Origin of the sequence: Stutzerimonas kunmingensis, assembly GCF_032106285.1 — a bacterium.
GTDB classification, from domain to species: Bacteria; Pseudomonadota; Gammaproteobacteria; order Pseudomonadales; family Pseudomonadaceae; genus Stutzerimonas; species Stutzerimonas kunmingensis_B.
Window position 1 is genome coordinate 55,262 of record NZ_DAMCPO010000005.1, and the last position, 54,902, is coordinate 110,163.

A 54,902-nucleotide genomic window follows, 5' to 3' on the forward strand; every position below is an offset into this window, starting at 1 on the left:
GCCATCGTGCGTGCACTGACCGAAGCCGCCGGAGGAACCGTCCGATGAACAGCGCCAACTCTCCACTGGGCAAGCCGCTGGACCGTGTCGACGGTCCGCTCAAGGTCACTGGCAAGGCCTGTTACGCCGCCGAGGCCGAGGTGCCGGGGCTGCTCTACGGCGCGGTGGTCTCCAGCCGCATCGCCCGTGGCCGAGTCACGCACATCGATGCCGCCGCGGCCGAGGCACTGCCCGGCGTGCGCCTGGTGCTGACCCATCAGAACCGCCCGCCGGTGGCCAGCTACGACAAGCCCTACGAGGACGACGATGCCGCCGAAGGCTCGCCGTTCCGCCCGCTGTACAACGATCGCGTGCTCTACAGCGGCCAGCCTCTGGCGCTGGTGGTGGCCCAGACCCAGGCCCTGGCGCGCCATGCGGCGAGCCTGGTGCGAGTCGAATACGAGGTCGAGGCGCACCAGACCGATCTGCAGGCCGTGCGCGATCAGGCCCACGATGCGCCTGCCGAACTGCCCGAGCCGCGTGGTGATTTCGACTCGGCGTTCGCGGCGGCGGCAAATCGCATCGACCGTGAGTACGAAACCCCGGTGGAACACCACAACCCCATGGAGCCGCATGCTTCCATCGTCCAGTACCAGCCGGGCGGGGAGCTGCTGATCCACGACAAGACCCAGGGCGTGCAGAACTGCCAACGCTACCTGGAACAGGTGTTCGACATGGAGGGCAAGATCCGCGTCTTGTCGCCCTTCGTCGGCGGTGCCTTCGGCTCCGGCCTGCGCCCGCAATACCAGCTGCCGCTGGCGGTGATGGCCGCGCTCAAGCTCAAGGCCGCGGTGCGCGTCGAGCTGACCCGCCAGCAGATGTTCACCTTCGGCTATCGCCCGCGGACCGTCCAGCAGCTCAAGCTCGCCGCCGATGGCGAAGGGCGGTTGCAGGCCATCGAGCACAGGGCCATCGGCCAGACCTCGTGTTTCGAGGACTTCACCGAGCACGAGGTGGAATGGTCCGGCATGCTCTACGCCTGCGACAACGTGCGCCTCGGCTACCGTCTGGCGCCGTTGGACGTCTATACCCCGCTGGACATGCGCGCCCCGGGGGCGACCATCGGCGTCTATGCGCTGGAGTGCGCGATGGACGAGCTGGCGTATGAAGTCGGTATCGATCCGCTGGAGCTGCGCTTGCGCAACTACACCGAGATCAACGGCAACGAGGGCAAGCGCTATTCCAGCAAGGAGCTGCGTGCCTGCTACCAGCAGGGCGCCGAGCGTTTCGGCTGGTCGCGGCGCGCGGCGCAGCCACGCAGTCTGCGCGACGGCCATCAGCTGGTCGGCATGGGCATGGCCACCGGTGTCTGGGAGGCGATGCAGATGCCGGCCTCCGCTCGCGCCTGTCTCGACGCGGATGGAAGGCTGCTGGTAACCAGCGCCACCGCCGACATCGGCACCGGCACCTACACCGCGATGACCCAGATCGCCGCCGACGCGATGGGCCTGCCGATGAGCGAGGTGGAATTCCGTCTCGGCGACTCCAGCCTGCCGCAGGCGCCGCTGGAAGGCGGTTCGGCCACCGTGTCCTCGGTCGGTAGTGCGGTGCAGCGCGCCTGCGCCGGCCTGCGGCAGAAGCTGCTGGACGCCGTGCAGCAGTCGCCGGCCTCGCCGTTCACCGGGGCGAGTCTGGACGCGGTGGAGTTCGTCGATGGGCAGCTGCGGCTGAAAACCGGCGAACATGCCGTGGCGCTGCGCGACATCGTCCAGGTCAGCGGGGCGCTGGACGCCGAAGCCAGCGTCAAGCCCGACGAGAAGCGCGACGCCTGGGCCACCGCGACCCATTCGGCAGTGTTCGTCGAGGTGCGCGTCGACGAGGACCTTGGCACCATCAAGGTCAATCGCGTGGTCAGCGCGATTGCCGCGGGCCGCATCGTCAACCCGAAGACCGCCGGCAACCAGATCGTCGGCGGCGTGGTCTGGGGCATCGGCCAGGCGCTGCACGAGGAGACGCTGATCGATCACAGACTCGGCCGCTACATGAACCACAACCTTGCCGAGTACCACATCCCGGTGAACGCGGACATTCCCGAGATCGACGTGATCTTCGTCGAGGAACACGACGAGATCGTCAACGACCTGGGGTCCAAAGGCGTGGGCGAGATCGGCATTGTCGGCGTGGCGGCGGCGGTGGCCAATGCGATCTACAACGCAACGGGCAAGCGCGTGCGGGATCTGCCGATCACCCTGGACAAGGTGCTGTAACGCGCCTTTGACGGCGGCTGCGATGTCCGTACGGCTGGTGGGCTAGCCCACCAACCGCCACCGCGCCAGGGCACAGAACCTGTTTTCGGCCGGCTTAGCCACGTGGTGTGCTGGTTTGCCGATTACACATCCGGCAAAAGGCCCCGTTCGGCAAAGACCGCCTTGACCGTGTGCATGCCGTTGAGCGCGGCCGGGAAACCGGCGTAAACCGCCATCTGAATCACCACCTCGACGATCTGCTCCGGCGTGCAGCCGACGTTCAGCGCGCCGTGAACGTGCACGGCCAACTGCGGTTGGCAGTGGCCGAGCGCGGTAAGCGCCGCCACGGTCGCCAGCTCACGCTGGGCCAGGTCGAGGCCGGGGCGTTGGTAGATGTCACCGAAGGGAAATTCGATCACGTAGCGCGCCAGATCCGGCGCAATGGCTTGCAGGCTGTCGATGACCTTGCGCCCGGCCTCGCCGTCGATCTCGTCGAGCTTGGCCAGGCCTTCGGTATAGCGGGCTGATACAGACATGGAGCTTTCCTCTCAATAGGTCAGAGGAAAGCCTGCGGGTTGGAGTGAACTCCAGGTCAAGCGGAAGTTTGCTGCCGATACAGCGCGATCTTCGCCCGCAGCGCGTCGAGATGCTGATGGTCGCGCTGGATGCGTTCGTGCAGCCTGGCAGCATGCTGCTCAAGCAATGCCTGGCGCGCTGCCAGGGTGGTATCGCCGCATTCGCGCAGTTCGGCATAGCGGATGATGTCGTCCAGCGCCATGCCGGTGTCTTTCAGGCGCAGGATGAAGCCGATCCACTCCAGGTCGCGCGGGCCATAGACGCGAAAGCCGCTGGCGTCCCGAGCGACATGCCGTAGCAGGCCGATCTTTTCGTAATAGCGCAGCGTATCGGCGGACAGGCCGCAGCGCGCGGCGAACTGCCGGATGCTGAGGCGGACCGGCGCCTCGCTCATGCCTTGATCGACCGCAGAATGACGAACTTCGGTGTGGCGGCCACCTGCTCGGCGTTGCCGAACAGGCGCTTGAGCTTGAGGTGATAGCCGAGGTGGCGATTGCCGACGATCCACAGCTCGCCGCCCTTGGCCAGCGCCGCCTTGGCCTGGGTGAACATGCGCCAGGCGAGGAAGTCGCCGACCACCTGCTGCTGGTGGAACGGCGGATTGCACAGCACCAGGTCCAGCGAGGTCGGCGGTTGCTCGGCCAGGCCGTCGCCGGCGCGAATCTCGACCGGGCGCTGACCGTGGATTGCCTGCCAGTTCTCCCGTGCCGACTGCACAGCCATGTAGCTCTCGTCCACCAGTGTCAGTTGCGCCTGCGGGTTGCCCAGCGCGTAGACGATACCGAGCACGCCGTTGCCGCAGCCGAGATCGGCGACGCGCAGCGCACCGAGTGCCTGCGGCAGATGTGGTAGGAAGGCGCGGGTGCCGATATCGAGGCCTTCGCGGCAGAACAGATTGGCGTGGTTGAGCAGCTCGAGTTTCGGCTGATCGAGCTGGTAGCGGGTAGGGTAGGGCGACTGCGGCGCCGGTTTCGCGCTTGGCGTTGCGCTGAGCAGACGTGCCTTCTTCACCGCCAGCGAAGCCTGCACCGGGCCGATGTACTGCTCCAGCAGATCACCGGCGGCGCGCGGCAGATGCTTGATCATCGCCGCAGCGATCACCTGCGCGCCGGGCGCCAGCTGGCCGTGCAGGCGGATCAGCTGTTCTTCCAGCAGGGCAAGGGTTTTCGGTACGCGAATCAGCACCCGGTCGAACGGGCCCTGGGCGACCTCGCTGGCAGGTACGAAGCGCACGCGCTCGGCCGGCAGCTCGTTACGTGCCAGGTTCTTTTGCAATGCCAGGTGGCCGAGGTGCGAGTCGCCGCTGCTGGTGACCGCGACGTGTGCGGCCAGCGAGCAAGCCAGGGCGCCGAAGCTGTCATTGAGGATCAGCACTCGCGTGGCCGCTGGCAATCCCTGCTCATGCAGCTGGGCCAGCAGGTATTCGTCGGCGGCATCGAAGGCCTGCAGCGGCTCGTTGGGCTGCTCCGGCTGGCGGATCAGATCGAGGCTTGCATAGGGGGTATCGAGAATAGGCATGAGAACTGGCGGTGTTTGTCGGCTGCGTAAAGGAGTATCAAGGACCCATGCGGGCGCTGCGTGCAGTGGGCCCGAAGATGCTCGGAGGGAGCGAAGTATGACCGCCAGCGAAGAGAAGTTCACCCGCCAGCGCCTGCTAGAGGTGCAGACGCTGACGCCTAACCTGTTCACTCTGCGTACCAGCCGCGATCCCGGTTTTCGCTTCACCGCCGGGCAGTTCGCCCGCCTCGGTGTGCGCAAGCCAAGCGGCTGCATCGTCTGGCGCGCCTATTCCATGGTCTCGGCGCCGCACGACGAGTTTCTCGATTTCTTCTCCATCGTGGTGCCGGACGGCGAATTCACCAGCGAGCTGAGCCGGTTGGCAGTCGGCGACGAGCTGCTGGTGGACAAGCAGGCCTTCGGCTTTCTCACCCTCGATCGCTTTCCCGACGGCCGCGACCTCTGGCTGCTGGCAACTGGCACCGGGATCGCGCCGTTCCTTTCGATCCTGCAGGACTTCGAGGCCTGGCAGCGCTTCGAGCGCATCATTCTGGTCTACAGCGTGCGCGAGGCGCGTGAGCTGGCCTATCAGCAGCTGATCGCCGAACTGCCGCAACGCGACTACCTGGATGGTCTGGGCTCGAAGCTGCTGTACCTGCCGGTGGTAACGCGCGAACAGATACCCGGTGCGCTGCACGGACGCATCACCACGCTGATCGAGAACGGCGAACTGGAGCGCGCCGCCGATCTGCAGCTGACGCCCGAGCATTCGCGGATCATGCTCTGCGGCAACCCGCAGATGATCGAGGACACCCGTGCGGTGCTGAAAGCGCGTGATCTGAACCTGGCGATGACGCGCAGGCCCGGCCAGGTGGCGGTGGAGAACTACTGGTAGGCGATTGCCGCGCGGAGTCTCGCGCAACAAAACAAAAGCCCCCGCCGGACGATCCGACGGGGGCTTTGTCTTTCAAGCTGAGGCTCGGGGGCGGGCGCAGCCGTTACACGACGCCCTGGGCCAGCATGGCATCGGCAACCTTGACGAAGCCGGCGATGTTGGCGCCCTTCACGTAGTTGATTCGACCGTTTTCCTCGCCGTGGGCGACGCAGGCGTGGTGGATCGACTGCATGATGCCGTGCAGCTTGGTGTCCACCTCACCGGCGGTCCAGTGCAGGCGCATGGCGTTCTGGCTCATCTCCAGTCCGCTACAGGCCACACCACCGGCGTTGGATGCCTTGCCCGGTGCGTAGAGGATGCCGGCCTCGAGGAACAGGTCGACGGCTTCCAGGGTCGACGGCATGTTCGCGCCTTCGGCCACGCAGATGCAGCCGTTCTTCAGCAGCGCGCGGGCGTCTTCGCCATCCAGTTCGTTCTGCGTGGCGCAGGGCAGGGCGATATCGCACGGCAGGCTCCACGGACGCTGATCGGCCAGGTAGGTGACGCCGAAGTGCGTGCCCATCTCCTCGAGGCGACCGCGACGGACGTTCTTCAGGTCCATCAGGTATGTCCACTGCTCGGCGGTCATGCCGTCCGCGAAGTGCAGGGTGCCGCCCGAGTCGGACAGCGAGACGACCCGGCCACCCAGTTCCATGACTTTCTGCGCCGCGTACTGCGCGACGTTACCGGAACCGGAGATGGCCACGCGCTTGCCGTCGAAGCTGCTGTGGCTGCTCTTGAGCATTTCCTCGGCGAAGTACACGCAGCCGTAGCCGGTGGCTTCCGGGCGGATCAGGCTGCCGCCATAGGCCAGGCCCTTGCCGGTCAGGACGGAGGTGAACTGGTTGGACAGGCGCTTGTACTGGCCGAAGAGGAAGCCGATCTCGCGGCCGCCGACGCCGATGTCACCGGCCGGAACGTCGAGGTCTGCGCCGATATGGCGGTACAGCTCGGTCATGAACGACTGGCAGAAGCGCATCACTTCGTTGTCACTCTTGCCCTTGGGGTTGAAGTCCGAGCCACCCTTGCCGCCGCCCATGGGCAGCGAAGTCAGGGAGTTCTTGAAGACCTGTTCGAAGGCGAGGAACTTGAGGACGCCGATGTTCACCGACGGATGGAAGCGCAGACCACCTTTGTATGGGCCGATGGCGCTGTTCATCTGGATGCGGAAGCCGCGATTGACCTGCACACGGCCCTGATCGTCGACCCAGGGTACGCGGAAGATGATCGAGCGCTCCGGCTCGACCATGCGTTCGATGATGCCGGCCTGCATGTAATGCGGATGGGCTTCGAGGAAGGGCCAGAGGCTGCGAACCACTTCTTCCACCGCCTGGTGGAACTCGGGTTGGTGGGGGTCGCGTTGCTTCAACCGCGCGAGAAAGGCATCAACGGTTTCGATCATCAGGTAGGCCCTCGGCGACCGCGTGTCGGCAGTCATTAATAATTTTGGCCGGCGACTGTAGCAAACCTGATTTGCACCGCGGAAGTGCGACATGGGTCTGGCATGCCGCGAAATGGTGCGTTAGAAGGGCTGTGGTGCTGAAGGTTTCGGCTCCGTGCGTGGCGTCTGGCTTCTATGTTTCCCGATGCTTCAGACTTTAAGAGGCGGAGGCGTTGCTCCATTTGCACTGAAATGGAGCGATGGGTGCGTCATTCTTGTGCTTGTTCGGGTGATGGCTAGTCGGCCAGCTCACAGCGGTTGCGACCACTGCGCTTGGCTCTCAGCAGCGCGATGTCGGCGCGGTTGATAGTGCTCGAGTAGGTTTCGTCGGCGCGCAGCTCGGCGATACCCATGCTGGCGGTGACCCCGAGCAGGTCATCGTTCACCCGCACGCCGAGCGCGGCAATGCTGTCGCCAAGGCGGCGCATCACCGTGCAGGCCATCTCGGCGCTGCTTTCCGGCATCAGGATAAGGAATTCCTCGCCGCCCCAGCGACCACAGAGGTCGTGCTCGCGAATCTCCGATTCCATGACGCGCACCACTTCGATCAGCACGCGGTCGCCGACTTCGTGGCCGTACTCGTCGTTGATGACCTTGAAGCGGTCGATGTCCAGCATGACCAGGGCCAGCGGGCGGCCGTAGCGTTTGGCGCGCTCGCTTTCCTCGCGCAGGCGCTCGGTGAGCAGGCGGCGGTTGGCGATGCCGGTCAGAGTGTCCAAGGTCGAGGCCTCGCGCAGCGAGGCATTCAGGTCCTGCATCATCATCTGGTAGCGGTCGGAGATGCGCGCGACCTTTTCCAGCTGGCGCAACTGCTTGTCGAAGCGCGCCGAAAGGCTCAGTTCGCGCTCGCGGGCGATGCTCTGGTAGCCGTCCGATACGCGGGCGATGCGTTCGATTCGGCCAAGCAGGTCATGGTGCGCTCCCCACAGCTGGCTCAGGGCTTCCTTCAGCGGGTGCCCCTCGAACTGCGGATCGGCGAGGAGATTGATGACCTCTTGCTCTAGCGGCGATGGCCCACGCATATCGACCTTCTGTCAGTCGTGACTCTGGATGGAAAAGGGGAAGGTGCAGTCTTCCTTGAACTCTTCGGCCAACTCCACGACGCGCTCGTTGCGGATGTCGTAGTACCAGTTGACCGCGACCTGCCGGCCTTCCTGATAGGCGGCTTCGAGCAGGTCGAAGATGTCCATCATCGCCTTGATGCTGCTGGTGTTCAGGTACAGCAGGCGCAGCTCGAGGTTGAGCGGATGTGCGGCTTCGCCGAGGAAGCGCTCGATCCATTCGTAGACCTGGTGGAACAGCTCGTAGGAATTTTCCGGGTACGAGTCGCCCTGCATCGAGACGATGCCTTTTTCCCAGTCGGACTGGATGGCGGGAGTGGACTGGCTGCCGGGGATTGAAAAATCGTTCATGGGGATGCTCTTGAGTTTCAGATGACGGCGCTCAGGCTGATGAAGGAAAGCTCGTCGGAGACTGGCTGCAACGAAGCCTTGAGCGGCTCGCTGGACTTGCGGGCAATATCGATCAGGCCGAGTCCGGCGCCGGTTGCCACGTGTTCGTCACGCGGCTTGCGCAATTGTTCCTTGTACAGGGCCTTGAGGCCGGCCTTGTCCTTTTTTGCCAGTTCGGCGACGGCGGTAAGCAGTTGCTGGCCGTCGGCGGTTTCGATCAGGTTGCCGGCCGAAACCACGTAGCGGCCCTGGTCATCGCGTGCGACCACGACTGTGGCGCCGGCCTGCTGATCGGACCAGTTCTTTTCGCGGGTGTAGTGGCGAATGTTCTGCGTCATCTCGATGTACACGGCGAACACGTCCATGGCCGAGGACGGGTGCGCCTGCTCTTCGCTCATGTAGTTGCGCAGGGCATTGCCGATCTCTTCGATCAGGCTGCGGGAGATGGGGCCGTTGAAGCACAGCATGATCTGTTGCTGGTTGTAGCATTCGCGCATCGCGAACATGTCAATGGGGGCCATGGCCAACTCCCTGTCTCAATCGAAGCGGAAACATAACATCGTGATGTCATCGCGCTGCGGGAATTCACCCTGATAGCGCGCCAGTGCGAGGCTGAAGGCTTCGCCCTGTTCGGCCAGGGGAAGCCGTGCATGCTCGCGGATCATGCTGGCGAAGCGGCTGTTGCCAAAGCCGAACCCGTCGTCGCCGCCGGCCTGGTCGAGGAAACCGTCGGTGGTCATGTAGAAGGTCCGCCCCGGTTGCAGGTCGACGCTGGTGTTGCGGTAGTCGCCGATGCGTTTATCGCCGATGGCGCGCCGCGCTGCCTTGATCTCGTGCACCTCTTCGCCATCACAGTAGTACAACGCAATCTTCGCGCCGGAATAATGCACCTTGCGCTGGCGCAAATCGACATAGGCGAGGCCGATATCCATGTTGGTCGCCAGGGCATGGGAGTCCTGCTCTTCGCGCAGCATGTTGCGCACGATCGCATCGGTACGCGCGAGCGCGGCGGCGGGGTCGTCCAGGCCGGTCGTGCCGAGCGCCTGATCGATGGCGGCGTGGGCCAGCATCGTCATCAACGCGCCGGGCACGCCGTGTCCGGCACAGTCGACGATTCCGAACAGGCAGCCATGTTCGTCGGCGCGATACACATAGAAGTCGCCGCCGACGACATCGCGTGGCCGCCAGAGCACTGCATGACGATCGCCCATGGCGGTGACCAGCTGCCGGTTGGGCAGGATCGAGCGCTGGATGAGGCTGGCGTAGTCGATCGAGTCGTCGATCTTCTTGTGCGCGGCGGCCATTTCCAGGTTGGCCTGTTCCAGGTCGCGGGTGCGCTCACGCACACGATTCTCCAGCTCGCTGGTGTGGCTACGAACCTGCTGCGCCATGGCACCGAAGGCTGCGCTGAGTTCGCCGATCTCGTCCTGCCGGTGCAGGGGCAGGGGGGCATCGTACTGTCCCGCCGCCAGGGCCTGGGCGCTGCGTCTCAGCTGGCGCAGCGGTTTGAGCACACGCTTCTCGACCAGCCAGGCACCACCACCGATCAGCAGCAGGAACAGCACCAGAAACAGGGCGATGGCCGGCAGCAGCGGACGCACCTCGACGACCTGCGCGGTGCCCAGGTCCACGGCGCTGGCGACGAACCACTGCAGCTCGGGAATCCAGCTCAGCGCCAGCAAGCGGGGCGCGCCATCCAGGGTGACGCGCAACGTCGCCACGGTGCCGGGGTTCTCGCGGCTTTCCGCCATGGCCTGACGCACTGCCGAGGCCGCGCCGAGGTCGTCGAGCTGGCCGAGGATACTCGTCGACAAGGAGCGTCCACGCGCGGTTTCGGCGTTGAGCGTGACCAGATTCTGATTAGGATGAACGAGGATGGAGCCGTAGGCATCGAGCACCATCGACTCGACGCCGACCTTGTTCGCCTCGATGAAGTCATCCAGAAATGCTTGCAGGCTGATGCCGGAACCGACCAGGCCCAGGCGTCGATCGCCGTCACGCACCTGCACGTTGAACCACACCTTGAGCTCCTCGGTGACCACCGAGCGGTCGACGTTGATGGCGTAGGGGGTATCGGCCTGCAGTGTCTGGAAGAACCATTCGTCGCGCGGGGCGTCTGGGGCCATCACATAGCGAGGCGCATCGCTGGGTGGCTGGTCGGGTCCGTTCGAGTAGTAGCCGTTGCCGCTCGCCGAGGCGGCGAAGTAGGCGTGGTCGCCGAAGGCCTGCTGGTAGCCGGCCGCTTCCTGGAAAAAGATCTTGCGCTTGGCCGGGTCCTGCTCGTCGTTCAACCAGGCCAGCGTCAGTTGCGAAGCCGCCAGCCGTTGAGCCAGTGCCAGTTCGCGTGAAACCGGTGCGAACAGGCGTTCGCGGTTGAGTTGGACCACATTGCGCGCATAGGCCTCGCCGAAGCGGCTCTGCACGCCGAGCAGCGCCTCTCGGCCAATGAAACCGGCAAAGACGAAAGCAAGCAGGCAACTGAGCAACAATGCCAGCAGTGATTTGCCGCGCAGTCCAAGTGCCGCCATGCGAATTGTCCTTTGTCGGTCGCGGGGGCCAGCGTGGTGCGATTGCCGCGCCTGCCGGGGGTTCAGTCATTCAGGTTGGCGGCATTGTGCCACTATTTGTGGGTGCTTTCTCTAGACACGACAACGGAGCCTGTTCGGCTCCGTTGTGGTCATCTACCGCTTACTGCGCCAGCTTCTTGTACCTGACGCGGTGCGGCTGGGAGGCTGCGTCACCGAGGCGCTTCTTGCGATCGGCTTCATACTCGGTGTAGTTGCCTTCGAAGAACACGACACCGCCATCGTCCTCGTAGGAGAGGATGTGGGTGGCGACGCGGTCGAGGAACCAGCGATCGTGGGAGATCACGATGGCTGAGCCGGGGAAGTCCAGCAGTGCCTCTTCCAGCGAGCGCAGGGTTTCCACGTCGAGGTCGTTGGACGGTTCGTCGAGCAGCAGCACGTTGGCGCCCTGCTTGAGGGTCAGCGCCAAGTGCAGACGGCCGCGCTCACCGCCGGAGAGATCCTTGACGAACTTTTGCTGGTCGGCGCCCTTGAAGTTGAAGCGGCCAACGTAACCGCGCGATGGCACCTCGTAGTTGCCGATGCGAATCTGGTCCAGGCCATCGGAAACCGCTTCCCATACGGTCTTGCCACCGTCCAGGTCGTCGCGGCTCTGGTCCACGCAGGCCAACTGCACGGTATCGCCGATTTCGATGCCGCCCGAATCCGGGGTTTCCTTGCCCATCAGCATGCGGAATAGGGTCGACTTACCGGCACCGTTGCCACCGATCACGCCAACGATGGCGCCTTTCGGCACGCTGAAGGAGAGGTTGTCGATCAGTACGCGGTCGCCATAGCCCTTGGTGACGTTCTTGAATTCGATGACCTTGTCACCCAGGCGCGGGCCGGCCGGGATGTAGATCTCGTTGGTCTCGGCGCGTTTCTGGAATTCCTGCGACTGCATTTCCTCGAAGCGCTGCAGGCGGGCCTTGGATTTGGACTGGCGGGCCTTGGCGCCTTTGCGCACCCACTCCAGTTCTTCCTTCATGGCCTTTTCATGGGCCGACTGCTGCTTGGATTCCTGCGCCAGACGCGCCGATTTGGCTTCCAGCCAGCCGGAGTAGTTGCCTTCGTACGGGATGCCCGCGCCGCGGTCGAGTTCGAGGATCCAGCCGGCGACGTTGTCGAGGAAGTAGCGGTCGTGGGTGATCGCCACCACGGTGCCCGGGAAGTCATGGAGGAAGCGCTCCAGCCAGGCCACCGAGTCGGCGTCCAGGTGGTTGGTCGGTTCGTCCAGCAGCAGCATGTCCGGGGCCGACAGCAGCAGGCGGCACAGGGCGACGCGGCGCTTCTCGCCGCCGGACAGGTGCGCGACCTTGGCATCCCATGCCGGCAGACGCAGTGCATCGGCGGCGACTTCCAGCTGGCGCTCCAGGTTATGGCCGTCGGATGCCTGCAGGATCGCTTCGAGCTTGGCCTGCTCGGCAGCCAGGGCATCGAAATCGGCGTCCGGCTCGGCGTAGGCGGCGTAGACGGCATCCAGGCGGGCCTGGGCGTCCTTGATCACACCAACCGCCTCCTCGACGATTTCGCGCACGGTCTTCTCGGGATCGAGCTGCGGTTCCTGCGGCAGGTAGCCGACATTGATTCCCGGCATGGCACGGGCCTCGCCGTCGAACTCTGTGTCGACGCCGGCCATGATGCGCAGCAGGGTGGATTTACCGGCGCCGTTCAGGCCGAGCACGCCAATCTTGGCGCCGGGGAAGAACGACAGGGAGATGTTCTTGAGGATCTCACGCTTCGGCGGAACGACCTTGCTCAGCCGGTGCATGGTGTAGACGCATTGAGCCATGGAAACGAATGCCCGTGACAGTGGTGAATGATGCCTGACCCAGGCCGTGGGGGGCCGAAAATGGGGTGGCATGGAAAGGGCGCAAAGCTACCCGAATGCACCGGTCAGGGCAAACCGCGACAGTCCGCCGTCGCGGCTGCGGAAGCGGCGACTGTTCATCTTGTGCATGACTATCGCTCATACCCGCAACCGGTCGGATGAGGTAGAATCCGCGCCTCTCTTTTATACCGCCAGCTGATCTCAGAGGACTGCCATGTTCAGCCGTGATTTGACCCTCGCCCGTTTCGACGCCGATCTCTTCGCTGCCATGGAGCAGGAAGCCAAGCGTCAGGAAGACCACATCGAGCTGATCGCCTCGGAGAACTACACCAGCCCGGCGGTGATGGAAGCCCAGGGTTCGGTGCTCACCAACAAGTACGCCGAAGGCTATCCGGGCAAGCGCTACTACGGCGGTTGCGAGTACGTCGACGTGGTCGAGCAGCTGGCCATCGACCGCGCCAAGGAACTGTTCGGCGCCGACTACGCCAACGTCCAGCCGCATGCTGGCTCTCAAGCCAACAGCGCCGTCTACCTCGCCCTTTTGCAGGCCGGTGACACCATCCTCGGCATGAGCCTGGCCCACGGCGGCCACCTCACCCACGGCGCCAGCGTTTCCTCCTCCGGCAAGCTGTACAACGCCGTGCAGTACGGCATCAACGACCAAGGCCTGATCGACTATGACGAAGTTGAGCGTCTGGCCGTCGAGCACAAGCCGAAAATGATCGTCGCCGGTTTCTCCGCGTACTCGCAGATCCTGGACTTCGCCCGTTTTCGCGAAATCGCTGACAAGGTCGGTGCCTACCTGTTCGTCGACATGGCTCACGTGGCCGGTCTGGTCGCTGCTGGCGTCTACCCGAACCCGGTTCCGTTCGCTGACGTCGTCACAACTACTACGCACAAGACCCTGCGCGGACCGCGTGGCGGCCTGATCCTGGCGCGCGCCAACGCCGAGATCGAGAAGAAGCTCAACTCTGCCGTGTTCCCCGGTGCTCAGGGTGGCCCGCTGGAGCACGTCATCGCGGCCAAGGCTGTGTGCTTCAAGGAAGCGCTGCAGCCTGAGTTCAAGGCCTATCAGCAGCAAGTGGTGAAAAACGCTCAGGCCATGGCCGACGTGTTCATCCAGCGCGGCTTCGATGTGGTGTCCGGTGGTACTCAGAACCACCTGTTCCTGCTCAGCCTGATCAAGCAGGACATCACCGGTAAGGACGCTGACGCTGCCCTGGGCAACGCGCACATCACCGTGAACAAGAACAGCGTACCGAACGACCCGCGTTCGCCGTTCGTCACCTCCGGTCTGCGTATCGGTACTCCGGCCGTCACTACCCGTGGCTTCGGCGAGACCGAGTGCCGTGACCTGGCTGGCTGGATCTGCGACATCCTCCACAACATGGGCGACGAGTCGGTGATCGAAGCGGTTCGTGGCAAGGTCGAAGCAGTCTGCGCCAAGTTCCCGGTATACGGCAACTAAACGTTACATCGCTGCATCGAAAGCCCGCGAAAGCGGGCTTTTTGCTGTCTGGCGGTTGTCGCGAAACATCTTCCTGATCCCTGGCGATGCGGCGCGCTAGACTGCCGTGTCCTATTCCTCCGGAGTCCGACTCATGTTCAAGCGCGCCACGGGTGTGATCCTGCCGCCACCGGTCATCTATCTGCTGTTTCTCGCGGCAGCCTGGCTGCTGGAGTCGGTGTTGCCGATCGCCTTGCCGCGCAATCTCTGGACTCACTACCTGGGCTGGGGGCTGATCGACGCGGGCGTGTTGCTGATGCTCTGGGCCGGCTTGCTGATGCTCTGGCGCAGGACCACGGTCAATCCCTATGGCAAGCCCGCGAAGCTGATGGAAGAGGGGCCGTTCGGTTTCTCGCGCAACCCGATCTATCTGGCCGACAGCCTGATCTACTGCGGCATCGCGCTGCTCTGGGGCACGCTGTGGCCCTGGCTGTTGCTGCCCGCCTTGGTCTTCACCATGCAGCGCGGCGTGATCGTGCACGAGGAGCGCTTGCTGACCCAGCTGTTTGGCGACGACTATCTGGCGTACTGTGGACGGGTGCGCCGCTGGTTGTAACGGCGATGTCGAGAGTTGTTGTCCTATAGTGAATTCAGACACCGCGGAGTGATGTTCATGACTGATTCCCCCAGTGATCGCCGGCGCTTCCAACGTATCGAGTTCGATGCCGCCACTGAGTTGGTGCAGGGTGACCGGCGCTGGCCGGTCGAGCTGCATGATCTGTCCCTGAAAGGCCTGCTGGTTCGCCGCCCGGAAGGCTGGGATGCTGATGCTGACCAGCCGTTCGAAGCGCGGGTGCGCCTGGCCGATGATGCCGAGGTGCGCATGGAGGTGGCGATGACCCATGAAGAGGGCGATCTGATCGGCTTCGTCTGCCAGCATATCGATCTCGACTCGATCGCCCACCTGCGGCGCCTGGTCGAACTCAACCTCGGCGACGAGGCACTGCTGGAACGCGAGCTGGCCGCACTTGGCGGCCAGTAACGATCACTCGAACAGCGCGTCGAGCGCCTGCTCCAGGCGCGTCACGGCGATGATCTGCAAACCGGCGGGGGCCTCCTTCGGCGCATTGCCCTTGGGCACGATGGCGCGCTTGAAGCCGTGCTTGGCGGCCTCCTTCAGACGCTCCTGACCACTTGGCACCGGGCGGATCTCGCCCGACAGCCCCACTTCACCGAATACCAGCAGATCGGTATCCAGCGGCCGGTTGCGCAGGCTGGAGATCACCGCGGCCATCAGCGCCAGATCCGCCGCGGTTTCCAGCACCTTCACACCGCCGACCACGTTGATGAAAACGTCCTGATCGTAGGTGGGAATGCTGCCATGCCGATGCAGTACGGCCAGCAGCATGGCCAGACGGTTCTGATCCAGGCCCAGGGTGACGCGGCGCGGGTTGGCCAGGTGGCTGGTATCGACCAGCGCCTGCACCTCCACCAGCATCGGCCGGGTGCCTTCCCAGGTGGCCATCACAACGCTGCCGGGCACCGCTTCCTGAGCGCGGGTGAGGAAGATCGCCGACGGGTTGGTGACTTCTTTCAGACCCTTGTCGGTCATGCCGAACACACCGAGCTCGTTGACCGCGCCGAAGCGGTTCTTCACTGCGCGCAAGAGGCGCAGGCGACCGTCGGACTCGCCCTCGAAATACAGCACCGTATCGACCATGTGCTCGAGCACTCGCGGCCCGGCGAGGGCGCCTTCCTTGGTCACGTGGCCGACGAGGAAGATTGCCGTGCCGCTCTGCTTGGCGAAGCGGACCAGCAGCGCCGCGCTCTCGCGCACCTGAGCCACACCGCCCGGCGCGGACTGCAGCTGCTCGGTGAAGATGGTCTGGATCGAGTCGATCACCATCACCTTGGGCTTTTCCAGCCGCGCGGTGGCGATGATCGATTCGATGCAGGTCTCGGTCATCACCTTGAGCCGGTCCTGCGGCAGGTCCAGACGACGCGCACGCATGGCCACCTGCTGCTGGGATTCTTCACCGGTGACGTAGAGCGCCGGGTACTGCTGGGCGATGGCGCAGAGGGTCTGCAGCAGGATCGTCGACTTGCCGATGCCCGGATCACCGCCGATCAGCACCACCGAGCCGTCCACCAGCCCCCCTCCGAGTACGCGATCCAGCTCGCCGGAAGCGGTTGAGAATCGCGGTACTTCCTCGACGCTGACCTCGGCGAGCGTCCTGATGTTGGCCTGCTCCCCGGCCCAGCCTGCGCGGCCGGAAGGCGGTGCCGCACCCTCGATGATCGTTTCCACCAGCGTATTCCAGGCGCCACAGTCACCGCACTGGCCGGCCCATTTCGGGAAGGTCGAGCCGCATTCGGTGCAGCCATACATGCGCTTGGCCTTGGCCATGGGAAACTCCGGGTCTGGTAGGTGGTGTCGCATGATAACGGCTGACTTGATCGCCATCAGCCACAAGCGGCGAGGCAGCGGCCAGACTGTAAACAAATCGAACAGGAGTGAGCGTCATGCGACATCTGTTGTTTCTGCATCTGCTGGGCGCCAGTGTCTGGGTTGGCGGGCATCTGGTACTGCTGTTCAGTGTGCTGCCGGGTGCCCTGCGTCGCCGCGATGTGCAACCGGTACGCCAGTTCGAACAACTCTACGAGCGCGTCGGGATACCTGCGCTGCTGGTGCAGATCGTCAGCGGGCTCTGGCTGGCCAGTCTCTGGCTGCCCCATGGGCAATGGTTCGATTCGTCGCCCATGGCGCATCTGGTGCAAGCCAAGCTGGTACTGCTCGGATTTACCGCGCTGCTCGGCGTGCATGCGCGGCTGGCACTGATTCCCAAGCTGGATGCGCAGCGTCTGCCGCAACTGGGGCTGCACATCGTGCTGATCACCCTGACTGCGGTTGCCTTCGTCTGGGTCGGCTCCGGGTTCCGCTTCGGTGGTTTGTTCTAGCGGGCCAGACAGCAAGAAGCCCGCGCATGGCGGGCTTCTCTTCACGGGTAGGCGCTATCAGCCGCAGCAACCGCCGCAGCAGCTGCCCGAGGCGCGCTTAATGTCGCGGGCGATGTCGTCCTTCATCGCCACGCGCTCCTGCTTGAGGGCATTGAGCGCGCTGTCATCTAGGGTTTCGACACCGTCTTCGACGCGGCAGATGCGCTTGTCCAGCGCTTCGTATTCGTCCGCCTTGCGGGCGAAGGCCGGATCTTCCTGACGCAGTTTCTGCAACTGCTCGCGTTTCTCAGGGAAATCCTTGATCAGTGGGTGATGTTCGACGTGCATGGAAACCGCTCCGGTTTGTCAGGAAGGCGTTCACCTTAGTCTCCCTCCTCCGAGAACCGGTTGACGGCGATCAAGCGAACCTCATTCGCAATAACCGGTCGATGAAAGGCGTTCTGGCGTGGCCTGCGCCGGCAAGCCCGCCTATGCTCTACCACGGCGTTCACCGCCATGTCCGCGGGGGCATGGCGGGCGGCCCGGTCATCCACTAAAGGAAAATCTGCGTATGAGTCTGATCAACGAATTCAAGGCGTTTGCCGTGCGGGGAAATGTCGTCGACATGGCCGTGGGTATCGTCATCGGCGCTGCGTTCGGCAAGATCGTGTCGTCGTTCGTCGACGGGGTGATCATGCCGCCGTTGGGGCTGCTGATCGGCGGAGTGGACTTCTCGGATTTGGCCATAGTGCTCAAGGACGCCGTCGGCGAGGCCCCAGCGGTGGTGCTGCGGTACGGTGCATTCATTCAGACCGTGGTGGATTTCGTGATCATCGCCTTCGCCATCTTCATGGCGATCAAGGCGATCAACCATCTCAAGCGCAAGGAAGCCGAGGCGCCATCTGCGCCGCCTGCGCCCTCCAAGGAAGAGTTGTTGCTGACCGAGATACGCGACCTGCTCAAGGAGCAGAAGGGAAGCTGAAGCGGGGGCAGTTACCCGGCGGCTGGCGCCGGGTAACGGGAGCGATCACTCGGGCTTCGGAGTGTTCGCGGTGCTGGCGGGAAGTACCGGATAGGCGACTTGCGGCTGCTCGCCGGTCACGCTGTGCAGGAACGCGGTAATCGCGCTGACTTCGTCCTTGTCCAGTTTACGGCCCAGTTGGCTGTCACCCATGATGGCAACGGCCTGTTCGAGCTCCCAGACCTCACCGCTGTGGAAGTACGGCGGGGTCAGCGCGACATTGCGCAGCGGCGCGGCACGGAAGACGTACTCGTCGCTGGCGGTATTGGTCACCGCGAAGCGACCCTTGTCGCCGGTCGGCAGCACTTCGGCTCCGGGCTTCTTGATCACGCCGAAGGGGAAGTAACCCTGGCCACCAAGGTTGACGCCGTTGTGGCAGGAAGAGCAGCCGGCGTCCATGAACAGGGCGAGACCCTGTTTCTGCTTGTCGTCCAGCGCCCCGTCCTCACCCTTGAGGAAGCGGTCGAACGGCGAGTTCGGCGTGGTCAGGCTGACTTCGAAGGCTTCCAGGGCGTAGGCCATGTTGTCGAAACTGACCGGCTCCTTGTCGTTGGGGAAGGCCTTCCTGAACTCGGCGGCGTACTCCGGAATGCTCTGCAGCGTCGAGACGACACGCTCGGGCGTACTGTTCATTTCCACGCTTGCCTGGACCGGGCCCTTGGCCTGTTCCTGAAGATCCTTGGCGCGTCCATCCCAGAACTGCGCGGCGTTGAATACGGCGTTCAGCACGGTGGGCGAGTTGCGCGGGCCCTTCTGCCAGCCGTGACCGATCGAGGTTGGCACGTTGTCGCTGCCCCCGATGCTCAGGTTGTGGCAGGTGTTGCAGCTGATGACGTGACTGCTGGACAGGCGCGGGTCGAACCAGAGTTTGTGACCGAGCATTGCCTGATCTTCGCTGACCTTCTGGCCGCGGACCTCGGTGACCTTGTCGGGAATCGGTTTGAACATCGCGTTGGCGCGCTCACGCAGCTCATCAGCGTTCGCTGCGCTGGTCATTAGTAGGCTGCTAAGCAATAGCGGAATAGAAGGGCGCATCACGGAAGCTCCTTTTGTGTTGGCTGGCTCTAGGAGGCGCCTTTTCGTCAAGCGACCGCTTGACCTGCATCAAGGCGGTCGGGCGTAGTGGGCGCGACGAAATGTTTCTGCTTGTGTCGATTCGCAGCCGGCTCGCGATTTCCATCCATGTGGCTCGGCTATGCAGCGTCGTTGCGAGGCTGGGTTAGCCGGGTATCAGCCTTGCGGCGCGACCGGCGCAGCGCCAGAATGACGGCATCAATCGTGGCCAACGAGCCACCCCAGCAAGGATTCCCGATGCCTGAAACTGTCGCTGCCGGCTTGCGCCTGGCACCCGATGCGCTGACCCGTCCCTTCGAGCCCAGCCAATTCAACTTCAACGACACCTCTGAACTGGAGCCGTTTCTCGGTGTGCTCGGCCAGGAGCGCGCGGTCGAGGCGCTGCAGTTCGGCGTGGCCATGCCGCGTCCGGGATACAACGTCTACGTGATGGGAGAGCCGGGCACCGGACGCTTCTCGTTCGTACGGCGCTACCTCAAGGCCGAAGGCAAGCGTCTGGATACGCCGTCGGACTGGGTTTACGTCAACAACTTCGACGAGCCTCGCGAGCCGCGTGTGCTGGAGTTGCCTCACGGCGGCGCAACGGCGTTCATCGCCGATATCAATCAGTTGATCGACAACCTGCTTGCGACCTTTCCGGCGGTATTCGAGCATCCGAGTTTCCAGCAGAAGAAGAGCGCCATCGACCGCGGCTTCAATCAGCGCTACGACAAGGCCCTGGATGTGATCGAGAAGCTCGCCCTGGAAAAGGAGATCGCTCTCTATCGCGACAGCACAAACATCGCATTCACGCCCATGAAGGAAGGCAAGGCGCTGGACGAAACCGAGTTCGCCCAGCTGCCCGAAGCCGAGCGCGAGCGTTATCACGAAGACATTTCCGCGCTGGAAGTGCGTCTGAACGAGGAGCTCGCCAGCCTGCCGCAGTGGAAGCGTGAGTCGACCAACCAGCTGCGCCAGCTCAATGACGAGACCATCAGCCAGGCACTGCAGCCGCTGCTGGCACCGTTGTCGGAGAAGTATGCGGAGAACGCCGGTATCGAAGCGTACCTGCAGGCCGTGCAGGTCAATCTGCTGAAGACTGTGGTCGAGCAGCTGGTGGACGAAAACCGTCCGGAAGCGCAGAACCGTGTATTGCTGGAAGAGCAATACAGCCCGAGCCTAGTGGTCGGTCACCCGGTCGATGGTGGCGCGCCGGTGGTGTTCGAGCCGCACCCGACCTATGACAATCTGTTCGGTCGCATCGAGTACAACACCGACCAGGGCGCGCTCTACACCAGCTATCGCCAGTTGCGTCCAGGTGCGCTGCACCGCGCCAACGGCGGCTTCCTGATGCTGGAGGCGGAGAAGCTGCTCAGCGAGCCCTTCGTCTGGGAAGCGCTCAAGCGCGCCCTGCAATCGCGCAAGCTGAAGATGGAATCGCCACTCGCCGAACTCGGCCGCCTGGCCACCGTGACGCTGACGCCGCAGGTCATTCCGCTGCACGTGAAGGTCATCATCATCGGTTCGCGCCAGCTCTATTACACGCTGCAGGATCTGGATCCGGACTTCCAGGAGATGTTCCGCGTGCTGGTCGATTTCGACGAGGACATCCCGCTGGCCGAGGATAGCCTCGAGCAGTTCGCCCAACTGATGAAGACCCGTACCTCGGAAGAGGGCATGGCACCGCTTACTGCTGCGGCCGTCGCACGTCTGGCGACCTACAGTGCACGCCTGGCCGAGCATCAGGGGCGGCTGTCGGCGCGTATCGGCGATCTGTTCCAGCTGGTCAGCGAGGCTGATTTCATCCGCCAGCTGGCCAAGGATGAGGTTACCGATGTCGGCCATATCGAGCGTGCACTGAAGGCCAAGGCCACGCGCACCGGTCGCGTCTCGGCGAGGATTCTCGAAGACATCCTGGCCGGAGTGATTCTGATCGACAGCGAAGGTGCGGCGATCGGCAAGTGCAACGGGCTGACCGTACTGGAAGTCGGCGACTCGGCATTCGGCATGCCGGCGCGCATCTCTGCCACCGTCTATCCCGGTGGTTCAGGGATCGTCGACATCGAGCGCGAGGTCAATCTCGGTCAACCGATTCACTCCAAGGGCGTGATGATCCTCACCGGCTACCTCGGCAGCCGCTACGCCCAGGAGTTTCCGCTGGAAATCTCGGCAAGCATCGCGCTCGAGCAGTCCTACGGCTACGTCGACGGCGACAGTGCCTCGCTGGGCGAGTGCTGCGCGCTGATCTCGGCGCTCTCACGCACGCCGCTCAAGCAATGCTTCGCCATCACCGGCTCGATCAACCAGTTCGGCGAAGTGCAGGCGGTCGGCGGGGTCAACGAGAAGATCGAGGGCTTTTTCCGCCTGTGCGAGGCACGCGGGCTGACCGGCGAGCAGGGGGTGATCATTCCCTTCGCCAATGTCACCACGCTGATGCTCGACGAACGCGTGCTGGAGGCCGTACGCCAGCAGCAGTTCCACGTCTATGCTGTCAGGCAGGTGGACGAAGCGTTGTCGCTGCTGGTCGGTGAAGATGTGGGTGCAACCAACGAGCAGGGCCATTTCCCCAAGGGCAGCGTGAATGCCCGGGTGGTCGAGCGGTTGCGCGACATTGCCGAGATCGAGCTCGAGGAAGAAGGCAAGAGCGAGCCGGCACAATCGGAGCAAGGAACGTCCGAGTCCGAGGGGAGCAAGTAACGCTCGCCATTGTGCGGTTTTTGAACGGAACGATAGCGCGCGCGGCGGGTCTGCAGTGGAGGAGGGCATCCACCCTCCATCCACAGGATTATCCACAGCTTCAGGGGATAAACAGGCTCTCGCGCTACATCCGCACAGGATGTTCCCGCGTCGGCCCGACGCGAGGACTGCCGTCATGCCACACAATCTTTGTCTGAACCGCCAGTGCCTGGGCCTGGTTACCCGAATCGAATGCGTCATACGCCCGCTTGCCGGCGGCAATGGGCTGTGGACATTGCTCTGTGCGGCTGGACTGGCAGACGGGCAGCCCACGGCAATCAAGGTCCAGGGCCCATTCCACGGGCCTGCGATGGCCGAATCGGTGCTGGCGGCGATTGCCGACAACCTGATGGGGCAGGGCTACTGCGAATCCGATGACCCGTCCATCTGGCAGTTGCACATGCAGGCTGAGCTGCGTCGAGTGAACGCCAACCAGGCGCGCTTTCTCGGTGGCTGGGAGTCGCGCCCCTAAGCGTGCCTCATTGCAAACCGTTCGCGTTTCTGGCTGGCTGCAGCGGCACCTCACCGGAGCCGATGAATTTCTTATCCACATGCGCCGAACGCACCTTGGCCTGCCTTGGTGCGCTCGGCGCGGCTGCGTATACTCGCGCCTTCCTCATTTTCTGCTGTGAGACCTCATGGAGCGCATCCTCGAAAATGCCATGTACGCCGCCCGGTGGCTGCTGGCGCCCATCTATTTCGGTCTGGCGTTCGCGCTGCTGGCGCTGGCGATCAAGTTCTTTCAGGAAATCTTCCATATCCTCCCGGCGATTCTCGCGCTCAGTGAGGCCGAGCTGATTCTCAAGCTCCTGTCGCTGATCGACATGGCGCTGGTTGGCGGGCTGCTGGTGATGGTGATGATCTCCGGCTACGAGAACTTCGTTTCTCAGCTCGATATCGAGGAAGGCAAGGAAAAGCTCGACTGGCTCGGCAAGATGGATTCCGGATCGCTGAAGATGAAGGTCGCTGCCTCCATCGTCGCAATCTCGTCGATTCACCTGCTACGCATGTTCATGGATGCGCAGCAGCTCGATAGCGAAAAGCTGATGTGGTACGTGATCATCCACCTGACCTTCGTGGTCTCGGCGTTCGCCATGGGCTATCTCGACAAGCTCACCAAGCACTGATCGTCCCTCCGCAGGTGCTAAACCTGAAAAGCTGTACAGAATTGGTTTTTGTTAAATATTCTGTACTACTTTTCAAATGGGCAAGCGCCATGAACCTTCAGAATCTCGCCACTCATGCCCACGCTGGGCGTATCGACGCTCTCGAGCTGATTTCGCTCGAGGGCGGCATCTATCTTCTCGACATCTACCTGCAGGGTCAGCGCCATAGTCTGATCGACGCGCGCGGCGATGTGTGGCATCTGCGGTCCGTCGAGCACGCTCGTGATCTGTTACGCGAGCTACCGGAGCTGCCCTTTCATCTGGTGCAGCAATCACCGTACGACGAGATGTGCGGTCTTGCCGAGGGCGTCCGCGAGCCGTTGCGCGTGCCGGTCGGCATGCGGTCCCAGTGGTGACGGCCGGCGGCAGGCGCGTTGGTAGCGCCCTGTTCGGTAAGCATCAAGAGAACTGGTCGTGAGCGTCGCCGCACTGCGCCTGGTGCTCGGCGACCAGTTGAGCTTCGAGCTCTCCGCCCTGGATGGACTCGATCCGACGCGTGACCGGGTGCTGCTCGCTGAGGTCGCTGAAGAAGCCGGACACGTCCCGCATCACCCGCAGAAGATCATCTTTCTGTTCAGCGCCATGCGGCACTTCGCTGAGGCATTGCGCAAACGCGGAATCACGGTGGATTACGTGACGCTCGACGATCCTGCCAACAGCGGTTCGCTGGCCGGGGAGCTGGCGCGCTTCGCCGCATGGTATCGACCTGACGAAATCCATGTCACCGAGGCCGGTGACTGGCGGGTCGAACAGGCGCTCAAGAGCAGTGGGCTTTCGATCACCTGGCATGCCGACCGCCGCTTCCTCTGCTCGCGGACCGGGTTCGCCGGTTGGGCCAGTGGCAAGCGACAGCTGCGCATGGAGTTCTTCTATCGCGAAATGCGTCGCCAAACGGGCCTTCTGCTGAATCCGGATGGCACACCGGAGGGCGGTGTATGGAATCTCGATACGGACAACCGCAAGCCGCTGCCACGCGGATTGCACGGCCCGGTCACCTTGCGCTTCGCCGCTGACGAAACCACGCGCGCTGTGCAGGCGTTGGTGAGCGCGCATTTCGCGCATCACTACGGCCGTCTGGACGGCTTCGATTACCCCGTCACCCACGCCGAGGCCGAACAGCTCTGGCTGCATTTTCTCGATTTCGGCTTGGCCGCTTTCGGTGACTACCAGGACGCCATGGCCAGCGGCGAGCCGTTCCTGTTCCATGCGCGCGTCGGCGCCGCGCTCAACGTCGGCCTGCTTGACCTGCGCCGCCTGTGTGATGACGTGGATGCGGCCTACCGGCAGGGGCGAGTCGGGCTGAACGCTGCCGAGGGCTTCATTCGCCAGTTGATTGGCTGGCGTGAGTATGTGCGCGGTATCTATTGGTTGCAGATGCCTGAGTATGCGCAACGCAATGCCCTCGGCAATTCCAGGCCGCTGCCGGGGTTCTACTGGACCGGGCAGACGCGCATGAACTGCATGCGCCAGGTGATCGGGCAGACGCTGGAGCATGCTTACGCCCACCATATCCAGCGGCTGATGGTGACCGGTAATTTCGCGCTGCTCGCCGGCATTGCGCCGCCCGCGCTGTGCGATTGGTACTTGGCGGTCTATATGGATGCGTTCGACTGGGTGGAACTGCCCAACGTGCTGGGCATGGTGCTGCACGCCGACGGCGGCTACCTGGGCTCCAAGCCCTACTGTGCCAGTGGCCAGTACATCAAACGCATGTCCAACTATTGTCAGGATTGCTCTTACAAGGTGCGCGAGAGCACGACAGACGATGCCTGCCCGTTCAACGCGTTGTACTGGCACTTTCTCATGCGCCACCGCGAGCAGTTGCAGGGTAATCCGCGGATGAGCATGGTCTATCGCAACCTCGCGCGCATGGAAGGCAGCAAGCAGCAGGCGCTGTGGGAGCGTGGCGAGTCGCTGCTGGCGCGGCTGGATGCCGAGGACGCGCTGTGAGAAAGAAAGCGGACCTGCCATTCAAGTGCTGTGCCGCCTGCAACTTGCCGTTTGCCTGGCGAAAGAAGTGGTCGCGCTGCTGGGATGAGGTGCGTTATTGCTCCGAACGCTGTCGGCGCAATCGGCAGGGCAGGTAATGGAGGCTCTGCCGGCGGCAATGCGGCGCGGGTGGCTGCGTCCGCTCGCTTCAGCTGTGCTAGGCTGGCCGACCTTTTTTCCTCTCGGAGCCCGGCATGACCGACCTCAATCTATCCACTGACGAAACCCGTGTGAGCTACGGCATCGGCCGCCAGCTGGGCGACCAGCTGCGTGACAATCCCCCGCCGGGCGTCAGTCTCGATGCAGTCATCGCCGGCATCCGTGATGCCTTCGCCGGCATCGCCAGCCAGGTCAGCCCGGAAGCGTTGAATGCGAGCTTCGCGGTGATCCGCGAGCGCATGCAGGCCGAGGCGCAGCAGAAAGCCGAAGCTGCCGCAGCAGAAGGTCGCGCCTTCCTTGTCGAGAATGCCAAGCGCGAAGGCGTTGTGGTGCTGGAGTCGGGTCTGCAATACGAAGTGCTGACGACCGGTGAGGGCGCCAAACCGTCCCGCGAGGACAGTGTGCGCACGCATTACCACGGCACGCTGATCGACGGCAGTGTGTTCGACAGCTCCTACCAGCGTGGCCAGCCTGCCGAGTTCCCGGTAGGCGGCGTGATCGCCGGCTGGACCGAAGCACTACAGCTGATGAATGCCGGCAGCAAGTGGCGCCTGTATGTACCGAGCGAGCTGGCCTATGGTGCTCAGGGCGTTGGCAGTATCCCGCCGCACAGCACGCTGGTATTCGACGTCGAACTGCTGGACGTGCTCTGAGTCCGGCTGCTGGGGCGTAGCGTCTGTGGTCGGCGACTAATCGGTTACCGACAAGCTTGCTGGTGAGCCCTGACCGCTTTGCCCGTGTGCGGCTCTCGATCTAGGTATTGCGTACTGGTCAGGGCCGCAGCGCGCGGGCATGGCTGAAGAGGAACAGGTTTCGAACCTGTTCCTTGAGCACGCAGGGTTCACTCGTGCTCAACTCCTGCACATCGAGATCACCTTGTTCTCGCAACTCTTCCAGTGCATCCCCTTCGAGTGAAACGCATACGGCGCCGGTATTCCGGTCGAGTATGCGCAGGTAGGGTTGCGGGCGATCCAGCCAGGCATCTATCAGATAAGTCATGCGTCACCTCCAATTCATTCTTGTAATGAGAATAATTGTTATTTGCAAATGTGCAAGCGCAAATATTCCCCTGAATGAGGGTGGAGGTGAGGGATCAACAGTCGGGGCGAAGGCTGCGCTCGAAGCGCAGCGTCTACATTGCAGGGGTATCAGTGGGTGCGCGCCACTGCGAAGCGGCAGAGCTCGACCAGGGCATCACGATACTGATTCGCGGGAATCACTTCGAGGCAGGCAACGGCGCGTTCGGCATAGTCGCGGGCAAGCTTGGCGGTGTAGTCCAGCGCACCTGATGCCTCGACAGCGGCGCGGATGCTCTCCAGGTCTTCGAGGCCGCCTTTCTGGATGGCTTTGCGCACCAGAGCGGCCTGTTCGGTGGTACCTTCGCGCATGGTGTAGATCAGCGGAAGGGTAGGCTTGCCTTCGGCGAGGTCGTCACCGACGTTCTTGCCGAGGGTTTCCGCGTCGCCCTGGTAATCGAGCAGATCGTCGACCAGCTGGAAGGCGACGCCGAGGTGGTCGCCGAAGGTGCGCAGCGCCTCACGCTGTTCCGCGCTGGCGCCGGCCAGGGTGGCGGCGCTGTGGGTCGAGGCTTCGAAGAGCATCGCGGTCTTGCCGCGGATGACCTCCATGTAGATTTCTTCGGTGGTGCTGGCGTCGCGGACCTTCGACAGCTGCAGTACTTCGCCTTCGGCAATGACGCGCGTTGCCTGGGAGATGATGCGCATCACCGGCATGGAATCCAGTTCCACCATCATTTCGAACGAGCGGGCATATAGAAAGTCGCCAACCAGTACGCTTGGCGCATTGCCCCACAGGGCGTTGGCGGTGGAGCGGCCGCGGCGCATGCCGGACATGTCGACGACGTCGTCATGCAGCAGTGTGGACGTGTGCAGGAATTCGATGATGGCGGCCAACAGGCGCAGCTGATCGCCCTGATGGCCGAGCGCGCTGCCGCTGAGCAGCACCAACAGTGGGCGCAGGCGCTTGCCGCCGGCCGACGTGATGTAATCCCCGATCTTTTCCACCAGAGGAACGCGCGAAGTCAGTTGCTTGCGGATGATGCCGTCGACAGCGGCAAAATCGTCCGCCACAACTTGATAGAAAGGCTGGGGTTGCATCGGGGACTCCTCGCAGATTGCGCGGCATGCTAGGGGGCGGGTCTGGCACTGTCAAGGCAACTCCAGTTGGCTATTGCGCGGGGTGTATCGCATGCGTACAATCGCGGACCCTGAACTTCCCCCTGGGCATTTCCCTGCCTTACGCAATTGCACGGGCGTCACCTTCCGGCCCCATGCAGCCATGCCAGCCACTAATCATTCTTTCAAAGCGCTGGGTGAGCAGGATCAACGGAGATACACAGATGTACGCAGTTATCGTAACCGGCGGCAAGCAATACAAGGTCGCCGAAGGCGAATACCTCAAGATTGAAAAACTCGAAGTTGCGACTGGCGAAGCTGTCACTTTTGACCGCGTTCTGCTGATCGGCAACGGCGATGATGTGAAGATCGGCGCTCCGGTGGTCGATGGTGCCAAGGTTACCGCTGAAGTGATCGCCCAGGGCCGTCACGACAAGGTCACCATCATCAAATTCCGCCGTCGTAAGCACCACATGAAGCGTCAGGGCCACCGTCAGTGGTTCACTGAGGTCAAAATCACCGGTATTCAGGGCTAATCGGGCCTGAATCCCCTTATAGGAGTATTGAACTCATGGCACACAAAAAAGCTGGCGGTTCTACCCGCAACGGTCGCGACTCAGAAGCCAAACGCCTTGGCGTGAAGATGTACGGCGGCCAGGCCATCAAGGCCGGCAACATCATCGTGCGTCAGCGCGGCACCCAGTTCCATGCCGGTTACGGCGTTGGCATGGGCAAGGATCACACCCTGTTCGCAAAAGTGGAAGGCGTGATCAAGTTCGAAGTGAAGGGCGCTTTTGGCCGTCGCTACGTGAGCGTCGTCGCAGCCTAACTGCGTCGTTGCTGGAAAAGCCCTGTCATGCGACGGGGCTTTTTTGTTTCTGTATCCTGTGAGGCTCTTGCAAAGAACTGCTCGGTGCTCATTCAGTTTTCGCTGGGTTTTTTGCAAGACCCTTACGTTTCTTGTTTCCTAAGCCCGTCCTGCGACGGGAGGCGTTCCCATGAAATTCGTCGATGAAGTATCGATTTTTGTAAAGGCCGGCGACGGCGGCAACGGCATGATGAGCTTTCGTCGTGAGAAGTTCATCGAAAAGGGTGGCCCCAACGGCGGCGATGGCGGTGACGGCGGTTCGGTGTATCTGGAGGCCGACGAGAACCTCAACACGCTGGTGGACTACCGCTACACCCGTCGCTTCAATGCGCAGAACGGGCAGAAGGGCGGTAGTACCGACTGTACAGGCGCCAAGGGTGAGGATCTTGTCCTGCCGGTGCCGGTTGGTACCACCATCATCGATGCGGCTACCCAGGAGATCATGGGCGATCTCACCAAGCCGGGGCAGCGCCTGCTGGTGGCTCAAGGCGGCTGGCATGGGCTGGGCAATACGCGCTTCAAGTCCAGCACCAATCGCGCGCCGCGGCAAACCACGCCGGGCAAGCCGGGTGATGCTCGTGATCTCAAGCTCGAGCTGAAGGTGTTGGCGGATGTCGGTCTGCTGGGCTTGCCGAATGCCGGCAAGAGCACCTTCATTCGCTCGGTGTCGGCGGCCAAGCCCAAGGTCGCGGACTACCCGTTCACCACGCTGGTGCCGAACCTCGGTGTTGTCAGCGTTGGACGCTACAAGAGCTTCGTGATTGCCGACATTCCGGGGCTCATCGAGGGGGCGGCCGAGGGCGCGGGGCTGGGGATTCGCTTCCTCAAGCACTTGGCGCGTACTCGCCTGCTGCTGCACCTGGTGGATATGGCTCCGTTAGATGGTAGCGACCCGGCCGATGCGGCGGAGGTGATCCTGCATGAGCTGGAGAAGTTCAGCCCGGCGCTGACACAGCGTGATCGCTGGTTGGTGCTGAACAAGGCTGATCAGCTGCTGGAAGATGAGCGTGAGCAACGTGTCCGGCAGGTGGTCGAGCGTTTGGACTGGAAGGGTCCGGTATTCGTCATCTCCGCGCTGGAGAGCGAGGGTACCGAGGCGCTGAGTCAGGCGATCATGCGTTATCTGGATGAGCGCACTGTGCGCATCGCCGAAGAGCCTGATTACGCCGAGGCCCTGGCCGAGCTCGATCGCCAGATCGAGGATGAGGCGCGGGCCCGCTTGCAGGAGCTGGATGATCAGCGTGCGTTGCGCCGCGCTGGCGTCAAGGCGGCCGATGAGGTCGAAGACGACGACTTCGATGACGATGATGATGACGAGGGTGGTGCCGAGATCATCTACGTGCGCTAAGTCGAACCCCGGGCCGCTGCGCGGCCTGGTCAGGCGAGTGGTCGGTGGGCTGCCTCGTGCGCAGTCCGATCCGGAAGTGTTTTGGCCGTATAGAAGGCAGGAACGATGCGGGACAAGGTGAGCGGTGCGCGGCGCTGGGTGGTCAAGATCGGCAGTGCGCTGCTGACCGCCGACGGCCGCGGGCTCGATCAGGCTGCGATGGCGGTCTGGGTCGATCAGATGGTGGCCTTGCGCGAGGCAGGTGTGGAGCTCGTGCTGGTGTCGTCGGGTGCGGTTGCTGCGGGCATGAGTCGTCTTGGTTGGAGTTCTCGACCGAAGGCTGTGCATGAGTTGCAGGCGGCCGCCGCTGTCGGACAGATGGGCTTGATTCGCGCCTGGGAATCCAGCTTCGCTCGCTGCGATCAGCAGACGGCGCAAATTCTCGTCACTCACGACGATCTCTCGGATCGCAAGCGCTACCTCAATGCGCGCAGCACGCTGCGTACGCTCATCGATCTCGGTGTGGTGCCGGTCATCAACGAGAACGACACGGTGGTCACTGACGAAATCCGCTTTGGCGACAACGACACGCTTGCTGCACTGGTCGCCAACCTGGTCGAGGCCGATCTGCTGGTCATCCTGACCGACCGGGACGGCATGTTCGACGCCGACCCGCGTTTCAATCCTCAAGCCAATCTCATCAGTGAGGCGCGCGCCGACGATCCTGCGTTGGATGCAGTGGCTGGCGGCACGGGAGGGGCGCTGGGGCGTGGCGGCATGCAGACCAAGCTTCGTGCGGCGCGCCTGGCAGCGCGCTCTGGCGCGCATACGGTGATCGTTGGTGGGCGCATCGAGCAGGTGCTGGCGCGGCTCAAGGCGGGTGATCGCCTGGGGACGCTGCTGGCGCCGGAGTGCAGTCGGCATGCGGCGCGCAAGCAATGGTTGGCCGGGCACCTGCAGACTCGTGGCACGCTGACGCTGGACGATGGTGCTGTGCACGCGCTGCGCCAGGGTAACCGCAGCCTGCTGCCGGTTGGGGTCAGGGCCGTGCAGGGGGCGTTTCGTCGTGGCGAGATGGTCGTCTGTGTCGGTCCGCAGGGTTCGGAGGTCGCGCGCGGTCTGGTGAACTACAGTGCAGCCGAGGCGCAGCGCATCCTTGGGCGGCCATCAGATGAAATTGAAAAGCTGCTCGGGTATGTCGACGAGCCGGAGCTTATCCATCGCGACAACATGATTCTGGTCTGAGGTGAGGATGCGTTTAGCCAATTTTTCGCTGGTTTTTGGGTTGCTCATCCCTTCGCTGGCGTTGGCCGAGCAGGTCGGTGAGGTGGATACGGTCTTCAAGTGGCTCGGGCCGAATCACAAGATCGTCGTGGAGGCGTTCGACGATCCCTTGGTAGATGGTGTGACCTGCTATCTGTCTCGCGCCAAGACCGGTGGGATCAAGGGCGGGCTGGGGCTCGCGGAGGATCGTGCCGAGGCGTCCATCGCCTGTCGCCAGGTGGGGCCGATTCGCATCAACGGCAAGCTCAAGGATGGCGATGTAGTGTTCAAGGAGCGCACCTCGCTGGTGTTCAAGACCATGCAGGTGGTGCGCTTCTTTGATGAGTCGCGTAATACCTTGGTTTATCTGGTCTACAGCGATCGCGTCATCGAGGGTAGCCCGCAGAATGCGGTGACGGCGATTCCGATTCTGCCTTGGCCGGTTGCGCCGTAACTTGCGCATCGGCCCATCCTTCGCGAGTGGGCAAAATTTGGGCATAAAAAAACCGGCACTAGGCCGGTTTTTTCAAGAACCTGCAGTTAGGCTGCAGCAGCTTCGCCGAGGGCCTTGATGTGGCCGTTCAGGCGGCTCTTGTGACGAGCAGCTTTGTTCTTGTGGATGATGCCTTTGTCGGCCATGCGGTCAATGACCGGCACAGCAGCAGTGTAGGCTGTGCGAGCCTTGTCCAGGTCTTTGGCGTCGATGGCCTTGACCACATTCTTGATGTAGGTACGAACCATGGAGCGCAAGCTGGCATTGTGGCTGCGACGCTTCTCAGCCTGAATTGCGCGTTTTTTGGCGGAAGGGCTGTTGGCCACCGTCGAACTCCTCGAAAACTTGGGGGATTGCAAAGCAAATAAGGCCGCGAATCATGCCGACGCGAAGGGCGCTTGTCAAGCCCGGTCGAATGGCTTGAGAAGCTGGTCGGACAGAAGGGCTGCGGCTAAACTCGCCGCCTCTTTTCGTGTCGTAACTGGCCATCGATCCGGCCGGCGCTGAGCGCTCGGTTGATCAATCTCGCTGCAATTCTAGGAAGACAAATGTCCGAAAAAACCGGCAAGGGCGGATTGTTGCGCTCCAGCGCCGTGGTCAGTGTCATGACCCTGCTGTCACGCGTGCTGGGCATGGTACGCGATATGGTCGTCGCCAGCTACTTCGGTTCGGGGGCTGCGGCCGACGCGTTCTTCATTGCGTTCAAGATTCCCAACTTTCTGCGCCGGCTGTTTGCCGAGGGCGCATTCGCTCAGGCGTTCGTGCCAGTGCTTTCGGAATATCGCACCAAGCGCACGCTGCAGGACGTCAAGCAGTTGGTGGATCGCACCGCCGGCATGCTCGGGCTCATCCTTGCCGGGCTGACTGCGCTGGGCGTGCTGTTTGCGCCCTATGTGGTAATGGTCTTCGCGCCCGGCTTTCATGATGATCCGGGGAAGATGCAGCTGGCTGGCGAGCTGCTGTGCATCACCTTTCCCTACCTGATGCTGATCTCGCTGACGGCATTCACCTCCGGCGTACTCAACAGTTACGGGCACTTCGCGGTGCCGGGCTTCACGCCGGTGCTGCTCAATGTCTGCATGATCGCCTCGGCGGTGTTTCTCACGCCCTATTTCGATCAGCCCATCATGGCGCTTGCCTGGGGCGTGTTCATTGCCGGTTTCGCCCAGCTGGCCTTCCAGCTGCCGTATGTCGCCAAGCTTGGCCTGCTGCCGCGGCCAAAGGTAAAGCGGGGTGACGAGGGCGTTCGACGCATCATGCTGCTGATGGTGCCGGCGCTGTTCGGTGTCTCGGTCAGTCAGATCAATCTGTTGCTGGATACAGTGCTGGCTTCCTTTCTGCAGACCGGCAGCGTGTCCTGGTTGTATTACGCCGATCGCCTGTCAGAGCTGCCGTTGGGGGCGTTCGGCATCGCGATTGGCACGGTGATCTTGCCGAGCTTGTCGCGCCAGCATGCCGGAGACGATCCAAAGGCGTTCTCCGCAACGGTCGATTGGGCATTGCGCATGGTGCTGCTGGTAGGCGTTCCCGCTGCGCTAGCGCTGGGTATTCTCGCCGAGCCAATGATCGCCAGCCTGTTCTATTACGGCGCCATGAGCGAAGAGGCGGTGGTGCAATCGGCCAGGGCGCTGCAGGCCTATTCTCTCGGCGTGCTGGCGTTCATGCTGATCAAGGTGCTGGCGCCGGGTTTCTTCGCTCGTCAGGATCTGAAGACGCCGGTACGCGTCGCGGTCATCTGCATGGTCGCGAACATGGTAATGAACCTGATCCTGATCTGGCCGTTACAGCATGTCGGGCTGGCGCTGGCGACTTCGTTGTCGTCGATGCTCAACGCTGTGCTGCTGTTCTGGGGGCTGTACAAGGTTGGCGTCTACCGTCCTGCACCGGGCTGGTGGCTGTTCGGGTTACGCCTGGCAGCTGCCTGTGCGGCGATGGTGGCGACGGTCTGGTGGCTTAACGTGCCGGCGCAGGAGTGGTTCGTCTGGGGCTGGCAGCAGCGAGCGCTGCGGTTGGGGATTCTCGTTTGCGCAGGGCTCGCGGCATTCGCCGCCGGGTTGTTGCTGACCGGGCTGCGACCGCGGCATTTGCGGCATTGATCGACGATTCACGGGCGGAGCAAGCCTGTCCGGGATGCGCGGCACGTGCGTATAATCGGCCACTTTTCAAGCAAGAAGTGCGGTATGCAGCTGGTTCGAGGCCTTCACAATCTGCGACCCCGACATCGGGGCTGCGTCGCCACCATCGGCAATTTCGACGGCGTGCACCGGGGGCATCAGGCCATCCTGGCGCGGCTGCGCGAGCGTGCGGCCGAATTGGGGCTGCCCAGCTGCGTAGTGATCTTCGAGCCGCAACCGCGTGAGTTCTTTTCGCCGGACAAGGCGCCGGCGCGGCTCACCCGCTTGCGTGAAAAACTGCAGCTGTTGAGCGAGCAGGGCGTCGATCTGGTGTTGTGTCTGGCCTTCAATCGCCGCCTGCGAGAGCTGAGTGCCGCTGAATTCGTCCACGCCACGCTGGTGGAAGGGTTGGGTGTACGGCATTTGGAAGTCGGTGACGATTTCCGTTTCGGTTGCGACCGCGCCGGCGATTTCGACTTTCTGCTCAAGGCCGGCGCGGCCGAAGGCTTCTCGGTCGAGGCCGCCACCACCATTGAGGTGGACGGCGAGCGGGTCAGTAGCACGCGGCTGCGTCAGGTGCTGGCGGAGGGTGACCTGGCCTGCGCCGAAGCACTGCTCGGCAGACCGTTCGGTATCACCGGCCGGGTCATGCACGGGCAGAAACTGGGCCGCCAGCTCGGCGCGCCAACTGCCAATGTGCAGCTCAAACGCCGCAACACGCCGCTGAGTGGCGTGTTTCTGGTCAGTCTCGAGCTGGACGACAAGTCGCTTGCCGGTGTCGCCAACATCGGCATGCGACCCACGGTCGAGAGTGACGGTAAACCACACTTGGAAGTGCATCTGCTCGATTATCAGGGCGACCTGTATGGGCGTCTGGTGCAGGTCACCTTCCATCGCAAGCTGCGCGACGAGCAGCGTTTCGCCTCGCTGGAGGCGCTCAAGACGGCGATCGAAGCCGACATCGCCGCTGCCCGCGATTACTGGCGGGCTTCACCCCTCATGACGAGTCAGGACTGAAATGACCGATTACAAAGCGACCCTCAATCTGCCGTCCACGGCATTTCCGATGAAGGCCGGTCTGCCACAGCGCGAGCCGGAGATTCTGCAGCGCTGGAACAGCATTGACCTGTACCGGAAGCTGCGGCAGATCGGCGAAGGTCGCCCGAAGTTCGTCCTGCACGATGGCCCGCCGTATGCCAACGGCAATATTCACATTGGCCACGCGGTGAACAAGGTGATCAAGGACATGATCGTCCGCTCGCGCACCCTGGCTGGTTTCGACGCGCCCTATGTGCCGGGTTGGGATTGCCACGGTCTGCCGATCGAGCACAAGGTCGAGACCACCTTCGGCAAGAACCAGCCGGCCGATCTGACCCGCGAGCGTTGCCGTGCCTACGCGGCCGAACAGATCGAAGGGCAGAAGGCCGACTTCATCCGCCTCGGCGTCCTGGGTGACTGGGACAACCCGTACAAGACCATGGACTTTGCCAATGAAGCGGGGGAAATCCGCGCCCTGGCCAAACTGGTCGAAGGCGGCTTCGTCTTCAAGGGCCTGAAGCCGGTGAACTGGTGCTTCGACTGCGGTTCGGCGTTGGCCGAGGCGGAGGTCGAATATCAGGACAAGAAATCCGATGCCATCGACGTCGCCTTCGAGGTCGAGGATGCCGACAAGCTGGCTGCTGCGTTCGGTCTGCCGAATCTGGCCAAGCCTGCCAGCATCGTGATCTGGACCACCACGCCTTGGACCATTCCGGCCAACCAGGCACTGAACGTGCACCCCGAGTTCGTCTATGCGCTGGTCGACACCGGCGAGCGCCTGCTGGTGCTAGCTGAGGAACTGGTCGAGTCCTGCCTGCAGCGCTACGGTCTGGCTGGTGAAATCATCGCCCGTTGCGAAGGCAAGGTGCTGGAGTTGATCCGCTTCCGCCATCCGTTCTACGAGCGCTTCTCGCCGGTGTACCTGGCCGAGTACGTGGAAACCGGCGCCGGCACCGGCATCGTTCACTCCTCGCCGGCCTATGGCGAGGACGACTTCCGTACCTGCAAGCACTACGGCGTGGAGAACGACGACATTCTCAGCCCGGTGCAGAGTCACGGCGTCTACGTGCCGGACCTGCCGTTCTTTGGTGGACAGTTCATCTGGAAAGCCAACCCGGCTATTGTCGAGAAGCTCGCCGAGGTCGGCGCGCTGCTCAAGCACGAGTCGATCCAGCACAGCTACATGCACTGCTGGCGGCACAAGACGCCGCTGATCTACCGCGCCACGGCGCAGTGGTTCGTCGGTATGGACAAGGTCGCTCATGACGGCAGCTCGCTGCGCCGCCGTGCACTGGATGCCATCGAGCAGACCGAGTTCGTCCCGGCCTGGGGCCAGGCGCGCCTGCACGGCATGATCGCCGGACGCCCGGACTGGTGCATCTCGCGCCAGCGCACCTGGGGCGTGCCGATCCCGTTCTTCCTGCACAAGGAAAGCGGCGAGCTGCACCCGCGCACCGTCGAGCTGATGGAAGCCGTGGCGCAGCGTGTGGAGCAGGGCGGTATCGAGGCCTGGTCGAAGCTCGACGCAGCCGAGTTGCTCGGCGACGAGGCGGCGCAGTACGAGAAGATCACCGACACCCTCGATGTCTGGTTCGATTCCGGCACCACCCACTGGCATGTGATGCGCGGCTCGCACCCCATGGGTCACGAAAGCGGCCCGCGTGCCGATCTCTATCTGGAAGGCTCCGACCAGCATCGCGGCTGGTTCCATTCATCGCTGCTGACCGGCGCGGCCATTGATGGTCATGCACCGTACAAGGGCCTGCTGACCCACGGCTTCACCGTGGACGAGAACGGCCGCAAGATGTCCAAGTCCCTCGGCAACGTCATCGCGCCGCAGGAAATCACCGACAGCATGGGCGCCGACATCCTGCGTCTGTGGGTGTCGGCCACCGACTATTCCGGCGAGATGGCGGTATCCAAGCAGATCCTGCAGCGCAGCGCCGATGCCTACCGTCGTATCCGCAACACCGCACGCTTCCTGCTCTCGAATCTCGACGGCTTCGATCCCGCGCAGCACATGGTGCCGAATGATCAGCTGATCGCCCTGGACCGCTGGGCCATCGACCGCGCACTGCTGCTGCAGCAGGAGATCGAGGAGGCCTACACTACCTATCGCTTCTGGAACGTCTACCAGAAGGTGCACAACTTCTGCGTGCAGGAGTTGGGCGGCTTCTATCTGGACATCATCAAGGACCGCCAATACACCACTGGTGCGGACAGCCTGCCGCGTCGCTCCTGCCAGACCGCGCTGTATCACATCGCCGAGGCGCTGGTGCGCTGGATCGCGCCGATCCTGGCGTTCACCGCCGAGGAAATCTGGCAGTACCTGCCGGGCGAGCGCAACGAATCGGTGATGCTCAACACCTGGTACGAGGGGCTTGCCGAGCTGCCGCAGGACGCCGTGCTGGATCGTGCTTTCTGGGACAAGGTCATGGCGGTCAAGGCTGCGGTGAACAAGGAGCTGGAAAACCAGCGTGCGGCCAAGACCATCGGCGGCAACCTGCAGGCCGAAGTCACGCTGTATGCCGAGGAGGCGCTAGTAGCCGATCTGGCCAAGCTGGGCGATGAGCTGCGCTTCGTGCTGATCACCTCCGCGGTCGAAGTCGCACCGCTGGCCCAGGCGCCTGCCGAAGCGGTGGAAAGCGAGCTGGCCGGCCTGAAACTGCTGGTGAAGAAGACCGAGCATGCCAAGTGCGGCCGTTGCTGGCACCACCTGCCGGACGTCGGCAGCCACGCCGCACATCCGGAAATCTGCGGCCGCTGTGTGGAAAACATCGAAGGCGCGGGCGAGGTGCGTCACCATGCGTGACAGTGCGCAGAGCCATTCGATGAGCACCCGCTTCGGCAAGCTCGCCTGGCTCTGGGTCAGTGTGCTGGTGATCGCCATCGATCAGGCGACCAAGCACTGGTTCGAGGCCAATTTCAGCCTGTACCAGAAGGTGGAGGTCATTCCCGACTACTTCGCCTGGACGCTGGCCTACAACACCGGTGCCGCCTTCAGCTTCCTGGCCGACCACGACGGCTGGCAGCGCTGGTTCTTCGCTGCCATCGCCATTGCCGTCAGCGTCGTGCTGGTGATCTGGATGAAGCGCCTGAAGGCCAGCGAAACCTGGCTGGCCGTGGCGCTGGCCCTGGTGCTGGGCGGTGCGCTGGGCAATCTCTACGACCGCATGGTGCTGGGCCACGTGGTCGACTTCATCCTGGTGCATTGGCAGAACCGCTGGTATTTCCCGGCGTTCAACATCGCCGACAGCGCCATCACCGTCGGCGCCGTGATGCTGGCGCTGGACATGTTCAAGAGCGACAAAACCGGAGAATCCGCATGACTGAACAGCGCATTGGGCCGGACAAGGAAGTCACCCTGCATTTCGCGCTTAGCCTGGAAAACGGCGATGTGGTCGACAGCACCTTCGACAAGAAGCCGGCGACCTTCAAGGTCGGCGACGGCAACCTGCTGCCGGGTTTCGAGCAGCAACTGTACGGGCTCAAGGCGGGCGACAAGCGCACCCTGCAGGTCGCACCGGAGCAGGGCTTCGGCCAGCCCAACCCACAGAACGTACAGGTCATGCCGCGTAGCCAGTTCGAAGGCATGGAGCTATCCGAAGGCCTGCTGGTGATCTTCAACGATGCCGCCAAGACCGAGCTGCCGGGTGTGGTCAAGACCTTCAACGACCGACAAGTCACCGTGGATTTCAATCATCCGCTGGCAGGCAAGGTCCTGGCCTTCGAAGTCGAGATCATCGACGTCAAAGCGCTCTGATCGTAGGGTGGATCACGCTTCACCGATCCACCGCAGGCCGCCATGGTTGAGGTAAGAAGCGCCTCCACCCTAACTGTCATCCAACCCGCGTGCCACGCGCATCGAGAGACACGCCATGCAAATCAAACTCGCCAACCCCCGGGGCTTCTGTGCCGGCGTCGATCGTGCCATCGAGATCGTCAACCGCGCCCTGGAAGTCTTCGGTCCGCCGATCTATGTGCGTCATGAAGTGGTGCACAACAAGTTCGTGGTGGAAGACCTGCGCGAGCGCGGCGCGATCTTCGTCGATGAGCTGGACCAGGTGCCGGATGGCTTCATCGTTATCTTCAGCGCCCACGGTGTGTCCCAGGCAGTACGGATGGAAGCGGACAAACGCGGCCTGAAGGTGTTCGACGCGACCTGTCCGCTGGTGACCAAGGTTCATCTGGAAGTCACCAAGTACAGCCGCGAAGGCCGCGAGTGCATCCTGATCGGCCATCATGGCCATCCGGAAGTCGAAGGCACCATGGGGCAGTACGACACCGCCAATGGCGGCTCGATCTACCTGGTCGAGGACGAGGATGACGTCGCCCAATTGCAGGTGCGCAATCCCGAGTCGCTGGCCTTCGTGACTCAGACCACGCTGTCCATGGACGACACCAGCCGCGTGATCGACGCCCTGCGCACGCGCTTCCCCAGCATTGGCGGTCCGCGCAAGGACGACATCTGCTACGCCACCCAGAACCGCCAGGACGCGGTCAAGCAACTGGCCGGCGAGTGCGACGTGGTGCTGGTGGTCGGTAGCCCCAACAGCTCCAACTCAAATCGCCTGCGTGAACTGGCCGAGCGCATGGACACCCCCGCCTACCTGATCGACGGCGCCGAAGACCTCAAGCGCGAGTGGTTCGCCGAAGACTCTCGCATCGGCATCACCGCCGGCGCCTCGGCTCCTGAAGTGCTGGTGCGTGGAGTGATCGATCAGTTGCGCGAGTGGGGCGCCAAAGGTATGGATGAACTGGAAGGGCGGCCGGAGAACGTAACGTTTTCGATGCCGAAGGAGCTGCGGGTGAGGCAGGTATAATTGCCCGACTCAGCAGCCACGGTTGCATATGCGTTGATCGTATTGCTGGCTTTTCGGCCATCAAACGAAGAAGCCCGGCATTGCTGCCGGGCTTCTTCGCTTCATTTATCGGTTATTTCCAACACTGTTCCACAGTTTTTCCGCTGCCGGTACGGCCTTTGACGCCGAGCGCATTTAGCGTGAGACTGCCACAGGTAGCGTCGCCAAAATGCTGCGTCGCGGTGAGCGTGTAGCCGCCATCGTTTGCGCTAGTTCCCACAGTCAATGTGTATTTCCGGGTATCCGACGTGACAGTGGTACCGCTGGTTCCTCGCATTCCCAGCTTCGCGATATCTGCCGCGGTGGTTACATAGCTGTTGTTCTGCGCAAAGAATCGCTCCTGACTCGCTGCTGCATCGTTGAGTAAGGCCTGTCCTTCGCTACGATTACCGCGTTGCACGTATTCTGTGTAGTTGGGGTACGCAATTGCTGCAAGTATCCCAACGATACCTACGACAATCATCAACTCGATCAGCGTGAAACCTTTAGCTTGTGAAATCATGGCCGTACTCGTTGTTCTACGTTGTGTACAGACTCTGGGTAGAGATAGAGCGATTCAATGATAGGGTGGGGTGAAGCTTCGGTACCACTGAAGCCGATCAAATAACCCGGTTCCAACTGCAGAATTGCGGGCGTTCCGTTGATTGCCGTTTGGTTGGGTAGTGAGTAGGTGATTTCATCCACGACGATGAGATTTCTACCGAGCTGTACGTCGCCTATAGTACCAATTGCCTCGAAGGTCGCTGCATTAGTTGTACTCATGAGTAATGCCAGAGGCAGCGCTGCAAGTGTGCAGAGAATTTTCAAGTTCATACTGTTACTCCACTATCGGACGCCAGCTCTGGCGGCCCAAGCTGGAAGGATCCGGAGAAACTTGTTCACACTCAAGGCCGGTGCAAAGCTCGTATTTGCTATCCGGAGTCTGGCCTAGGGTCAAACCACCTTCTCCATCTTGGCGTATAGCCGAAATGACTGTGTCGGAGCTGTTGGCGCTTCGATGATCCACGAAGGCGTGATGCTGTGTGCGCCCTCCGCTCTGAGGATCTATCGCATAGGTCCAGTTCTCTACGCCTGAGGAGCACGGATCGGAGTTGGGTACCAATGTCTGGAAGAAAAGCGTTCGACCAAGGGTGACCATATCCGCAACCATCATTTCGCTATTAAGTGGAAGGTCAAAGAACCACCCGTACTTCAATGAATTACCTGTTTGGCTAGTTTCGAGCCAGGTTCCATCGGGTTGAGGAATGGCCCATTCAACGCTGTTTTGGCTCAACAGTCGAGCATCGCGTCCGGCTACCTCGCTTTCTAGCGTAGCGTTCATTGTCTGAGGCTGAAGTTCTTTTCGGGTCAAGCTGGCAGGCTGCAAAGTGCTATTCGGGTCGAGCGTGTCTGTGTCCCAGATACCATAGATGCTTTGCTTGGATGGTGAACCGTCCTTATCGCCTTCTTCGAAATACTTCCCGGTACCGAACACGATTAGATAACCATGCAGTGTAGGGTGGCGGATGATCGATGGCGCGGCAGTGATAGGTTGTCTTACCCCTGCTTCGGTAACTGCCTTGTACAGGGGCTCGCCTGCGTAAGATACGGCGAAACCACGCTCCGCTGTTACAGTTTCACTTTCCAAGCGGGTATAGGGCGCCTTCATGTCCTCTGGCGTTAAATTGAAACGCCAAATATTTCCTTGTAGGTCGCCGGCATAAGCGAAATCAGCAACTCCGTCCGCGTTGAAGTCGGCTACTTTTGGTGTCGATAAGCCGTTGGGTACGCCAACTGTACCGGCGACTTCTAGAGTTTTAGTCAGCTCCCCTGTTTCCATGTCAATGATCAATAGGGCAGCTTTACCGCTATCGTTATTTTCACTGTCATAGCCGTTTCCAGTAACTACTGCCCATTTGCCGTTGTGCAGGCGTGCGATGGTGGGTTGTGGAAAGCTGTAGCCGAGACGAGCTTCATGATCGTTGGGGATAGAGCTATCATGAAACTCCCACAGTAATTTAATGGCATTAGGGTCGGTTACATCCAGAGCAAACAGGCCTTTACCTCCTGCCCGAAGGGTTCCAACCAGTACGGTGCGCCATTCGCCTTTTATATAGACATCAGCGACGGTGGGGGAGCCGTCCACGAAGAACTGGTGATGTGCACCTTGATAACTCTTTCCTGTGAGCTTATGCAGTTTTGGAAAGACTGCGGTCGGGATGAAGGCAAAGGTCTCTTGTCCTGTCGTAGCATTGAAGCTGTGCAACATCCCGTCGTTAGCTCCCACATAGACGCGAGGAGCCCTTTCACGCTGGAGTTCGACGTACTCGGCGTACCCACCACCGGGATGCAGCCTCTCAGCATGGCTAGCCAGGTAGCGGGCGCCGCGTACGGTTACTGGTTTGGACGTGATCATATCGCCGAGCACCGTGGTGCGTTTGCGGAATAAAGAACCTTCCTGCCTTCGATCCCCGCGCAGAAAGTCTAGGCGCAGCTGGGCGTTGGTGCTGTTTGTTGGTTCCAGGGTATCTCCATCGTCAGGGTTCTGCCGCAGGAAATAGGCAAGCGTACCCTCGGTGTCGGCATTGCCCGCGTGGCTCCAACTCAGCTCGGTAAGGCCGTCCATATCGAGCGCCGCTCCAGTGGGCGCTGCGATCATGATGTTGCGGTTAGTCCCTTGGTTAGCTAGCTTTTCGCGTGCACTCCATGACTCGGTAGTAGTTATTTCGAAGAGCCCGGTTACGGCGTTGAGCGTTTTGGTTTTCAAATAGCCTTTGATGTCACCGGCCCAGCCCTCATTGCTCGAATAGGAGGTTTGATAGGCATAGCTCACCAATCCACCGGTGCCGTCGTCCTGCATGCCTGAGTTGATGGCTGGGCTGGCGGCGGAAGTAGTACGCTCGGCAATACGGCTGAGAATATTGGCAAAAGCCGCAACCAGAGTATCTGGCGTGTCAGCGCTGAAAAATTCACCGCGAGAGTTGATGGCGGCGTGCCATAAATCATAGACGTTATTGCTATTGTCGTTGCCAACGGTAGGCCAGCGCTTGCCATTGGCTGACATATTCATCAGTTCACTATGGTTCGCGAACGTTGAACCACCCCATGTAGGTGCAGTGCTCAATTGCAATGAATTGCTGAGACCTAGGCCGACAGTGAAGTTAACCATATGCTGCCAGTTCGCGGGGTTGTTGCGTGGATCCTTCTCGTTAGTGCCGAATGGCATATAAGTAGGAACATTGTTTGCTATGCGTGGGCGCAGGTCTTCCGACCAATAATCATATGCAAGGTCTGCAAGAGTATAAGAAACGTTATCTTTGTACGGATAGTCCAAGCTGCCGTCGGAGTTGCTCCCACTGCCGGAGCGGCCATTCCAGATGCCGTCAGTCATCATAATGTGGTAGCTGGAGCGACAAGCGTACTCACTACCATCATCATCCTTGTAAGCCTTGCTGTCGGTCTTGAGGAAATTGCCGGCACGCATCATGGCAGAGTGTAAAGGAGTGCCGCCTGATTGTGGGAGATTGTCAAGCCAATTGAAGAAGTTGACACGATGCTGTCCCGAAAACTGTTTGATAGTGTTGTTGCTGCAGGAGTCCCTCGTAGACCCAGAGCCGATATTGCAGCTATTCAGGGCTCCCCAAGTGAGACGTACGTTTTCGGGTAACGCATAGAATGCCAAATTGGCAGCTGAGCGCGTGGCCAGGTTGCGGGTGCGATAGAAAGAATACCAGATGGCAAAATTGGTCTGTTCGCCTGTTCCTATCTCTTTATAGGTGTAGCAGTTGTTACTATTGCTAGGGTTCTTCTCGGGGCAGCTCGAGCTTACGGTGTATTGAAAATAATGAGCGGGCGCCTCTCCATTACGACAGACCCCGGAAGGAAATACTCCCGAATCGCATGAGGTAATGAAGGATGTACCGCTGCCTTGTGCGCGGTACTTGCTAGAGAGGTTGACCTTTGTGCTGGTGGAGCTATAGCCGTTTTGCGGGGCGTTGGTGAAACCGGGGGTCGGATAATCCGTGACTATTACTTCGCCATTCACCATCTTGACTTGTTTAGGGACGCGATAGGTCGTGTTTGGGTCGTAATACATCGAGTTGAAAGAATTTGAGCGCCATGCTCGGCGTGCGCGATTGGTCGTTGTGTTGATTCCATCCGGCGCATATGCCCACGCCATGCTTCCTGAGTCGTCCAGTGTTACTAACAGGTTGGGAGATACACCCTCGGTGAGCGAGAGCGGCTGTTGAGAAACTGCCGCGTAGAGGCTTAGTGGTGCGCTGAAGATGGCAACCCCTAGGCCTGTTGCGGTCAACAGCTTTATGACAGTTAAATAGTTCGGAATCATGTCCATTTCCCTAATTGTTCAGGCCGACATAGACGTTGGCGGTTGTAGACTGCAGCGCCAGCCGGTCATCGGCTTGTCCATTGACTTGATAGAAATAGGTGCCTCGACCTTCCAGAATCGCACCATATTCAGCATTCAGTGCGGTGGCGTCGTCTGCACCGACAGCAATTAGGCGACTGTTCCAATAAGCTTCGGGGTCAGTCGCGGTGACATTGTCGTTTCCTGCTTCTCTGCCTCTGTATGGCATCCATGTGACGAATTCGGTCTCGCCTGCAGTTGCAGTATCCGCACCTGTTTTATTTTCTGCTGAGCTATTTCTGAGAAAGGTTAAAGGATCAAGCATGAAGCTGAGAAGATCTGCTTCATTGACCACGGCCAGTAGGCAAGGTCGGTTGGCGCCGCTGGTTTGCAATTTGTTGTCTTTCTGACAATTACTCTCACGAGGCTCGAGCTTGTCACGCAAATATGCAGGACCATGGAATCGAAATTCACCTTCACGTAATGCCGCATTGGCAGCACTCTGCAGACGCAGACTTTCCGCACGATTGCCGGTTATGCGCGATTCAAGCACGACACCGCGCATGCTGGATACGGCTAATACTGTTAAAATTAACAACATGACTAAGGCAACTAGTAGGGTGGCGCCATGCTCACGAGAGGGATAAAAAGTCTTCATGGCATCAAGTTCCTGATCGTCTGGGTTCCATGCGCAACTTGGTAGATTCGGTTTTCGTCGCTACTGGTAAGACGCGCTTTGGTAGTTGCGTCTGCTGAGTCATACCAGTCAGTATAAATTCGTGAGTCACCATCTCGCTGGTTTTCCCGGCTGGCGAACAATATCGAATAGCGCACTGCGCGAATCGGGCCACTATTCTCGGTCCAAGCTTCAGCGTTGACAAAGCGCCCACTGCCTTCGGTCAGTTTCTTTTCCAGCAGATCCTTGCCACCTACGCCGTACTCGAGGCGGAAATCGGCTATTCCAGTAAGTACTTCCATATAGGCGGGGCTGGTAGCGCTGAGACTCTTGCATTGCAGCGTGCCAGCGTTCAGTTCGGCTCCAGGCGTATACCTCAACGCTAAAGTCACGAGGCTGCTGGTGGGAGGCGCTTTGAATGCCTTGCTGTCGTCGAATGCAATCGTATTGCCACCTTGGCAATCCAACTCCTCACTGATAACTGGCTGATAGCGCAGGCAAATACCCAGTGCGTCGGTGGTTGCGGTCACCGGACTACCTTTGGCGAAGGCTTGGCAATCGTTGTTTGCCGAAACAGAGGGAAACGCATCCTCGACCAATTGATCCGGCGCGCGACGAAAACCTGCTTTGCCCAAGTATTCATTAAGCATCAACGCAGCAAAGCGGCTGTTCTCCTGATTGCTAGTTTGGCTTTGCTGAAAAAAATGAGTGCGCCGGTTGTCCATATATATCTGGCTGATACCGAGAAGCAAAAAGCTGCTGATGGCTAGCGCTACTAGAAGCTCAACCATGGACAGCCCGCGTTGTGGATGCGTTTGAGAAGTTCTCATAATTCAACCCGGATTCTGTAGATACAGGTGGTGTCGTTGGGGGCTCTGTCATCAGGGCATGTTCCGGCTTTCACCTCCCAAGCCATTTGGATTTCCAGCATTGAGCCCTTGCCATTACAGTTTCCAGGGACCGAGCTACGGCAGATATAGAAGGCGTCTTCGAACAAGTCGGCTGCCCCCGGTAATGCCGCCTGAGTCTCGCTGACCCAGCAATCCCGCATTTCCAGGGCGCTCTTCGGGTTGTCAATGCATTCTTGGGGTGCGGTGGAGAAATTGCCCCCCGTATCCTTATAGAATGGAGAGCTGTCTTTAAAACCGCTATAGAAGGGCTCTACTGGAGGTGCTTTTTCGTAGAGTTCTTCAGGGTTGGCTCGGATGATTTCGACAAAATCCCCAGCCAGCATCACTGCTGTGTTTCGCTGTACCGAGTCCTGGGTGTACTGAATGCTGCGGCCCTGCATGGCAACCATGCCGAGAATGCCGATGGTGGTCAGTACCAGGGTGACCATCACTTCGATCAAGCTGAAGCCTCTGTTGTTGCTCATGGCGATCCTCATAACGTGCAACTGGTCAGGGCGTTTCCATCGGCGCCTTTGCCGCGCTCATGGCGAACGGGCGCGCCGCTCGCTCGTACTTCCACGACATAGGCCGTCTCGGGCGAATCGTCCCGGCAGACGATAATCAGGGCGGGGGTGGCAGTACCGTTGGCACGATAAGTAATGCTTGCGGCATCTGCGTCCATTCTGGCCTGGCTGGTGTTGTGGCTCAGCTCTCTGGCTGATTGGCCGGCAACGCGCACCACCCAGGGGCCGTCGTCATCGGCGATCACTTCGGCAGTGGTCCGGCGTGTGACGGCTTCTCCACGTGCGTACTGCAGGGTTGCGATCAGATCGTCGGTTTGTTCTTGCAGCCGGGTTTTCTGGATGAACGCAATGAAGTTGGGTACTGCGAGGCCTAACACTATGGTCAGCAAGGCAAGGGTGATCATCAGTTCGATCAGGGTGAATCCATGCATGTCGCTGCGGCGTGACATGTTGCGCTCCATTTGAATTCTTGAGCGGATAATGGTTTGGCTCGGACGCTTTGTCCGTTATGCCGGGATGGTCGGTGCATTTGTCAGGATGACCGGCTGTCGGGACGATTATCGGGTTTATGAGATGGCTCCGGCGTGACTGGAGCCATGCTTTTAGGATGGGGGAAATGATGTTTTTATCATTCGAGATCAGGAGCGGCAGAGTGAGACCCTGCTTGCGTTATCTGCCGAAGTGCCCTGCTTCAGGCGGCCTTGTCGGCTAAGAATCAGTTGCCAGGCAACAGCCTGCCTGTGGCATTGATAGAAACGCCCATTGCTCAAAGGACTGGTACCGTTGGCATGGAAACGTATGCGTCTATCGCCGAAGCCGCTCCAGCGCAGCTCATCGGTGGCGGGTAGTTGAGTCACATCCAGTACTTCCTGGGTCGCCTCCACGACGGTCAGCCAACCCTTGCTCCAGTCGCTGCTGCAGTTGGTTGCATCGCTGCTACCGCAGAGTACGACCGTCTGACGATGCAGCACCGCTTTGGAGCGTGCTTTCTGAATGGCATCCTGCACTTGGGTGAGCAGCGCCTGTTGGCGGTTGTATGCAATGAGGTCTGCCAGTGCTGGCATGGCCATGGAACTGATGATTGCAATCAGCGAGATGGTGATCAGCAATTCAACAAGCGTAAAGCCTTGATCCTTGTTCGGCATGGTGCGGTTCCTTTGCACTTATCATGTGTCGCCATCCTGACGAATGAGCCTTTCGTTCTGCTGCGGTGACTGTTGGGCCTGTAATGAACGAAAGATTGGTTGTAGAGCAACGAGTCGACAAGTCAATACTGAATGCATGGATATGTGATCCAGCTGGCGAGGGGAATGTGGCGAGAGAGATGACGGTAGTGGTGGGCGGCGGAGTGATAGGCCTGCTGACGGCTTACAAGCTGGCTGCTGCAGGCACGTCGGTGACGTTGGTAGAGGCGTCCGGAACAGGCACCGAAGCCTCCTGGGCCGGCGGCGGGATCGTTTCGCCGCTTTATCCGTGGCGCTACAGTCCGGCGGTCACGGCGCTGGCGCATTGGTCGCAGGATTTCTATCCGCAGCTTGGCGAGCGGCTTCTGGAAGAGACGGGGGTGGACCCCGAGGTGCATGTCACCGGCCTTTACTGGCTGGATCTGCATGACGAGGCGGAGGCGCTGAGTTGGGCTGAGCGTTACGGCCGGCCGCTGACGTCGGTGTCGATGGAGACCGTGCGCCAGGCAGTGCCTTCGCTGGGTGAGGGTTACGAGCGCGCCGTCTACATGGACGGTGTTGCCAACATTCGCAATCCTCGTCTGTTGCGCGCCTTGCGCGAAGCGCTGCGGCAGCTGCCGAATGTGACTGTGATCGAGCAGTGCGCGGTCGAGGGTTTCCTCCGCGATGGTTCGCGTATCGTGGGCGTGCAGACAGCGCAGGGCGAGATGCGAGCGGATCAGGTTGTAGTGGCTGCTGGTGCCTGGAGCGCACAGCTGCTGGCGACGCTGGGGCTGGAGATTCCGGTCAAGCCGATGAAGGGGCAGATGATTCTATTCAAGTGCGCGGAGGACTTCCTGCCGAGCATGGTGCTGGCCAAACGGCGCTATGCGATTCCGCGGCGCGACGGCCATATCCTGGTCGGCAGCACGCTGGAAGATGTCGGCTTCGACAAGACGCCGACCGAAGACGCGCTGGAAAGCCTGAGGGCAACAGCGATCGAGCTGTTGCCCGCGCTGGCCGATGCGCAAGTGGTCAAGCACTGGGCAGGTCTGCGACCCGGTTCGCCGGACGGCGTGCCTTATATAGGGCAGGTGAGCGGTTTCGACGGGCTGTGGCTGAACTGCGGGCACTTCCGCAACGGGTTGGTGCTGGCGCCGGCGTCCTGTCAGCTGCTTGTCGATCTGATGCTTGAGCAGGCGCCGATCGTGGATCCATCGCCCTATGCACCGGCTGGGCGTATCGCCGATCAGAAGAGCTGATCGGCCCTTCGCGGTACTTCGGTTTCACGAGCAGTCCGGTTTCATATGCGTCGCCCGGACTCTGTTCTGCTACCAACTCGCATTGCTGGTAAATTAGCCGGCACTTCGGCTCTGCCAGGCAGAGCCAGATTGGCGAGTGAGGTTTGTGTGGCGAAGAAAACCACTTCCCTGGCCGGCCTGAGCGGGCTGGTCTATTCCACCGATGCCGGTCGGCATTGTCCCGAGTGCAGTCAACCGCTGGGCAGTTGCATCTGCAAACAGAGCGTTCTGCCCGAAGGCGACGGCATTGCGCGGGTGCGCCGTGAGAGCAAGGGGCGGGGCGGCAAGACGGTGACCACCATCAGTGGCGTTCCCTTGCCCGAGACCGAACTCAAGGAGCTCGCCAGCGCGCTGAAACGCCGCTGCGGCACGGGTGGTGCGCTGAAGGATGGCGTTATCGAGATTCAGGGCGATCACGTTCAGCTGCTGATCGACGAGCTGAGCAAACGTGGCTTCAAGGCCAAGAAGTCCGGTGGCTGAGCACCGCTGTTACACCTCCACCGATTTTCACCATTTTCCGCATATCGGCTGTCGAAGCCGCATAGCCTTCGCCGCGCGGTTCTGCTCGCTGCGAAACACTCAATTTCTTCCGGGAGGCCTTGATGCCTGTACGACGCACACGTAAAGACGACGGTAGCCAGTGGACCGCTGCCGACAGCCGCAGCATCTACGGTATCCGCCACTGGGGCGCTGGGTATTTCGCAATCAACGACCAGGGCAATGTCGAAGTGCGCCCTCAAGGGCCGAGCGGCGAGCCGATCGAGTTCAACGGCCTGATCGAGCAATTACGCGAGGCGGGGCTGTCGCTGCCGTTGCTGGTGCGTTTCCCCGGCATCCTGCAGGACCGCGTGCGGCGCCTGACCGGTGCCTTCGATGCCAACATCGAGCGCATGGAGTACGCCGGCAAGTACACCGCGTTGTACCCGATCAAGGTCAACCAGCAGGAAGCGGTGGTAGAGAACATCATTGCCACGCAGAACGTTTCCATCGGCCTGGAGGCGGGTTCCAAGCCGGAGCTGATGGCTGTGCTGGCGCTGGCGCCGAAGGGCGGCACCATCGTTTGCAATGGCTACAAGGACCGCGAGTTCATCCGCCTGGCACTGATGGGGCAGAAGCTCGGCCACAAGGTATTCATTGTCATCGAGAAGGAGTCCGAGGTCGGCCTGGTGATCGAGGAGGCCAACGAGCTCAAGCTGACGCCGCAGGTCGGCCTGCGTGTGCGCCTGTCGTCGCTGGCATCGTCGAAGTGGGCCGATACCGGTGGCGAGCGGTCGAAGTTCGGCCTGTCCGCGGCGCAGCTGCTCTCGGTGATCGAACGCTTCCGCGCCGCAGAAATGGACCAGGGCATTCGCTTGTTGCACTTCCACATGGGTTCGCAGATCGCCAATCTGGCCGACTACCGTCAGGGCTTCCGTGAGGCGATTCGTTACTACGCCGAGCTACGGGCGTTGAACCTGCCGGTGGATTACATCGATGTCGGCGGCGGTCTGGGGGTCGATTACGACGGTACCCACTCGCGCAATGCCAGCTCGATCAACTACGACATCGACGAATACGCCGGTACCGTGGTCGGCATGCTCAAGGAGTTCTGCGAGGCACAGGGCCTGCCGCACCCAAACATCTTCTCCGAAAGCGGGCGGGCGATGACCGCGCATCATGCGGTGCTGGTCATGCAGGTCACCGACGTCGAGCGGCACAACGATGAGCTGCCGGTGATCGACAACTACGACGAACTGCCGGAGATCGTGCAATCGCTGGCCGACCTGCTCGGACCGACCGACCCGGAAATGGTCACCGAGACCTACTGGCGCGCTACCCACTACATGAGCGAGTCCAGCGCGCAGTACGCCTCCGGCAAGCTGACGCTGGCGCAGAAGGCACTGGCCGAGCAGAGCTACTTCGCCATCTGTCGCCGCCTGTACAACCAGCTGAAGGCCCGCCAGCGCTCGCATCGGGCAGTGCTCGACGAGCTCAACGACAAGCTGGCGGACAAGTACATCTGCAATTTCTCGGTATTCCAGAGCCTTCCGGATACCTGGGCGATCGACCAGATCCTGCCGATCGTGCCGCTGCAGCGGCTGAGCGAGGAGCCGGTGCGGCGCGCTGTGCTGCAGGACCTGACCTGCGACTCGGATGGCAAGATCAAGCACTACGTCGACGAGCAGAGCATCGAAAGCAGCATGCCGGTGCACGAGGTCGCGCCTGGCGAGGAGTACTTCCTCGGCGTGTTCCTGGTCGGTGCCTATCAGGAGATTCTCGGCGACATGCACAACCTGTTCGGCGATACCGACTCGGTGAACGTCTATCAGCGTGAGGACGGCAGCTACTACCACGCCGGCATCGAGACCCACGACACCATCGAGGACATGCTGCGCTACGTGCACCTGTCGCCCGAGGAGCTGATGACCTATTACCGCGACAAGGTCGCCAGCGCCAAGCTGAGTGCCAAGGAGCGCACCCAGTACATCGACGCGTTACGTCTGGGGCTGACGCGCTCGTCCTATCTGACGCCTTGAGCCGCGAGCCCGGCGTCAGCCGGGCATTACGCCAAAGCCCCGTGCCATCAGCGACGCCAGCAAGGGGATCAGCAGGAGTAGCAGCAGCTCCAGGCGGATGGTCAGCTTGACCCACCTGGCGCTGCTGTCCGAGATGATCGGTGCCTGGCCTGCGGACAAGGCCGGGCGCCAGCGCAGGAACGTCAGGGTCGGATAGATGGAGAGCACCGCGACCACCACGAACATGCCGATCTTGGCGTGGAACAGGCTGTTCTTCAGGTAGTAGTCCAGGCCTTTGCCATAGAGGATGGCCCGGGCCGCTCCGCTGGCCAGTACCGCCGCCGCGGTGATACCGAAGGCGATGTCGATACGGAACAGGCTGCGCGCTCGCTCCAGCGTCAGCGGCTGACGGAACAGCTGGTGCTCCAGCAGCAGCAGGGCAAAGAGCAGGAATATCGCCAGAAAATGCAGGTAGGCGGCGATGGCGTAGGCCATGTTCAGTGTCCTTCGGAGTGTGTGGTGCTCGGCGCGCCCATGTTAAACCAGGCTCCGCGGCGCTGCAGGCGCTGAGCGAGCACGCCCAGGCAGACGCCGCGCATCAGCATGAAGCTCAGAAACGCCAGCCACAAGCCGTGATTGCCAAGCCCTTGCAGCAGCCAGCCCAGTGGCAGCGTCAGGCCTACCGCCAGGAGCATGCTGTTGCGCATCTCCCGCGCGCGGGTGGCGCCGATGAACAGCCCGTCAAGCAGATAGCTCCAGACCGCAATCAGCGGCAGGGTTGCCAGATAGGGCAGGTAGGTCAGCGCGGTCTGGCGTACCTCGGGAATGTCGGTCTGCAACTGGATGAACAGCTGGCCGCCAAGCAGGAAGAACAGGCCGAAGGCGACGCTGGCCAGCAACGACCAGCCCCCGGCGACCACCATCACTCGCTGCAGTGCGTCGCGGTTGCGGGCACCGATGGCATGCCCGGCCAAGGCTTCCACGGCATGAGCCAATCCATCGAGGGCGTGCGCGGTCAGCAGCAGGCCGTTGAGCAGCAGCGCGTTGGCGGCGACCGTCGCATCGCCTAGCCGCGTGCCCTGTATCGTCACCAGGAAAAACACCAGTTGCAGCGCCAGGGAGCGCAGGAAGATGTCGCGGTTGACCGCCATCAGCGGCCGCCAGCTCAACCAGCGGCGCAGCGCGCGGGTATCGATTCGACCGGGATAGCGGGCCAGCGCGTTGCGGGTGAGCGCCAGGCCGAGCAGCGCGCCGCTCCATTCGGCGATCACCGAGGCGCGTGCGGCGCCGGCCACGCCCCAGTCGAGGCCGAGTACGAACCACAGGTCCAGCGCCACGTTGATCAGATTGGTGGTCAGCAGGATGGCCAGTGGCGCGCGCGCATTCTGCGTGCCGAGGAACCAGCCGATCAGTGCATAGCTGGCCAGCGCCGCGGGCAGGCCGAACAGCCGCGTGTGGAAATAGTCACGGGTGAGTTCGTCCAGTTCGGCCGAGGGCTGCATGAGTTGCAGGGCTATGCCCTTCAGTGGGACGCCTATTACACCTAGCAATAGCGCGAAGCCCAGTGCCAGCAGCAACCCTTGCAGCAGTATCTGGCGCAAAGCAGCGCCGTCTTTGCGGCCGGCCGCCTGGGCGGCGAAGCCCGTCGTGCCCATGCGCAGAAAGCCCATCACCCACACCAGCAGCGTATACAGGCTACCGCCGACCGCCACTGCGCCCAGCTGATGCGCGTGCGGCAGATGGCCGATTACGCTGCTGTCCACCAGTGCGACCAGCGGAACGGAAAGGTTCGACAGGATCATCGGCGCCGCCAGCGCCCACACTTTGTTATGGGTCGGTGCGTGGCGCCAGGCGACGAGCAAGCTGGGCATTACGGGCCTCCGGGACGGCCCGGCACTATACGTGGCATGCAATGAAAGAGGGAAAGTCCGAGCTTTAGGCTGCGCGTCAGTGAATCAACCAGCTCAGCAGCCACAGCCCGAGGAACAGCCAGATCAGCCCGCCGATGATCGAGCCGCGAAAGAACGCGCGGACCGCCGCAACCAGCAACATCAGGCCGATCGCCAGTGCTACCAGGCTGATCAGCGAGCGGTCCATGCCCAGCGTACGCGACAACCCCTCGAGGAAATTGTGTCCGGCCCTGGCAAACAGGCCGAAGAAGTCGCCCAGCGCCTCGACGATGAAACGTATGACCGCGCCCAGCGCCTGTCCCAGCCATTCGAAGAATCCTTCTACCCGCATGTCTCACTCTCCTGAACGTTCGATTGCGGTGCCCAAGCACGGCTCTGGGCATTGGGCTCTCGAGTGCGCCCGAGAGTTCCGAACGGCCGCGCTGCGCTGGAACCACCAGGGCAGGAGGCGGTCGGAATGTCGCTGTGAGTCCTTAGCGCATCATGCGTTCCCGACCTTCATGCAACTGCAACAAGCGCCAGGCAGCCTGCCTACCATTCCCAGCACGAGAAGACCAACGATGCTGGCCATTGCCAGAGCGCGCCTGGAACGAATCAAGACACTGCGCCCCGCCTGGGCCTATGGCTGCGTCTTTTTCGGCCTGCTCTACGTTGTCACCGCCACTCATCTGGACGAGCGGCTGTTCTATACGCTGAAAACCACCTGGCATGAAAGCAGCTGGGAAAGGCACAGCCTCTGGCTACCCGAATACCGGGTGAAGATCGACGCGCTGCAGGTGGCCACAGTGGAAGACAATCTTTCCGGGTTGACCTATGACGAACGCCGCGATCATTTCTGGGGCGTCGTCAATAACCCCGAAGAGCTGCTGGCGCTGGACAAGGATGGCGGCTTCCTCGCGCGCTACCCGCTGCGCGGGTTCCAGGACGTAGAGGGCGTGACCTATCTGGGTGATGACCTGCTGGTGTTGACCGAGGAGCGTAAGCAGTCGCTGGTGATCGTGCAGGTTCCCAGGATTGCCGGTCCGCTGCAGCGTACCGATGCCCGCTCCATTACCCTGGCCCTAAACGACGCGGACAATACCGGTTTCGAGGGCGTCGGGTACGACCGCGCCGGTGATCGCCTGTTCGTGGTCAAGGAGCATTCACCGCGCAAGCTCTACGAGATCCAGGGCATCAAGCGCAGTCTGGCAGGTGGCATGGACATCAAGATCATCGACCGTGAGGCCTGGATCGAGAAGCTGGACATGGCCAGTGATCTGTCCTCGGTGCACTTCGACGAGCGTACCGGCCATCTGGTGCTGCTCAGCGACGAGGCGAAGATGATGCTGGAGCTCGATGCCGAGGGCGAGCTGGTCAGCTTCCGCTCGCTCTGGAGCGGGTTTGCCGGACTGGAGCGCAGCGTGCCGCAGGCCGAAGGGATGACCTTCGATGCACAGGGCAATCTATACCTGGTCAGCGAGCCCAACCTGTTCTACGCCTTCGAGCACGAGTGACGCCCGCCGCGCATCTGCTAGCCGCGCTGGATCAGCCAGACGCCGGCGAAGATCAGCAGCAGACCGGAGACTTTACCGAAGCTGATGCTGGACTGGCGAAAGCCGGCCCAGCCGAAGTGATCCAGCAGCAAGGCGACGAACAGCTGGCCGGCCAGCAATAGCGCCATAAACAGCAACGCTCCCGTGCGCGGTGCGGCGAAGGCGGCCGTGGCGATGAAAAAGGCCCCCAGCAGCCCACCACACCAGTGCCACCAGTGCAGGCCCTTCAGCGTCTGCAACGCCGGGATATCGCGCTGGACTGCCACGATGACGAACAGTGCCAGTGTGCCCACGGTGAACGAAAGCAGTGCCGCGCCCATCACGTTGCCGAGGTGACGCGCGACCTGGCCGTTGATTCCGGCTTGCAGGGGCAGCATCGCGCCGGCAATGAACGGAAGGGTGAGTAACCACCAGGCAACGGCAGGCATTTCGGATCTCCGGAATCAGGGCGCGACAGTATGGCGAGCCGGGATACGACTCGCCATAGCGGGACAGCGGTTCGCTGCGCTTGGCTCAGCGCGGCGGGTATTGCGACAGCACTCGTGTCACCAGCTCGCGCATTCTGCCGGCGCGTTGCTCGGGGGTGCCCTGGCGGTTGCTCAGGGTCTGCTCGGCGCTGCCGCGCCAGACCAGTTTGCCGTCAGCGGCGTCATACAGGTCGATCTGCAGCGTGCCGACCTGGTAGTCGATGGTGCGGGTGTCGGTGAACATCGGCCCACCCCAGTAGCCGTACCAGGGATTGCCCCAGGCGCCGGAGGTGGTCGCGTACTGCTGGGTACGCTGGTCGACGATGTACCAGGCCTGCACCTTGAGGTCCGCCGCTTTGCCGGCCGTGGCGGGACGCAGTCCCTGCTGATCGAGCTGTTCGGCGATCGCCGCGCGGATGCGTTGTTCGGTGAGGTCACTTTTGATTCGTGGATCATCAGGCCGATACTGCAG

The 54,902-nt window shown here is 61.8% G+C and carries 58 protein-coding genes (2 of these 58 running past the window's edge); 30 read left to right on the top strand and 28 right to left on the bottom strand.

Annotated features, from left to right (window positions below):
• Nucleotides 1-48 carry the end of an FAD binding domain-containing protein gene (locus tag RT582_RS05665; RefSeq protein ID WP_014821473.1) on the top strand. 939 nt of this gene lie to the left of the window's left edge, so 48 of the gene's 987 nt are visible here — the last part of the coding sequence; its start codon lies beyond the left edge, outside the window; it ends in the stop codon at nt 46-48.
• Nucleotides 45-2,246, top strand: a complete 2,202-nt coding sequence (locus RT582_RS05670; RefSeq protein ID WP_014821472.1) for a xanthine dehydrogenase family protein molybdopterin-binding subunit — start codon at nt 45-47, stop codon at nt 2,244-2,246. Before RT582_RS05665 ends, RT582_RS05670 begins: the two co-directional genes overlap by 4 nt.
• Before the next feature lie 122 nt (nt 2,247-2,368).
• Here RT582_RS05670 and RT582_RS05675 read toward each other — a convergent pair whose 3' ends face one another.
• From RT582_RS05675 to RT582_RS05685, 3 genes are read right to left on the bottom strand one after another with little or no spacing between them, the layout of a single operon-like run.
• Nucleotides 2,369-2,761 (bottom strand): carboxymuconolactone decarboxylase family protein, encoded by a 393-nt coding sequence (locus tag RT582_RS05675; RefSeq protein ID WP_014821471.1) that lies wholly within the window; start codon nt 2,759-2,761, stop codon nt 2,369-2,371.
• Nucleotides 2,762-2,817: 56 nt separating this feature from the next.
• The gene (locus tag RT582_RS05680) at nt 2,818-3,195 is read right to left on the bottom strand and encodes a MerR family transcriptional regulator (protein ID WP_014821470.1); all 378 of its coding nucleotides are present in this window, start codon (nt 3,193-3,195) and stop codon (nt 2,818-2,820) included.
• Nucleotides 3,192-4,319, bottom strand: a complete 1,128-nt coding sequence (locus RT582_RS05685; RefSeq protein WP_014821469.1) for a methyltransferase — start codon at nt 4,317-4,319, stop codon at nt 3,192-3,194. The genes RT582_RS05680 and RT582_RS05685 overlap by 4 nt, the downstream gene beginning before the upstream one ends.
• 97 nt (nt 4,320-4,416) lie before the next feature.
• Between RT582_RS05685 and RT582_RS05690 the strand changes: the two genes are divergently transcribed.
• Entirely contained in the window at nt 4,417-5,193 is a 777-nt protein-coding gene (locus RT582_RS05690) for a ferredoxin--NADP reductase (RefSeq protein WP_014821468.1), read from the top strand.
• A 103-nt stretch (nt 5,194-5,296) separates the two neighbouring features.
• Here RT582_RS05690 and gdhA read toward each other — a convergent pair whose 3' ends face one another.
• The 6 genes from gdhA to ettA form a co-directional block, all read right to left on the bottom strand.
• On the bottom strand, nt 5,297-6,634 hold the full coding sequence (gene gdhA / locus RT582_RS05695) for an NADP-specific glutamate dehydrogenase (RefSeq protein WP_014821467.1): 1,338 nt from the start codon (nt 6,632-6,634) through the stop codon (nt 5,297-5,299).
• 275 nt (nt 6,635-6,909) lie between these two features.
• Entirely contained in the window at nt 6,910-7,695 is a 786-nt protein-coding gene (siaD, locus tag RT582_RS05700; protein ID WP_014821466.1) for a biofilm regulation diguanylate cyclase SiaD, read from the bottom strand.
• Nucleotides 7,696-7,707: 12 nt separating this feature from the next.
• Nucleotides 7,708-8,085, bottom strand: a complete 378-nt coding sequence (gene siaC, locus RT582_RS05705; RefSeq protein ID WP_014821465.1) for a biofilm regulation phosphoprotein SiaC — start codon at nt 8,083-8,085, stop codon at nt 7,708-7,710.
• A gap of 17 nt (nt 8,086-8,102) precedes the next feature.
• Complete coding sequence (gene siaB / locus RT582_RS05710; protein ID WP_014821464.1) at nt 8,103-8,645, bottom strand: biofilm regulation protein kinase SiaB; 543 nt, start codon at nt 8,643-8,645, stop codon at nt 8,103-8,105.
• Between the two features lie 15 nt (nt 8,646-8,660).
• On the bottom strand, nt 8,661-10,652 hold the full coding sequence (gene siaA, locus RT582_RS05715) for a biofilm regulation protein phosphatase SiaA (RefSeq protein WP_014821463.1): 1,992 nt from the start codon (nt 10,650-10,652) through the stop codon (nt 8,661-8,663).
• 160 nt (nt 10,653-10,812) lie between these two features.
• Nucleotides 10,813-12,480 (bottom strand): energy-dependent translational throttle protein EttA, encoded by a 1,668-nt coding sequence (ettA, locus tag RT582_RS05720; protein WP_313476929.1) that lies wholly within the window; start codon nt 12,478-12,480, stop codon nt 10,813-10,815.
• A gap of 253 nt (nt 12,481-12,733) precedes the next feature.
• Here ettA and glyA point away from each other — a divergent pair, with 253 nt between their 5' ends.
• The 3 genes from glyA (at nt 12,734) to RT582_RS05735 (ending at nt 15,008) form a co-directional block, all read left to right on the top strand.
• The gene (gene glyA / locus RT582_RS05725) at nt 12,734-13,987 is read left to right on the top strand and encodes a serine hydroxymethyltransferase (protein WP_014821461.1); all 1,254 of its coding nucleotides are present in this window, start codon (nt 12,734-12,736) and stop codon (nt 13,985-13,987) included.
• Between the two features lie 133 nt (nt 13,988-14,120).
• Nucleotides 14,121-14,582 carry a methyltransferase family protein gene (locus RT582_RS05730; protein WP_014821460.1) on the top strand — a complete coding sequence of 154 codons (462 nt, stop codon included), beginning with the start codon at nt 14,121-14,123 and terminating at the stop codon, nt 14,580-14,582.
• A gap of 57 nt (nt 14,583-14,639) precedes the next feature.
• On the top strand, nt 14,640-15,008 hold the full coding sequence (locus RT582_RS05735; protein WP_014821459.1) for a PilZ domain-containing protein: 369 nt from the start codon (nt 14,640-14,642) through the stop codon (nt 15,006-15,008).
• Between the two features lie 3 nt (nt 15,009-15,011).
• Here RT582_RS05735 and radA read toward each other — a convergent pair whose 3' ends face one another.
• A complete protein-coding gene (gene radA, locus RT582_RS05740; RefSeq protein WP_041014892.1) occupies nt 15,012-16,373 on the bottom strand; it encodes a DNA repair protein RadA in 1,362 nt (453 codons plus the stop codon).
• A gap of 116 nt (nt 16,374-16,489) precedes the next feature.
• Here radA and RT582_RS05745 point away from each other — a divergent pair, with 116 nt between their 5' ends.
• Nucleotides 16,490-16,924, top strand: coding sequence for a CopD family protein (locus RT582_RS05745; RefSeq protein ID WP_014821457.1), 435 nt, complete (start codon nt 16,490-16,492; stop codon nt 16,922-16,924).
• 57 nt (nt 16,925-16,981) lie between these two features.
• Here the strand turns inward: RT582_RS05745 and RT582_RS05750 are convergent, their stop codons facing one another.
• Nucleotides 16,982-17,251: a YdcH family protein gene (locus RT582_RS05750; protein ID WP_003281602.1), complete on the bottom strand. Its 270-nt coding sequence runs from the start codon at nt 17,249-17,251 to the stop codon at nt 16,982-16,984.
• Nucleotides 17,252-17,474: 223 nt separating this feature from the next.
• Here RT582_RS05750 and mscL point away from each other — a divergent pair, with 223 nt between their 5' ends.
• The gene (gene mscL / locus RT582_RS05755) at nt 17,475-17,885 is read left to right on the top strand and encodes a large-conductance mechanosensitive channel protein MscL (protein ID WP_014821456.1); all 411 of its coding nucleotides are present in this window, start codon (nt 17,475-17,477) and stop codon (nt 17,883-17,885) included.
• 45 nt (nt 17,886-17,930) lie between these two features.
• On the opposite strand, the gene RT582_RS05760 is transcribed toward mscL, so the two are convergent.
• A complete protein-coding gene (locus RT582_RS05760) occupies nt 17,931-18,959 on the bottom strand; it encodes a cytochrome-c peroxidase (RefSeq protein ID WP_041754582.1) in 1,029 nt (342 codons plus the stop codon).
• Between the two features lie 276 nt (nt 18,960-19,235).
• On the opposite strand from RT582_RS05760, the gene RT582_RS05765 reads away from it, so the two are divergent.
• The 7 genes from RT582_RS05765 to RT582_RS05795 all read left to right on the top strand — a co-directional run bounded on the left by RT582_RS05765 (nt 19,236) and on the right by RT582_RS05795 (nt 25,680).
• On the top strand, nt 19,236-21,674 hold the full coding sequence (locus tag RT582_RS05765) for a Lon protease family protein (RefSeq protein ID WP_014821454.1): 2,439 nt from the start codon (nt 19,236-19,238) through the stop codon (nt 21,672-21,674).
• A gap of 175 nt (nt 21,675-21,849) precedes the next feature.
• On the top strand, nt 21,850-22,185 hold the full coding sequence (locus RT582_RS05770) for a PA4575 family protein (RefSeq protein ID WP_014821453.1): 336 nt from the start codon (nt 21,850-21,852) through the stop codon (nt 22,183-22,185).
• Nucleotides 22,186-22,351: 166 nt separating this feature from the next.
• Nucleotides 22,352-22,840, top strand: a complete 489-nt coding sequence (locus RT582_RS05775) for a TIGR00645 family protein (protein WP_003302125.1) — start codon at nt 22,352-22,354, stop codon at nt 22,838-22,840.
• Between the two features lie 89 nt (nt 22,841-22,929).
• Nucleotides 22,930-23,235 (top strand): DUF6482 family protein, encoded by a 306-nt coding sequence (locus RT582_RS05780; RefSeq protein WP_014821452.1) that lies wholly within the window; start codon nt 22,930-22,932, stop codon nt 23,233-23,235.
• A gap of 58 nt (nt 23,236-23,293) precedes the next feature.
• On the top strand, nt 23,294-24,829 hold the full coding sequence (locus tag RT582_RS05785; RefSeq protein ID WP_312726073.1) for a cryptochrome/photolyase family protein: 1,536 nt from the start codon (nt 23,294-23,296) through the stop codon (nt 24,827-24,829).
• A complete protein-coding gene (locus RT582_RS05790; protein WP_014821450.1) occupies nt 24,826-24,966 on the top strand; it encodes a DUF2256 domain-containing protein in 141 nt (46 codons plus the stop codon). The genes RT582_RS05785 and RT582_RS05790 overlap by 4 nt, the downstream gene beginning before the upstream one ends.
• A gap of 96 nt (nt 24,967-25,062) precedes the next feature.
• The gene (locus tag RT582_RS05795) at nt 25,063-25,680 is read left to right on the top strand and encodes an FKBP-type peptidyl-prolyl cis-trans isomerase (protein WP_015278106.1); all 618 of its coding nucleotides are present in this window, start codon (nt 25,063-25,065) and stop codon (nt 25,678-25,680) included.
• Nucleotides 25,681-25,798: 118 nt separating this feature from the next.
• Here the strand turns inward: RT582_RS05795 and RT582_RS05800 are convergent, their stop codons facing one another.
• Complete coding sequence (locus RT582_RS05800) at nt 25,799-26,026, bottom strand: PA4570 family protein (protein WP_125878283.1); 228 nt, start codon at nt 26,024-26,026, stop codon at nt 25,799-25,801.
• Nucleotides 26,027-26,175: 149 nt separating this feature from the next.
• On the bottom strand, nt 26,176-27,144 hold the full coding sequence (locus RT582_RS05805; RefSeq protein WP_014821448.1) for a polyprenyl synthetase family protein: 969 nt from the start codon (nt 27,142-27,144) through the stop codon (nt 26,176-26,178).
• 242 nt (nt 27,145-27,386) lie between these two features.
• Here RT582_RS05805 and rplU point away from each other — a divergent pair, with 242 nt between their 5' ends.
• The 5 genes from rplU to RT582_RS05830 all read left to right on the top strand — a co-directional run bounded on the left by rplU (nt 27,387) and on the right by RT582_RS05830 (nt 31,074).
• Nucleotides 27,387-27,698, top strand: coding sequence for a 50S ribosomal protein L21 (gene rplU, locus RT582_RS05810; protein ID WP_003302133.1), 312 nt, complete (start codon nt 27,387-27,389; stop codon nt 27,696-27,698).
• 35 nt (nt 27,699-27,733) lie between these two features.
• Entirely contained in the window at nt 27,734-27,991 is a 258-nt protein-coding gene (gene rpmA, locus RT582_RS05815) for a 50S ribosomal protein L27 (RefSeq protein WP_003281574.1), read from the top strand.
• Nucleotides 27,992-28,160: 169 nt separating this feature from the next.
• Nucleotides 28,161-29,378, top strand: a complete 1,218-nt coding sequence (gene cgtA / locus RT582_RS05820) for an Obg family GTPase CgtA (RefSeq protein WP_003302134.1) — start codon at nt 28,161-28,163, stop codon at nt 29,376-29,378.
• A 105-nt stretch (nt 29,379-29,483) separates the two neighbouring features.
• Nucleotides 29,484-30,602, top strand: coding sequence for a glutamate 5-kinase (gene proB / locus RT582_RS05825; RefSeq protein WP_014821447.1), 1,119 nt, complete (start codon nt 29,484-29,486; stop codon nt 30,600-30,602).
• Between the two features lie 7 nt (nt 30,603-30,609).
• Nucleotides 30,610-31,074 carry a CreA family protein gene (locus RT582_RS05830; RefSeq protein ID WP_003302151.1) on the top strand — a complete coding sequence of 155 codons (465 nt, stop codon included), beginning with the start codon at nt 30,610-30,612 and terminating at the stop codon, nt 31,072-31,074.
• A gap of 86 nt (nt 31,075-31,160) precedes the next feature.
• Here RT582_RS05830 and rpsT read toward each other — a convergent pair whose 3' ends face one another.
• On the bottom strand, nt 31,161-31,439 hold the full coding sequence (gene rpsT, locus RT582_RS05835) for a 30S ribosomal protein S20 (RefSeq protein ID WP_003281567.1): 279 nt from the start codon (nt 31,437-31,439) through the stop codon (nt 31,161-31,163).
• Between the two features lie 222 nt (nt 31,440-31,661).
• Between rpsT and murJ the strand changes: the two genes are divergently transcribed.
• The 6 genes from murJ to ispH all read left to right on the top strand — a co-directional run bounded on the left by murJ (nt 31,662) and on the right by ispH (nt 39,088).
• The gene (gene murJ, locus RT582_RS05840) at nt 31,662-33,209 is read left to right on the top strand and encodes a murein biosynthesis integral membrane protein MurJ (RefSeq protein ID WP_014821446.1); all 1,548 of its coding nucleotides are present in this window, start codon (nt 31,662-31,664) and stop codon (nt 33,207-33,209) included.
• Between the two features lie 84 nt (nt 33,210-33,293).
• Nucleotides 33,294-34,244, top strand: a complete 951-nt coding sequence (gene ribF, locus RT582_RS05845) for a bifunctional riboflavin kinase/FAD synthetase (protein WP_003302154.1) — start codon at nt 33,294-33,296, stop codon at nt 34,242-34,244.
• Nucleotide 34,245: 1 nt separating this feature from the next.
• The gene (gene ileS / locus RT582_RS05850; protein WP_313476930.1) at nt 34,246-37,077 is read left to right on the top strand and encodes an isoleucine--tRNA ligase; all 2,832 of its coding nucleotides are present in this window, start codon (nt 34,246-34,248) and stop codon (nt 37,075-37,077) included.
• Nucleotides 37,078-37,096: 19 nt separating this feature from the next.
• A complete protein-coding gene (lspA, locus tag RT582_RS05855) occupies nt 37,097-37,594 on the top strand; it encodes a signal peptidase II (protein WP_043942858.1) in 498 nt (165 codons plus the stop codon).
• Nucleotides 37,591-38,028 carry an FKBP-type peptidyl-prolyl cis-trans isomerase gene (gene fkpB / locus RT582_RS05860; protein WP_020306555.1) on the top strand — a complete coding sequence of 146 codons (438 nt, stop codon included), beginning with the start codon at nt 37,591-37,593 and terminating at the stop codon, nt 38,026-38,028. Before lspA ends, fkpB begins: the two co-directional genes overlap by 4 nt.
• Nucleotides 38,029-38,143: 115 nt before the next feature.
• Complete coding sequence (gene ispH, locus RT582_RS05865; protein WP_020306554.1) at nt 38,144-39,088, top strand: 4-hydroxy-3-methylbut-2-enyl diphosphate reductase; 945 nt, start codon at nt 38,144-38,146, stop codon at nt 39,086-39,088.
• Nucleotides 39,089-39,200: 112 nt separating this feature from the next.
• Here the strand turns inward: ispH and RT582_RS05870 are convergent, their stop codons facing one another.
• From RT582_RS05870 to RT582_RS05905, 8 genes are all read right to left on the bottom strand, one after another.
• A complete protein-coding gene (locus RT582_RS05870; RefSeq protein ID WP_125883159.1) occupies nt 39,201-39,629 on the bottom strand; it encodes a type IV pilin protein in 429 nt (142 codons plus the stop codon).
• On the bottom strand, nt 39,626-39,940 hold the full coding sequence (locus tag RT582_RS05875) for a PilY2 family type 4a fimbrial biogenesis protein (protein WP_125883161.1): 315 nt from the start codon (nt 39,938-39,940) through the stop codon (nt 39,626-39,628). Before RT582_RS05875 ends, RT582_RS05870 begins: the two co-directional genes overlap by 4 nt.
• A gap of 4 nt (nt 39,941-39,944) precedes the next feature.
• The gene (locus RT582_RS05880) at nt 39,945-43,454 is read right to left on the bottom strand and encodes a pilus assembly protein (protein ID WP_125883163.1); all 3,510 of its coding nucleotides are present in this window, start codon (nt 43,452-43,454) and stop codon (nt 39,945-39,947) included.
• A 10-nt stretch (nt 43,455-43,464) separates the two neighbouring features.
• A complete protein-coding gene (locus RT582_RS05885) occupies nt 43,465-44,130 on the bottom strand; it encodes a pilus assembly PilX family protein (RefSeq protein WP_125883165.1) in 666 nt (221 codons plus the stop codon).
• Complete coding sequence (locus RT582_RS05890) at nt 44,127-44,978, bottom strand: PilW family protein (RefSeq protein WP_125883167.1); 852 nt, start codon at nt 44,976-44,978, stop codon at nt 44,127-44,129. The genes RT582_RS05885 and RT582_RS05890 overlap by 4 nt, the downstream gene beginning before the upstream one ends.
• Entirely contained in the window at nt 44,975-45,523 is a 549-nt protein-coding gene (gene pilV / locus RT582_RS05895; RefSeq protein WP_125883168.1) for a type IV pilus modification protein PilV, read from the bottom strand. The genes RT582_RS05890 and pilV overlap by 4 nt, the downstream gene beginning before the upstream one ends.
• 8 nt (nt 45,524-45,531) lie before the next feature.
• Nucleotides 45,532-46,023 (bottom strand): GspH/FimT family pseudopilin, encoded by a 492-nt coding sequence (locus tag RT582_RS05900; protein ID WP_020306548.1) that lies wholly within the window; start codon nt 46,021-46,023, stop codon nt 45,532-45,534.
• 177 nt (nt 46,024-46,200) lie between these two features.
• Nucleotides 46,201-46,707, bottom strand: a complete 507-nt coding sequence (locus RT582_RS05905; RefSeq protein ID WP_020306547.1) for a GspH/FimT family pseudopilin — start codon at nt 46,705-46,707, stop codon at nt 46,201-46,203.
• Between the two features lie 179 nt (nt 46,708-46,886).
• On the opposite strand from RT582_RS05905, the gene thiO reads away from it, so the two are divergent.
• The 3 genes from thiO (at nt 46,887) to speA (ending at nt 50,542) form a co-directional block, all read left to right on the top strand.
• A complete protein-coding gene (gene thiO, locus RT582_RS05910; protein WP_125883272.1) occupies nt 46,887-47,987 on the top strand; it encodes a glycine oxidase ThiO in 1,101 nt (366 codons plus the stop codon).
• A gap of 147 nt (nt 47,988-48,134) precedes the next feature.
• A complete protein-coding gene (locus tag RT582_RS05915; protein WP_014821433.1) occupies nt 48,135-48,506 on the top strand; it encodes a translation initiation factor Sui1 in 372 nt (123 codons plus the stop codon).
• A 122-nt stretch (nt 48,507-48,628) separates the two neighbouring features.
• Nucleotides 48,629-50,542, top strand: a complete 1,914-nt coding sequence (gene speA / locus RT582_RS05920) for an arginine decarboxylase (protein ID WP_014821432.1) — start codon at nt 48,629-48,631, stop codon at nt 50,540-50,542.
• Nucleotides 50,543-50,557: 15 nt separating this feature from the next.
• Here the strand turns inward: speA and RT582_RS05925 are convergent, their stop codons facing one another.
• The 3 genes from RT582_RS05925 to RT582_RS05935 all read right to left on the bottom strand — a co-directional run bounded on the left by RT582_RS05925 (nt 50,558) and on the right by RT582_RS05935 (nt 52,762).
• Nucleotides 50,558-51,016 carry a DUF2214 family protein gene (locus RT582_RS05925; RefSeq protein ID WP_014821431.1) on the bottom strand — a complete coding sequence of 153 codons (459 nt, stop codon included), beginning with the start codon at nt 51,014-51,016 and terminating at the stop codon, nt 50,558-50,560.
• A 2-nt stretch (nt 51,017-51,018) separates the two neighbouring features.
• The gene (locus RT582_RS05930; protein WP_014821430.1) at nt 51,019-52,392 is read right to left on the bottom strand and encodes an MATE family efflux transporter; all 1,374 of its coding nucleotides are present in this window, start codon (nt 52,390-52,392) and stop codon (nt 51,019-51,021) included.
• Between the two features lie 76 nt (nt 52,393-52,468).
• The gene (locus RT582_RS05935) at nt 52,469-52,762 is read right to left on the bottom strand and encodes a hypothetical protein (RefSeq protein ID WP_014821429.1); all 294 of its coding nucleotides are present in this window, start codon (nt 52,760-52,762) and stop codon (nt 52,469-52,471) included.
• Nucleotides 52,763-52,991: 229 nt separating this feature from the next.
• On the opposite strand from RT582_RS05935, the gene RT582_RS05940 reads away from it, so the two are divergent.
• Entirely contained in the window at nt 52,992-53,924 is a 933-nt protein-coding gene (locus tag RT582_RS05940) for an SdiA-regulated domain-containing protein (RefSeq protein WP_014821428.1), read from the top strand.
• Nucleotides 53,925-53,941: 17 nt separating this feature from the next.
• On the opposite strand, the gene RT582_RS05945 is transcribed toward RT582_RS05940, so the two are convergent.
• Nucleotides 53,942-54,391, bottom strand: a complete 450-nt coding sequence (locus tag RT582_RS05945) for a DMT family transporter (protein ID WP_003302186.1) — start codon at nt 54,389-54,391, stop codon at nt 53,942-53,944.
• Nucleotides 54,392-54,476: 85 nt separating this feature from the next.
• Nucleotides 54,477-54,902, bottom strand: the 3' portion of a protein-coding gene (locus RT582_RS05950) for a DUF4136 domain-containing protein (protein ID WP_014821427.1). 132 nt of this gene lie beyond the right edge of the window; 426 of the gene's 558 nt are visible here — the last part of the coding sequence; its start codon lies beyond the right edge, outside the window; its stop codon occupies nt 54,477-54,479.

Bases quoted from the DNA above. Each gene is read 5' to 3' on its own strand.
- RT582_RS05670 (WP_014821472.1), top strand. From the start codon at position 45: ATGAACAGCGCCAACTCTCCACTGGGCAAGCCGCTGGACCGTGTCGAC.
- RT582_RS05675 (WP_014821471.1), bottom strand. From the start codon at position 2,761: ATGTCTGTATCAGCCCGCTATACCGAAGGCCTGGCCAAGCTCGACGAG.
- RT582_RS05680 (WP_014821470.1), bottom strand. From the start codon at position 3,195: ATGAGCGAGGCGCCGGTCCGCCTCAGCATCCGGCAGTTCGCCGCGCGC.
- RT582_RS05685 (WP_014821469.1), bottom strand. From the start codon at position 4,319: ATGCCTATTCTCGATACCCCCTATGCAAGCCTCGATCTGATCCGCCAG.
- RT582_RS05690 (WP_014821468.1), top strand. From the start codon at position 4,417: ATGACCGCCAGCGAAGAGAAGTTCACCCGCCAGCGCCTGCTAGAGGTG.
- gdhA (WP_014821467.1), bottom strand. From the start codon at position 6,634: ATGATCGAAACCGTTGATGCCTTTCTCGCGCGGTTGAAGCAACGCGAC.
- siaD (WP_014821466.1), bottom strand. From the start codon at position 7,695: ATGCGTGGGCCATCGCCGCTAGAGCAAGAGGTCATCAATCTCCTCGCC.
- siaC (WP_014821465.1), bottom strand. From the start codon at position 8,085: ATGAACGATTTTTCAATCCCCGGCAGCCAGTCCACTCCCGCCATCCAG.
- siaB (WP_014821464.1), bottom strand. From the start codon at position 8,645: ATGGCCCCCATTGACATGTTCGCGATGCGCGAATGCTACAACCAGCAA.
- siaA (WP_014821463.1), bottom strand. From the start codon at position 10,652: ATGGCGGCACTTGGACTGCGCGGCAAATCACTGCTGGCATTGTTGCTC.
- ettA (WP_313476929.1), bottom strand. From the start codon at position 12,480: ATGGCTCAATGCGTCTACACCATGCACCGGCTGAGCAAGGTCGTTCCG.
- glyA (WP_014821461.1), top strand. From the start codon at position 12,734: ATGTTCAGCCGTGATTTGACCCTCGCCCGTTTCGACGCCGATCTCTTC.
- RT582_RS05730 (WP_014821460.1), top strand. From the start codon at position 14,121: ATGTTCAAGCGCGCCACGGGTGTGATCCTGCCGCCACCGGTCATCTAT.
- RT582_RS05735 (WP_014821459.1), top strand. From the start codon at position 14,640: ATGACTGATTCCCCCAGTGATCGCCGGCGCTTCCAACGTATCGAGTTC.
- radA (WP_041014892.1), bottom strand. From the start codon at position 16,373: ATGGCCAAGGCCAAGCGCATGTATGGCTGCACCGAATGCGGCTCGACC.
- RT582_RS05745 (WP_014821457.1), top strand. From the start codon at position 16,490: ATGCGACATCTGTTGTTTCTGCATCTGCTGGGCGCCAGTGTCTGGGTT.
- RT582_RS05750 (WP_003281602.1), bottom strand. From the start codon at position 17,251: ATGCACGTCGAACATCACCCACTGATCAAGGATTTCCCTGAGAAACGC.
- mscL (WP_014821456.1), top strand. From the start codon at position 17,475: ATGAGTCTGATCAACGAATTCAAGGCGTTTGCCGTGCGGGGAAATGTC.
- RT582_RS05760 (WP_041754582.1), bottom strand. From the start codon at position 18,959: ATGCGCCCTTCTATTCCGCTATTGCTTAGCAGCCTACTAATGACCAGC.
- RT582_RS05765 (WP_014821454.1), top strand. From the start codon at position 19,236: ATGCCTGAAACTGTCGCTGCCGGCTTGCGCCTGGCACCCGATGCGCTG.
- RT582_RS05770 (WP_014821453.1), top strand. From the start codon at position 21,850: ATGCCACACAATCTTTGTCTGAACCGCCAGTGCCTGGGCCTGGTTACC.
- RT582_RS05775 (WP_003302125.1), top strand. From the start codon at position 22,352: ATGGAGCGCATCCTCGAAAATGCCATGTACGCCGCCCGGTGGCTGCTG.
- RT582_RS05780 (WP_014821452.1), top strand. From the start codon at position 22,930: ATGAACCTTCAGAATCTCGCCACTCATGCCCACGCTGGGCGTATCGAC.
- RT582_RS05795 (WP_015278106.1), top strand. From the start codon at position 25,063: ATGACCGACCTCAATCTATCCACTGACGAAACCCGTGTGAGCTACGGC.
- RT582_RS05800 (WP_125878283.1), bottom strand. From the start codon at position 26,026: ATGACTTATCTGATAGATGCCTGGCTGGATCGCCCGCAACCCTACCTG.
- RT582_RS05805 (WP_014821448.1), bottom strand. From the start codon at position 27,144: ATGCAACCCCAGCCTTTCTATCAAGTTGTGGCGGACGATTTTGCCGCT.
- rplU (WP_003302133.1), top strand. From the start codon at position 27,387: ATGTACGCAGTTATCGTAACCGGCGGCAAGCAATACAAGGTCGCCGAA.
- rpmA (WP_003281574.1), top strand. From the start codon at position 27,734: ATGGCACACAAAAAAGCTGGCGGTTCTACCCGCAACGGTCGCGACTCA.
- cgtA (WP_003302134.1), top strand. From the start codon at position 28,161: ATGAAATTCGTCGATGAAGTATCGATTTTTGTAAAGGCCGGCGACGGC.
- proB (WP_014821447.1), top strand. From the start codon at position 29,484: ATGCGGGACAAGGTGAGCGGTGCGCGGCGCTGGGTGGTCAAGATCGGC.
- RT582_RS05830 (WP_003302151.1), top strand. From the start codon at position 30,610: ATGCGTTTAGCCAATTTTTCGCTGGTTTTTGGGTTGCTCATCCCTTCG.
- murJ (WP_014821446.1), top strand. From the start codon at position 31,662: ATGTCCGAAAAAACCGGCAAGGGCGGATTGTTGCGCTCCAGCGCCGTG.
- ribF (WP_003302154.1), top strand. From the start codon at position 33,294: ATGCAGCTGGTTCGAGGCCTTCACAATCTGCGACCCCGACATCGGGGC.
- ileS (WP_313476930.1), top strand. From the start codon at position 34,246: ATGACCGATTACAAAGCGACCCTCAATCTGCCGTCCACGGCATTTCCG.
- lspA (WP_043942858.1), top strand. From the start codon at position 37,097: ATGAGCACCCGCTTCGGCAAGCTCGCCTGGCTCTGGGTCAGTGTGCTG.
- fkpB (WP_020306555.1), top strand. From the start codon at position 37,591: ATGACTGAACAGCGCATTGGGCCGGACAAGGAAGTCACCCTGCATTTC.
- ispH (WP_020306554.1), top strand. From the start codon at position 38,144: ATGCAAATCAAACTCGCCAACCCCCGGGGCTTCTGTGCCGGCGTCGAT.
- RT582_RS05870 (WP_125883159.1), bottom strand. From the start codon at position 39,629: ATGATTTCACAAGCTAAAGGTTTCACGCTGATCGAGTTGATGATTGTC.
- RT582_RS05875 (WP_125883161.1), bottom strand. From the start codon at position 39,940: ATGAACTTGAAAATTCTCTGCACACTTGCAGCGCTGCCTCTGGCATTA.
- RT582_RS05880 (WP_125883163.1), bottom strand. From the start codon at position 43,454: ATGATTCCGAACTATTTAACTGTCATAAAGCTGTTGACCGCAACAGGC.
- RT582_RS05885 (WP_125883165.1), bottom strand. From the start codon at position 44,130: ATGAAGACTTTTTATCCCTCTCGTGAGCATGGCGCCACCCTACTAGTT.
- RT582_RS05890 (WP_125883167.1), bottom strand. From the start codon at position 44,978: ATGAGAACTTCTCAAACGCATCCACAACGCGGGCTGTCCATGGTTGAG.
- pilV (WP_125883168.1), bottom strand. From the start codon at position 45,523: ATGAGCAACAACAGAGGCTTCAGCTTGATCGAAGTGATGGTCACCCTG.
- RT582_RS05900 (WP_020306548.1), bottom strand. From the start codon at position 46,023: ATGGAGCGCAACATGTCACGCCGCAGCGACATGCATGGATTCACCCTG.
- RT582_RS05905 (WP_020306547.1), bottom strand. From the start codon at position 46,707: ATGCCGAACAAGGATCAAGGCTTTACGCTTGTTGAATTGCTGATCACC.
- thiO (WP_125883272.1), top strand. From the start codon at position 46,887: ATGACGGTAGTGGTGGGCGGCGGAGTGATAGGCCTGCTGACGGCTTAC.
- speA (WP_014821432.1), top strand. From the start codon at position 48,629: ATGCCTGTACGACGCACACGTAAAGACGACGGTAGCCAGTGGACCGCT.
- RT582_RS05925 (WP_014821431.1), bottom strand. From the start codon at position 51,016: ATGGCCTACGCCATCGCCGCCTACCTGCATTTTCTGGCGATATTCCTG.
- RT582_RS05930 (WP_014821430.1), bottom strand. From the start codon at position 52,392: ATGCCCAGCTTGCTCGTCGCCTGGCGCCACGCACCGACCCATAACAAA.
- RT582_RS05935 (WP_014821429.1), bottom strand. From the start codon at position 52,762: ATGCGGGTAGAAGGATTCTTCGAATGGCTGGGACAGGCGCTGGGCGCG.
- RT582_RS05940 (WP_014821428.1), top strand. From the start codon at position 52,992: ATGCTGGCCATTGCCAGAGCGCGCCTGGAACGAATCAAGACACTGCGC.
- RT582_RS05945 (WP_003302186.1), bottom strand. From the start codon at position 54,391: ATGCCTGCCGTTGCCTGGTGGTTACTCACCCTTCCGTTCATTGCCGGC.